44 protein-coding genes and 1 pseudogene are annotated in these 46104 nt (G+C 59.9%); 16 read left to right on the forward strand and 29 right to left on the reverse strand.

Annotated features, from left to right (window positions below; all coding sequences use genetic code 11):
- The 10 genes from WM40_RS21385 to WM40_RS21425 form a co-directional block, all read right to left on the reverse strand.
- A partial coding sequence (locus tag WM40_RS21385) for a glycosyltransferase family 2 protein (RefSeq protein WP_046153913.1) occupies window positions 1–1180 on the reverse strand: 1180 nt, incomplete at its 3' end.
- Window positions 1177–3207 carry an AMP-binding protein gene (locus WM40_RS21390; protein WP_052738445.1) on the reverse strand — a complete coding sequence of 677 codons (2031 nt, stop codon included), beginning with the start codon at window positions 3205–3207 and terminating at the stop codon, window positions 1177–1179. The genes WM40_RS21390 and WM40_RS21385, both read right to left, overlap by 4 nt.
- A complete protein-coding gene (locus WM40_RS30940; RefSeq protein WP_201779160.1) occupies window positions 3204–3347 on the reverse strand; it encodes a hypothetical protein in 144 nt (47 codons plus the stop codon). Before WM40_RS30940 ends, WM40_RS21390 begins: the two co-directional genes overlap by 4 nt.
- The gene (locus WM40_RS21395; RefSeq protein ID WP_052738446.1) at window positions 3341–3847 is read right to left on the reverse strand and encodes a COG4648 family protein; all 507 of its coding nucleotides are present in this window, start codon (window positions 3845–3847) and stop codon (window positions 3341–3343) included. Before WM40_RS21395 ends, WM40_RS30940 begins: the two co-directional genes overlap by 7 nt.
- Window positions 3844–4095 carry an acyl carrier protein gene (locus WM40_RS21400; protein ID WP_046153914.1) on the reverse strand — a complete coding sequence of 84 codons (252 nt, stop codon included), beginning with the start codon at window positions 4093–4095 and terminating at the stop codon, window positions 3844–3846. Before WM40_RS21400 ends, WM40_RS21395 begins: the two co-directional genes overlap by 4 nt.
- Window positions 4092–4415: a phosphopantetheine-binding protein gene (locus WM40_RS21405; RefSeq protein WP_046153915.1), complete on the reverse strand. Its 324-nt coding sequence runs from the start codon at window positions 4413–4415 to the stop codon at window positions 4092–4094. Before WM40_RS21405 ends, WM40_RS21400 begins: the two co-directional genes overlap by 4 nt.
- Window positions 4396–5241, reverse strand: coding sequence for a lysophospholipid acyltransferase family protein (locus tag WM40_RS21410; protein ID WP_236693628.1), 846 nt, complete (start codon window positions 5239–5241; stop codon window positions 4396–4398). Before WM40_RS21410 ends, WM40_RS21405 begins: the two co-directional genes overlap by 20 nt.
- Window positions 5234–6019: a beta-ketoacyl synthase chain length factor gene (locus WM40_RS21415; protein WP_046153916.1), complete on the reverse strand. Its 786-nt coding sequence runs from the start codon at window positions 6017–6019 to the stop codon at window positions 5234–5236. Before WM40_RS21415 ends, WM40_RS21410 begins: the two co-directional genes overlap by 8 nt.
- 560 nt (window positions 6020–6579) lie before the next feature.
- The gene (locus tag WM40_RS21420; protein ID WP_046153938.1) at window positions 6580–7002 is read right to left on the reverse strand and encodes a nuclear transport factor 2 family protein; all 423 of its coding nucleotides are present in this window, start codon (window positions 7000–7002) and stop codon (window positions 6580–6582) included.
- A gap of 276 nt (window positions 7003–7278) precedes the next feature.
- On the reverse strand, window positions 7279–8910 hold the full coding sequence (locus tag WM40_RS21425; RefSeq protein WP_046153917.1) for a hypothetical protein: 1632 nt from the start codon (window positions 8908–8910) through the stop codon (window positions 7279–7281).
- Window positions 8911–9145: 235 nt separating this feature from the next.
- Here WM40_RS21425 and WM40_RS21430 point away from each other — a divergent pair, with 235 nt between their 5' ends.
- From WM40_RS21430 to WM40_RS21470, 9 genes are all read left to right on the forward strand, one after another.
- Entirely contained in the window at window positions 9146–10435 is a 1290-nt protein-coding gene (locus tag WM40_RS21430; RefSeq protein WP_046153918.1) for an acyl-CoA dehydrogenase family protein, read from the forward strand.
- Window positions 10436–10461: 26 nt separating this feature from the next.
- Window positions 10462–11067: a nitroreductase family protein gene (locus WM40_RS21435; protein WP_082103086.1), complete on the forward strand. Its 606-nt coding sequence runs from the start codon at window positions 10462–10464 to the stop codon at window positions 11065–11067.
- On the forward strand, window positions 11064–11705 hold the full coding sequence (locus WM40_RS21440) for an NADPH-dependent FMN reductase (protein WP_046153919.1): 642 nt from the start codon (window positions 11064–11066) through the stop codon (window positions 11703–11705). Before WM40_RS21435 ends, WM40_RS21440 begins: the two co-directional genes overlap by 4 nt.
- Entirely contained in the window at window positions 11686–13032 is a 1347-nt protein-coding gene (locus WM40_RS21445) for an acyl-CoA dehydrogenase family protein (protein WP_082103087.1), read from the forward strand. The genes WM40_RS21440 and WM40_RS21445 overlap by 20 nt, the downstream gene beginning before the upstream one ends.
- On the forward strand, window positions 13029–13550 hold the full coding sequence (locus WM40_RS21450; RefSeq protein WP_046153921.1) for a nuclear transport factor 2 family protein: 522 nt from the start codon (window positions 13029–13031) through the stop codon (window positions 13548–13550). Before WM40_RS21445 ends, WM40_RS21450 begins: the two co-directional genes overlap by 4 nt.
- An 8-nt stretch (window positions 13551–13558) precedes the next feature.
- The gene (locus WM40_RS21455) at window positions 13559–14935 is read left to right on the forward strand and encodes an acyl-CoA dehydrogenase family protein (protein WP_082103088.1); all 1377 of its coding nucleotides are present in this window, start codon (window positions 13559–13561) and stop codon (window positions 14933–14935) included.
- 101 nt (window positions 14936–15036) lie between these two features.
- A complete protein-coding gene (locus tag WM40_RS21460; protein WP_201779161.1) occupies window positions 15037–16428 on the forward strand; it encodes an MFS transporter in 1392 nt (463 codons plus the stop codon).
- A 92-nt stretch (window positions 16429–16520) separates the two neighbouring features.
- Window positions 16521–17945 carry an FCD domain-containing protein gene (locus tag WM40_RS30315; protein ID WP_157685889.1) on the forward strand — a complete coding sequence of 475 codons (1425 nt, stop codon included), beginning with the start codon at window positions 16521–16523 and terminating at the stop codon, window positions 17943–17945.
- Window positions 17942–19462, forward strand: a complete 1521-nt coding sequence (locus WM40_RS21470; RefSeq protein WP_169786171.1) for an MDR family MFS transporter — start codon at window positions 17942–17944, stop codon at window positions 19460–19462. Before WM40_RS30315 ends, WM40_RS21470 begins: the two co-directional genes overlap by 4 nt.
- Before the next feature lie 135 nt (window positions 19463–19597).
- On the opposite strand, the gene WM40_RS21475 is transcribed toward WM40_RS21470, so the two are convergent.
- Window positions 19598–19999 carry a MerR family transcriptional regulator gene (locus tag WM40_RS21475; protein ID WP_046153923.1) on the reverse strand — a complete coding sequence of 134 codons (402 nt, stop codon included), beginning with the start codon at window positions 19997–19999 and terminating at the stop codon, window positions 19598–19600.
- 129 nt (window positions 20000–20128) lie between these two features.
- Here WM40_RS21475 and WM40_RS21480 point away from each other — a divergent pair, with 129 nt between their 5' ends.
- A complete protein-coding gene (locus tag WM40_RS21480) occupies window positions 20129–20707 on the forward strand; it encodes a cation transporter (RefSeq protein ID WP_330218170.1) in 579 nt (192 codons plus the stop codon).
- A 71-nt stretch (window positions 20708–20778) separates the two neighbouring features.
- Here WM40_RS21480 and WM40_RS30320 read toward each other — a convergent pair.
- The 6 genes and pseudogenes from WM40_RS30320 to WM40_RS21505 all read right to left on the reverse strand — a co-directional run.
- A pseudogene (locus WM40_RS30320) lies at window positions 20779–20856 on the reverse strand (IS3 family transposase); the annotation flags it as partial.
- A gap of 273 nt (window positions 20857–21129) precedes the next feature.
- Complete coding sequence (gene ribB / locus WM40_RS21485; RefSeq protein ID WP_046153925.1) at window positions 21130–22257, reverse strand: 3,4-dihydroxy-2-butanone-4-phosphate synthase; 1128 nt, start codon at window positions 22255–22257, stop codon at window positions 21130–21132.
- Window positions 22258–22384: 127 nt separating this feature from the next.
- Window positions 22385–23725, reverse strand: a complete 1341-nt coding sequence (locus tag WM40_RS21490) for a carbohydrate porin (RefSeq protein WP_157685890.1) — start codon at window positions 23723–23725, stop codon at window positions 22385–22387.
- Between the two features lie 570 nt (window positions 23726–24295).
- Window positions 24296–25699, reverse strand: a complete 1404-nt coding sequence (locus WM40_RS21495; protein WP_046153926.1) for a 3-oxoacid CoA-transferase — start codon at window positions 25697–25699, stop codon at window positions 24296–24298.
- Entirely contained in the window at window positions 25699–26124 is a 426-nt protein-coding gene (locus WM40_RS21500; RefSeq protein WP_046153927.1) for a Zn-ribbon domain-containing OB-fold protein, read from the reverse strand. Before WM40_RS21500 ends, WM40_RS21495 begins: the two co-directional genes overlap by 1 nt.
- On the reverse strand, window positions 26121–27275 hold the full coding sequence (locus WM40_RS21505; RefSeq protein ID WP_046153928.1) for a thiolase domain-containing protein: 1155 nt from the start codon (window positions 27273–27275) through the stop codon (window positions 26121–26123). The genes WM40_RS21500 and WM40_RS21505 overlap by 4 nt, the downstream gene beginning before the upstream one ends.
- A 417-nt stretch (window positions 27276–27692) precedes the next feature.
- Here WM40_RS21505 and WM40_RS21510 point away from each other — a divergent pair, with 417 nt between their 5' ends.
- Window positions 27693–28040 (forward strand): Rieske (2Fe-2S) protein, encoded by a 348-nt coding sequence (locus WM40_RS21510; RefSeq protein WP_046153929.1) that lies wholly within the window; start codon window positions 27693–27695, stop codon window positions 28038–28040.
- Between the two features lie 79 nt (window positions 28041–28119).
- Here WM40_RS21510 and WM40_RS21515 read toward each other — a convergent pair whose 3' ends face one another.
- Window positions 28120–28608, reverse strand: coding sequence for a flavin reductase (locus tag WM40_RS21515; RefSeq protein WP_046153930.1), 489 nt, complete (start codon window positions 28606–28608; stop codon window positions 28120–28122).
- Window positions 28609–29096: 488 nt separating this feature from the next.
- Between WM40_RS21515 and WM40_RS21520 the strand changes: the two genes are divergently transcribed.
- From WM40_RS21520 to WM40_RS21535, 4 genes are all read left to right on the forward strand, one after another.
- On the forward strand, window positions 29097–29948 hold the full coding sequence (locus tag WM40_RS21520) for a fumarylacetoacetate hydrolase family protein (RefSeq protein ID WP_046153931.1): 852 nt from the start codon (window positions 29097–29099) through the stop codon (window positions 29946–29948).
- Between the two features lie 38 nt (window positions 29949–29986).
- Window positions 29987–30637 carry an NADPH-dependent F420 reductase gene (locus tag WM40_RS21525; protein WP_260843681.1) on the forward strand — a complete coding sequence of 217 codons (651 nt, stop codon included), beginning with the start codon at window positions 29987–29989 and terminating at the stop codon, window positions 30635–30637.
- A gap of 314 nt (window positions 30638–30951) precedes the next feature.
- The gene (locus WM40_RS21530; RefSeq protein WP_046153932.1) at window positions 30952–32277 is read left to right on the forward strand and encodes an MFS transporter; all 1326 of its coding nucleotides are present in this window, start codon (window positions 30952–30954) and stop codon (window positions 32275–32277) included.
- 545 nt (window positions 32278–32822) lie between these two features.
- Window positions 32823–33638, forward strand: a complete 816-nt coding sequence (locus tag WM40_RS21535; RefSeq protein ID WP_024901312.1) for a helix-turn-helix domain-containing protein — start codon at window positions 32823–32825, stop codon at window positions 33636–33638.
- 20 nt (window positions 33639–33658) lie between these two features.
- Here the strand turns inward: WM40_RS21535 and WM40_RS21540 are convergent, their stop codons facing one another.
- The 7 genes from WM40_RS21540 to WM40_RS21570 form a co-directional block, all read right to left on the reverse strand.
- A complete protein-coding gene (locus tag WM40_RS21540) occupies window positions 33659–34492 on the reverse strand; it encodes a GntR family transcriptional regulator (protein WP_024901313.1) in 834 nt (277 codons plus the stop codon).
- 69 nt (window positions 34493–34561) lie between these two features.
- The gene (locus WM40_RS21545; RefSeq protein ID WP_236693629.1) at window positions 34562–35419 is read right to left on the reverse strand and encodes an ABC transporter substrate-binding protein; all 858 of its coding nucleotides are present in this window, start codon (window positions 35417–35419) and stop codon (window positions 34562–34564) included.
- A 173-nt stretch (window positions 35420–35592) separates the two neighbouring features.
- Complete coding sequence (locus WM40_RS21550; RefSeq protein WP_046153933.1) at window positions 35593–36498, reverse strand: dihydrodipicolinate synthase family protein; 906 nt, start codon at window positions 36496–36498, stop codon at window positions 35593–35595.
- A gap of 100 nt (window positions 36499–36598) precedes the next feature.
- Window positions 36599–37615, reverse strand: a complete 1017-nt coding sequence (locus tag WM40_RS21555) for a LysR family transcriptional regulator (protein WP_046153946.1) — start codon at window positions 37613–37615, stop codon at window positions 36599–36601.
- 177 nt (window positions 37616–37792) lie between these two features.
- Entirely contained in the window at window positions 37793–38008 is a 216-nt protein-coding gene (locus WM40_RS21560) for a hypothetical protein (protein WP_046153934.1), read from the reverse strand.
- A 137-nt stretch (window positions 38009–38145) separates the two neighbouring features.
- Complete coding sequence (locus WM40_RS21565) at window positions 38146–39537, reverse strand: amino acid permease (RefSeq protein ID WP_046153947.1); 1392 nt, start codon at window positions 39535–39537, stop codon at window positions 38146–38148.
- 152 nt (window positions 39538–39689) lie between these two features.
- Window positions 39690–40628, reverse strand: coding sequence for a 2-hydroxyacid dehydrogenase (locus WM40_RS21570; protein ID WP_024901318.1), 939 nt, complete (start codon window positions 40626–40628; stop codon window positions 39690–39692).
- 383 nt (window positions 40629–41011) lie between these two features.
- Between WM40_RS21570 and WM40_RS21575 the strand changes: the two genes are divergently transcribed.
- Window positions 41012–41449, forward strand: a complete 438-nt coding sequence (locus WM40_RS21575) for a DUF2147 domain-containing protein (RefSeq protein ID WP_046153948.1) — start codon at window positions 41012–41014, stop codon at window positions 41447–41449.
- 86 nt (window positions 41450–41535) lie between these two features.
- Here WM40_RS21575 and WM40_RS28185 read toward each other — a convergent pair whose 3' ends face one another.
- The 4 genes from WM40_RS28185 to WM40_RS21595 form a co-directional block, all read right to left on the reverse strand.
- Complete coding sequence (locus WM40_RS28185) at window positions 41536–42549, reverse strand: transposase (RefSeq protein ID WP_052738448.1); 1014 nt, start codon at window positions 42547–42549, stop codon at window positions 41536–41538.
- A 281-nt stretch (window positions 42550–42830) separates the two neighbouring features.
- Complete coding sequence (gene zapE / locus WM40_RS21585) at window positions 42831–43928, reverse strand: cell division protein ZapE (RefSeq protein ID WP_046153950.1); 1098 nt, start codon at window positions 43926–43928, stop codon at window positions 42831–42833.
- A 266-nt stretch (window positions 43929–44194) separates the two neighbouring features.
- Window positions 44195–45622, reverse strand: coding sequence for a dihydrolipoyl dehydrogenase (gene lpdA / locus WM40_RS21590; RefSeq protein WP_024901322.1), 1428 nt, complete (start codon window positions 45620–45622; stop codon window positions 44195–44197).
- A 125-nt stretch (window positions 45623–45747) separates the two neighbouring features.
- A partial coding sequence (locus WM40_RS21595; RefSeq protein ID WP_201779162.1) for a 2-oxo acid dehydrogenase subunit E2 occupies window positions 45748–46104 on the reverse strand: 357 nt, incomplete at its 5' end.

The following is a 46104-nucleotide window of genomic DNA, read 5'->3' on the forward strand; positions in this document are numbered from 1 at the left end:
CCAGATGGGCACCGATGATCAACGCGCCGCGGCCGCTGCGCACCAGCGTGTCGAATGCGGTGGTGTCCTCGAAAATGACGCGCGACATCGGCAGACGTCCAGACCAGGCCAGCATCTTGTCCAGTCCCGACTCGGCGAAGGCGAACATCTGCCGGTATGCACTGGCCCATCCCGGTACCGGCGACGTGCCGCCCGTATGACGCGCAAGCCGCGCGAAATAATCGAACGACGCCGCACGCGCGACCCGGCCGGTCAGCAGGAAATAGGCCACCACCGGGTGCAGCCACCAGCGTGTCACGCGCGCGCCCAACCACCGCTGACTCATCGCCAGCAACGCCAGGCCGAGCCCGCTGCCCCGCTCGCGCATCCGCCACCATCCGGCACGGTGTGCCGGGTCCGACGTCGGCACGATGTCCCGATGCCGCGACATCACCTTGTGCGCCAGCAATACCGGCAGGCGCAATAGCATGCCGCACACCAGGCGCGTATGACTGCGACTGATGCGAACGTTGTCCCATAGCATGTCGAAGTGGGACAGGCCACCCGCGGCATACACGACCCGGGTGGGCACCGTCACAAACGCCAGGCGACGCCAGTACAGGCGCACGAGGACCTCAATGTCGAAATCCATCCGGGTCGGCAGGCGCACCGTGTCGATCAACGCGCACGTCGCAGCCAAGGGATACATGCGATAGCCGCACATTGCGTCGCGGATCGTCAGGGACAAGGTCTCGATCCAGACCCAGACATTGGTCAGCAGCCGTCCATACAGGCGTGCCGCCGGCACCGAATCATCATAGACCGGGCGTCCCACGATAACGGCCCCCGGCGCCGCCCGGGCGGCCGCGACGAAATGCGGGACGTCCGCCGCATCATGCTGGCCATCGGCATCGATCTGCAACGCATGCGAAAATCCCGCCATACGCGCCGCCAGCAATCCGGCCATCACCGCCGCGCCCTTTCCGCCATTGCGCGGGAGATGCAACAACGTCACCGGCGGCGACGCATTGGTGTTCGGCGGCGTGGCAAGCGCGTCTAGCACCGCATGCGTCGCGGCGTCACTGCCGTCATTGACGATGATGATCGGCAAACGATGCACCGCCAGGCGCGCGACGGTCTGCCCGATCTGATCCTTGTGGTTATAGATCGGAATGACGATGCAAGGACGGCACGCACTCATTGACGCGTTGCCTCCAAAGCCAAGGCAGCCGCATCGTCGTCGCCATAGTAAAGCAGGCCGCTGGCGCAAGAACGCCCCTCGGATTCGAAAACGAATGCAACGCGGCCGCGGGACGCGTGATGCGTCAGCGTCAAGGTCAACGTGGTCCCAGGCATGATCGGTGCCGTGAATTTCAACTGCTCGACCGACCGGACACGGGCAAGTGCGTCGACATGGCGGCAGGCGAATCGTGCGGCCCAATCCAATTGCGCGACACCGGGCAGAATCGGCTGGATCGGGAAATGCCCGTCGAACTGCACCAGCGAGGCGACCACCCGCAGCGTGTAACGCCACCGCACCACCCCGTCCGATGTCGGCATCGACGCATAAGACAACACGTCCGGTAGCGTACCCGACGGCGCGAACACCGCACGCAATTGCATGGCCGGCAACTTGCCGCGTGCGTCGTACGGTAACGCGGATAGGAAGCGCCAGTAATGCGGCACCGCCACCGGGTCCAGATGCGAGGACAGATGGCGTCGCAATGATTTCACCACGGCGGCCCGCCCCTGTTCGAAGAGCACGGCGCTACCTGCGTCGCGCAGCACGATCACCGCGCCGACACGCTCCCGCTCCCGGACATCGGCCTGCGTCAGCGTAACGGCCGCAACCTCCCGTACAAATGGATGCACCTCCAGCGCCCTCTCGATTTCGGGCAAGGACACGCGTTTGCCCGACACTTTCGCCACGCGGTCGATACGCCCTTCCAGACGAAAATACCGGGCAGGCACGCGTCCGCCGTCACGCGCTCCATCGCCGTTATCGACATGCTCGACAAAGCTGACCGCATCCGCGGTGTGGAAACCTTCATCCGCCATGAGCGGATCGTTTCCCGCCAGCAGATGCGGGGACCGTACCGCCAAGGTACCGGCGTCGGTACGCCAGACGGCCTGTCCTGGCAACGGCGTCCAGTAAGGGTCGGGGTCGCCCAGGCGTTGCTGCCGCGTCGCAATGGCCCCGGTTTCGGTGCTGCCATAGATTTCAAACGGGGCCGCGCCGAAGGTGCGTAGATACGCGCATGCCGTTTCGTGCGGCAACGGTGCGCCCGCCGACAGGAAAGCGCATCGCACCGCTGTGTCTGCCGACGTATCGAAGCCCGACAACGCAGGCCAACGTGACAGCTGGGGTGGCGTGGAGACGATCAGGCGTCCGAAATGCGACGCCACGTGATCGGTGCCCCGTGACGGGGGCCGATGTGGCGGCAGTGCCTGCCAATCCCCCGGACCAGTGCACCGCGCGCGGTCGAATGGGCGTCCTGCCGCCAGCGGCCATAGCAGGAAAAACGTCAGTCCGTAAATATGGTGGTGCGGCACGCTGGACTGGCAGATCACCTCATCGAATATATCGCCCCATTGTGCGGCAAACCCCTGGATTTCCGCATCGAGTTGCGCCAATGTCTTGTGAAGGGGTTTGGGCGCACCGGTACTGCCAGACGTGAACAAGGTCAGCACCGCATGGGGATCGATCGGTCCATCCGTCGACACCGTCGGCCTGTCCGACGGTCGCCGCACCGCGCGCGCCGAGCGCCGCGGCACGTCGGTGCCACGCTCGCCGGCGCGGTCGGAATCGCTCGCCGCGCGTCGCTCATCATCGGCCGCGGCGCCCAGAATCCGTGCATACACATCGGCGTTCAATACGACATCGTATGCATCGGCCGCTGCAAGCGTGTCCCAATAGGCGGGCGCGTCGTGCGCAGGTAACACCGGACGACATCCGGCGGCCATCGTACCGAACAAGGCACAAAGAAAATCGAAAGGGTCGTCCAGGAAGATCAGCACACGTGGCACGGGGCGCTGCGCCGTGGTGCGCGCCCACGCACTCACCTTGCGACCGGCAGCGACGAAATCGCCGTGGGACAACCAGGCGCCTTTATCAAAACACAGCAGGGTATCGGCGCGAAAGCGGGGTGCATCAGACGCGCGCCGATCTTGCGCCTCCTCGATTGGCGTCGTGCAGAATACCCGGTGCAGCGGCAGGAGGCGATTCATGCCCGTGCCCCGCCCTTGTTGTCGCCGACGGTGCCATCACGGTGACCGGGTTCCCGCGCGGCCCGCGACTCCTCGCCAGGGAGACGCACGACAAAACGACGATATAGCCATTCGCCCAACAGCAAGGTCCCCGTCAGCAAATAGGCAATGACGCCGTTATACAGCGCCCACGCCTCAACGGTCCAGGAACACGCGGTATAGACGGAAAAGCCACCGTTGGCGACGAAAAAACACACCAAAGCGCGGTGACCCGGCGTGTATAGACCTGGCCGGCCAGATCGAGATCTGGCGTCTGCAGCCGGGCAAAGCGCTCGATCATCGATGGTCCGCGCCGCAACGTCGCGGCAAACGCGACGAGCAATCCCATATTCACGAACGCCGGATATAAACGCAGCAACCGTTCATCGCCGGTCAACGCGATCACGCAGGAGGCGGCACTCAACGCGACGGCAACGCTCCAGTTCAATGGCGACATCCGCCGCAACGCACTCCCGATCAGGCCGCCGCCGAGCACGCGCTGCAACCACAACAGCGCGAGCAGCAACAGCCCCATCAGACGCGGCGCTTCCCAATGCCAACTCCCGAGGATCAGTGCCGGATAGGCCAGCCGCACCGCGACACGCGCGACCGCCAGCATCATTGCTGCGTGGCGAGCAATGATTCCACGGCGCGGACCACGTCACCTACCGTCCGTACAGCTTTGAACTCCTCCGGCTGCAGCCGCCGTCCCGTCATTTCCTGCAGCTTGATTGCAAGGTCGACCGCATCGATGCTGTCGAGATCGAGATCGGAAAACAAATGCGCATCCGGCGTGACGCGGGATGGCGATATCTCAAAATTCTCTTCAAAAATGTCGCGAAGGCGATCGAGGATATCTTGTTCCGTCACACCGTTTCTCCATTACCGTTATCCCGTGCCGCCGCCGTCTCCGGCGGGGTCGCGCCGCCATCGGCCCGCGCGGCCACAATCATCGCGGCTAACGTCGAGATGGACCGGAAATGTTGATGCGTGCTTGCGTCATTGGCCGCGATCGTCAGGCCGTAGTGCTTGCGCAAGACGATGCCGATCTCCAACGCATCGATGGAATCCAGGCCGATCCCATCGGACTCGAACAACGGCACGTCATCATCGATGTCCGCGGGGGTCATGTCCTCGAGGTCCAACGCATCGATCAACAACTGCTTCAACTCACGTTTCAATGAATCCATGGTCCTTCAAGCGCTGATACATCAAGGTTTCAACCGTCGCGGTAAGACGCCGCGCCGCCAATGCCAGTGACGGCGTGCCGACTTTCCGGTCGACTGCTTCCGGTGTTGGCCGCACCGGTTCGGCCCGCGCCATGCCAAGCGGTTCCAGTACACGCACATGGACGGTAAAAGCCCGTGGCGGCACGTCATACCACCGCATACGCTTTGTAAACGCCGGAGGCGAACAGTGCATCAGCACCGGCAACACGTCAGCATGCGATTGCAATGCCATATGCGCGAAACCGCGCGAAAAGGCATGCAAGCGATCCGGTCCTGGACTGCGCGTGCCTTCCGGGAAGACGATCACCGTATAGCCTTCCGCCAGTCGCCGGGCACCGTCGCGTACCAGGGCTTCGGGATCGGCGTTGCTGACATACGCCGCGGCCCGCACGATCCCCCAGAAACAAGGGTTGCCCCAATGCGCCTTCTTCACCACGCAGCATGCGCGCGGCGTCATCGACAACAGGACCATTACATCCAGGTAGGTCGGATGATTCGCGACGACGATGCACGGGCCCCGCTGCCGCAATCGCGCCACGCCGCGCGCATCCACATGCATGACCCGCAACCATCGCAACGCCGCGACCAGACTGCGAAAAAAACAGTGAATCCCAAAAACAACCGCACGTTGCCGCGACGCCCGATGCGGCCATAACAGCATCAATGGCAAGAAACACGCGGAGAAGGCCGCACCGCTCACACCGAAGACGACAAACGCCATCCCGGTGGCCAGCAGACGCCATCCCTGATTGACAGGCCCTGACCGGACCACCATGGCGTCACGCATCCGCCCAGCTCCACGTCCAGTAGCAAGCGGCACCACGCCACGTGGCCGCACCGCCATGTGTCAGCACCTGGCGCAATGCCGCGCTCTGCGTCGCGCAGGTCGCGCTCTGCGGCACTGCACCGTCGCAAACCATGCCGCACGTCAAATAGCCCTGTCCATTACGGGAAATCAAAACCGCTACCGCGCCGCCCTCGACCTCATCCTGGATCGCCCCAAAAATGGGGTCCGCCGTTTCATCTGCATACACCACCAGCACCGGAGACGTCGGATCGCTCACGTATTGCGCATAGCCCTCGAGCAAGGCATAGCCCAATGTCTCAGGCCCAGCCGACATCGCACTCGAGGCGCTGCGGTCATGCCGGGCGATACTGAACACCCCGGTCATCGCATTCATCACCGAAAGGCTGAATGCGGTGGGAGACACCGGTTGGCCGGCGCTGATCGCGCGCAGGATATCGGTACTGCGGCGCAACTCACCGTGACGTGACGCAAAGACCATGCGTACGCCCGTAGGAGCGCCCGCCGTCGACGACACAGCCGGATGCAACGTTTGTTGCCGTGGCAATTCGGGCGCGCCCTCGCCGGACATCGTGCTTGCTTCGTCTCCCGGCGCTGGATCGCGAAGACACGCCACGGCGGCGACCAGCGCCATGCGTGACAGGTTCGACAGACGACGACGAAGCATCGGATCGATATAGTCGAGGCCGGTCGACGGTGATAAGGTCGCCGGTGCCGTCGCCCAGCGCACAACGGGCACGGTCCAGTGCAAATCGGTCATCTCTATACCGCCAGGGAGCCAATAAACCCGAAGTCCATCCGCGTGTCTTCAATAACGGGTACGGGCGTGCAAACCTGCACGATAGTGCAGGTAAACCGGCGGGATTATACCGAATGTTACAAAACTATACAGCCGTGGCACGACGTATTTTTACACCATCCAGAAATGGCGCGGCATCGTGAGCGGCCCCGATCTCGGAAATCACGTCAACTGACCGTTGCGAGTCGCCAGAAAAACACGGATTCTAAGATACCGTTTGATACAACACCTTGCATTACGTCGGCGTGCATCACGCCGGACCGTGGCGCGGCGCCACGTAAGAGGGCGAAAATAAAAGGAGCCTGTTGGGCGCTATGTCCGCGGCAGGGGCGGCGGCGACAATCAACCAAGGGTTTTTGTCGCATCGGTCGCACCCGGACGGGACCACCTGGCTCAGATCCATGGGCCGCGAGATGCGAGGGATCTGTCTACTTACAATCGGAAGTCCATCCGTTTCAGATTTTTCATGCGTCCTTGCTGGTCACGGACGAGGTCCATTTCCGCGTGGACGGTCCACCAGGCTATTGCGGGTGCTTGGGGGGTGCGATCTTGTTTATGCCGCTCCAGTGTTCAGCGAGCTTTCCATCGCGCACACGATACGCGTCGAACACGAAAAAGGGATAGGTGCGCGTCGGGTCGTCCGGTTCGGGCTGAGGGAACTCGCCCGCGATAACGACGATATCGCCTTCGGCAACGAGAAGTGTCGGCGGAATCATAAGTTCCGGCCGAACCGGCAAGGACGGCAGACCGCGAAACGTCTCGGCTACGAGCGCCTCCAGGCCAGCGCGGCCGCTGGGCAGATGTGCACTATGCTGCTGGTAGTCTTCCGTCACGAAATCCTTCACCGCCGCGGGATTCCGGGCATCAAACACATGCCGGTAGAAATCGATCACGAGCTGCCGGTTGCGCGCCGCTTGGTCCGTCGATTGGAGTTGATTCGTCATGTTTTTCATTTTCCGTATGACTACATCGTATAAGCACGGGCCCCATCGTTTTTGCGGAAGACCGCAAAAACGATGACGTGGGTGCCATTGCCACGCATGTCGATAAGGCCTGCGCGGTCGTCACATCCATGGGTGCGACGCCAGGCTACCCCGCATGGCCGACGACCCATGCCACCTGCTACGTCGGTGCGTCAGGATGCTGGTTGGGGAGTATGACCGACGGGAAACAGCGGGCGGAAGTCACAGAAGGTCGCGTGATCGTTTCCGCGATAAGGTCTAGGACGCTTTAAGAGAACCCGCGAGGGAATTGAAATGGGGGTGGGAGCGCAGGATATCGTAAGCAGGCGAAGTGAGTAGCAGCAACTCCTGGATATGCGTGCGCGACATCAGTGTGCGATCCAGCCAGTGAAAGGCCTGCTCTACCTCGTGCAATCCGGCATGAATCAAGGTCATCGCCGCCGAGTTGGGGCCATCGGGATTTACGCTATCGTTCTGTAGAACGTTCAGTATCCCCCTTGCCTTGGCTTCCTGTCCGGTTTGGGCATAGGCGTAGCCGAGATGCGCCAATGCTATGGGATGTTCGTCCATGAGACGAGAGGTTTCCTCCAATTGCGCGACGGCGGTTTTGGGGAGTCCTGCGTAAAGAAAGCAGTCGCCCAGCAACAGTTTTACCGCATCGAACTCCGGCGCCAGCGCCACGGATCTCTGGGCAAACATGATCGCGTCGTCGAAGTCGCGCATATGCATGCAAATCGCGGCAAGCGAGGAAAGCGCGAAGGCAGAGCGCGGCGCCAGCTCCACACCACGCTTCGCGGCAACGAATGCCTCCCGCAGCCGTCCGGACTGAAGATGCCCCAACCCCATCGCGGTATGGGGCAGACCATCCGCCGGACTCGCCATGATCGCCTGGTTGAACATCGTCGACGCTTCATCCACATACCCGGACGTGAGACGCCCCAATCCAAGGGCGACCTGCTCACTTGCCGTCCGGTCCCGGATCGCGCCACGCAAATACTCTCGCAACAGCACGTTATCCCGCAATACATAACGCGGCGCCATCTCGTCCTCACCCGTCATGGTGCCGGATTTGGAATCGAGCCAGGCATGAACGGAAGCGGCAACATCGGTTGCCACCTTCCGTTGGAAACCCATCATGTCATCGACTTGCTGTTCATGGCGTCCCGACCAGACGGTCACATCGCGTATCGGGTCGACGATTCCCAGATTCAATCGATAGGTACTGCCCTGCCGGAAAAGGCTGCCCTCCATGACGTAGGACACCTGTGAGGCACGAACGATAAGTGGGAGATCCATCGTCGCCTGGCCGAATTTCTGGCTGGAGCCGCGTGATAGCACGGCCAGACTCGGCAGGTTGGCGAGATACAGGCTGATCTCGTCGTGGAAAGACGCGACCAGATAGGGGTCTTCGATATTCAAGCCAGAGAACGGCAAAACCAGCAACCGGGGCCGAGGCTGTTCGCGCACCGGCGAGCGCACCGCCGCCATCGCTGTCGTTGTGGTTGTCGTTGACGCCGTCGTCGCGATGCTTCCGGTCTTGAACTGGAACGTCGGTGCGAATCCACCTTTGGGCAAGGAAATTCGCACCAGGTCCATCGCGCCCTCGGTCCGGTAGTAGCGCTCCAACCGCGTCCTCAGTCGCCAGGCTTCGGTACGCACACTCGTTTCAATCCGCGGGTCGAAGCCACCATCACGACCAAACGCATCCACCGCGATCGTGAATTGTTTCAAACGATCACCGCGGCCCGCCAGCGTCTCGGATACCAAATAGCGCAGCAACTCCCGCAGACGCTTCGCGCGACGGAAGGTTTCGCTTTGCAGCACAGCATGAAGCGCCGTGGTCACGCGCTCCTCTTGCAGTTCAACGGTCGTGACGACACTTGGAACCATGCTGTGCTCGCATATCGCGCATTCGGATTGGCCCATTCTATCCATTTTTTTGGCTCACATCACATCGCGCCATGCAGGCGTAGGTCACATCACGTCACAGATTGACGTCGATGCGACGGCAATGTGTGACCCGAGGGACGGCGACCGTCGTCGATTGCGCGTAACCCTCTGAGACTTTGTTCCTCACCAGGTGCGCGCCACTATCGGGCCGTGTCCAACCCCCAATGAAAATGAAATGAACACACTCAGCAAGCCGGTGGATTTCCGCGCCGGACCTGGCGCACCGCCCGTCGATGCCCCCGCCCCCGGCCCCAGTCCCGAAGCGGTGAAGATGCGCGACGCGATCATGGCGTTGACGCCGCTCTTGCGCGACACCGCATGGCAGAGCGAGAAAGAGACGGCGCTCGTACCGGAAGCATTGCAGGCCCTGGACAAGACCGGCTTCTTTCGCATTACGCTGCCGGCGGCATGGGGGGGCTCGGCCTTCGGCGCGCGCGATCTGGTCGAGGTGATTGCCGCTGCGTCTTATGCGGACGGCTCGGCGGGATGGAGCGGCTTTGCGGCATCCGGTATCCGCATGGTCCTAGCCTTCAGTCCGCAAGCGGTGGACGAGGTGTCGAAGCAAATACCGGACTGGGTCGGGCCCGCGGCGGTGGGAGCCTCTATCTTTTCCAACATCGTCGGACAGGCCAGACGTACCAGTGACGGATTCATGGTCACCGGCAAGTGGATGTACGGCAGCGGTTGTCGTTATGCCGCATGGGCCGTTGTTGGTATCGAATGGGAAGAGGAGAACAAGCCGGTCCGCGGCCTGGCGCTGATCTCCAAGGATCAGTACGAGATCCTCGACGACTGGCATGTCATGGGCATGGCCGCGAGTTCGAGCAACAGTATCGTCGCCCGCGAGGAGATCTTCGTTCCGGCCTATCGCGTCGTCCGCCATGCCGATCTCCCGGTCGCCCTGGGCGCGCTGCCGCAGAAATACGAAGGCCTTACGTATCGGATGGGACCGCTGGCAACGATGCTGTCGACGGCGCTCGCCAATATAGCGATTACCCTGGGTATGGCCCGAGGCTGTCTCGATTGCTTTATCGAACAGGCAAACAAGCGGGTACCGTTCAACCTCCCTTATGAAACGGTCGCGGCGATGGCGTCAACGCAGGTTGTCGCCGGACGCGTGCACGCCCGGATCAAGGCCGCGGAAGCATTGATCCTGCAGACCGCCGACGAAGTGGATGCCCGCACCCGTCGCGGCGAAGACTTCATGCCGCGTGAAGAATCCCTTGCCACGATGAGCCTGGTCTACGCCGCGAATCTTTGTGGCGAGGCAATAGACGAGATGCAGCTTTGCATCGGCTCCTCGACGGTCAGTCTGCGCAACCCCATTCAACGCTTTGCCCGCGACGCTCGGGTAATGCTGACGCACGGTGCCATCCGTCGGGACCCGGCCGCCGAAATCGCGGGCAGGCACGTGCTGGGTCTTCCGCCGTTCAACATGTTCGCAGGCGGTCTGGCACAGCGCTAATCCCTTTCACACAGAGAAAATCCACTATGTCTTTGTCATCCAACAATCGCTCATCGACTTACGCCATCGACCCGATCTTTCTCGAGCGCTGGTCGCCCCGTGCACTCGATGCGGAAGCCGTTATTTCCGATCAAGAGTTGATGACCCTCTTCGAAGCGGCGCATTGGGCTCCGTCCTCTTTTAACTCGCAACCGTGGCGCTTCATCTATGCCCGCCGGGATACGCCGGAATGGTCGACGCTGTTCGATCTTCTCGTGCCGATGAACCAGGGCTGGGCCGCGCGGGCCTCCGCGCTGGTCTTCCTGGTATCGGCCACCACCGCGCAACCACCGGGTGCTCCTGGGCCGCTACCCTCTTACAGTCATTCGCTCGACGCCGGCGCGGCCTGGGGTTATCTCGCCTTGCAGGCAACGCGGCTCGGATGGTGCACGCACGCAATGGCCGGGTTCGACGTCGAACGCGCTTATACGGCGCTCGATGTGCCCGCCGACACCTATCGGGTTGAAACGGTGATCGCTATCGGCAAGCTGGGAGACAAGCGCGTGCTGCCCCCGCCCTTGCAGGAGCGCGAGCAGCCCAACGCTCGGCGACCGGTGGAGGAATTGGTGTTCAAGGGAGGCTTCCGGTCATGAAGACGTCTTCGGACAGGCCTTTTATCGTCGGGATCGGCGGAACGGCCGCCAAAGGCTCGTCCACGGAACAAGCACTGGCCATTGCCTTGTCGGCCGCACAGGCAGCGGGAGGCCGGACGCAGCGCTTCGGCTGCGAGGCACTGCTGGCCCTGCCGCATTACGTGCCGGGCGGCAGCGCGCGCGACGGTGAAGGAAAAGCGTTGATCGAGGCGGTTCGCGCGGCGGATGGCCTCATTATCGCAAGCCCAGGGTATCACGGCACCATCTCGGGTCTGGTCAAGAACGCCATTGATTACCTCGAGGAAATGGCCAAGGACAAGCGCGTCTATCTGGACGGGTTACCCGTCGGATTGATCGCCACCGCCTATGGCTGGCAAGCAACTGGCGGCACTCTCGGCGCGCTGCGATCGATCGTTCATGCACTACGTGGCTGGCCGACGCCCATGGGGGCCGCCATCAACACGAGCGGAAAAATCTTTTCCGACGGTATCTGCCATGACCAGACCGTCGTCAATCAGCTCGAATTGGTTGGTCGTCAGGTCGTCGAATTCGCGGGATGGTCCGCACAGTACGCGTCACAGTCAACACCACTTGAAAACGTCAGCAAGGAAACTCGCTATGTCACAGATCCAGATTGACCGGCCGCCGCTCGGGACTGGCCTGCCGCCCCTCCCGCCCATGGTGCCGACCGGTTCCGTGGATTCCCCTTGGATCACCGATACCGGCCGCGACATCGCCGCCAAGGTACGCGCGCTGATACCGCTCATCCGTGAACAAGCGCAAGAAGGCGAACGGCTCGGTTCGCTGACACCCGATGTGCTTCGCGCCATCACGGACGCCGGCATTTTCAAGATGGGAATGCCCATCGAATGGGGGGGGCATGCGCTTGGCGCGCGCGATCTCGTCGAGATCATCAGTATTCTTGGCGAGGCGGACGGCTCCGCCGCCTGGGCCGCTTTCGTCGGCGTGGGCATGAAGAACCTCCTCGCGCTGAAGCCCCAGGTCATCGAGGAAGTCCGCGTCGACACCCAGGGTTGGGCCGGCCCGGTCATCGTTGGCGCTTCCGTGTATGCGACGAAGGTCGGCGATGCGCGCAAGGTCGACGGAGCGTGGATGGTCAAGGGTCGCTGGGCTTTTGGCAGCGGCTGCAAACATGCCAAATGGGCATTGCTCGGCATCGAGTACGACCCGGCGTCCGGCGGCGGTTCCGGCCGCGGCGTCGTCGTAGTCCAGCGCGAACAATACACGATACTCGACGACTGGCATGTCATGGGCTTGTCCGGCACGGCAAGCAACAGTCTGGAGATCATCGAGGAACAGTTCGTACCGGACCATCGATTCCTCGATCTGGCGGAATTTCCGCTACAAATGCAGCTCATTCGCGACCGGTTCCAAGGTGCCGGTTTCCAGCAGCGCGGTCTCGCCCAGTTGCTTACGGTAACCCTCACCAATATCGCCATCGCCTTGGGCATGGCCCGTGGCGCGCTGGCGTGCTTCGCGGAGCAGGCGCAGACACGCAAGCCGTTCAGCCTGCCCTATCCCACCATCGCAGACATGGCGTCCGTCCAGGTGGCCGCGGGTAAATCCCTGGCCATGATCAAGGTCGCGGCCGCGACGATCGAGGGCTGCGCGGACCAGTTGGACGCGAGAACAGCGGCCGGCCTGGATTTCGGCATCGAAGAGGAATCCGAATTCAGCCTGAGCCTTGCGTATGCGGGAAATCTTTGCGAAGACGCGATCACCCTGCTGCAAAAGACGATCGGATCTTCGTCGATGTCGCTGAAAAATCCGATTCAACGCTTTGCGCGCGATGTCCGGGTTCTGACGTCACACGGCGCGATCCGCGTTGATCCGCAATCGGAACAAAACGGCCGCCGCATCCTGGGGCGCGAGCCGTTCCCGATGTTCGGCGGCGCCGTGCCGACCCGCGACAATCAAATCAAAAAGGAGTTTGTGAACCGATGAGCGATTTCACCATTGTCGATGGCGTGGCCCAGATTCACAATCCGGAGCTGTACCTGACCTGGCTTGACCGGCCAGACTATATCGAGGCATTGGCGGCCTCTCCCTCGCCGGAGATCACGGCAACCAAGCGGCTGCTCATCGAGTTCGAGGCAGAGCTCGCCCGCATGGTGCGGGATAACACCGTGCAGCGGGACGTCGAGGCGGTGATGACGCGTTTCGTGGCAGAGGACTATATCCAGCACGATCCAAACGCGCCGGGCAACGGCCGCGCGCTGCTCATCGAGCATTTTCGTCGCGTTCCCCTGAGCGGTGTCACCCCCCCTCCCGTGGTGAGCGTGATCGTCGAGGGGGAACTCGGCTGCATCATGATGAAGGAGCCGACGCCTGATCCAACCGCTCCTGGCCAGACCTATGACTGGTACATGATCACGGTGTTCCGGGTGCGCGGCGGCAAACTCACCGAGCACTGGAGCACCTTCAGAAAAATGGCCGACCCGTTTCCACCGCAAAAGAATTGAGGCGTGCCATGAACAAAGATTTCCGTTTTCCCGGGACAACCCCGAAGTTTCCGGAATCGGCCTATAGCAGCGAAACCGGACGACGCATCCGCGATAACGTGATACGCAACCTGGAACTGTTGCGCGCGCACGCCGCGGAGGGAGAAAAACTCGGGATGCTCGCCCCGGCGACGCTCGAGGCGCTGCACGAAGCCGGCGTATTCAAGATCACGCTTCCGATCGAGCTTGGTGGCTATGCACTCGGCGCGCGTGACAGCGCCGAGATCATCAACGCACTCGGTCTCGCCGATGCCTCCGCAGGCTGGACGGTGATCGTCTCGAGCGCCGCACGGAACACCCTCGCTTTTCCCGAGCGCGCACGGAACGAAGTGTTCAGCGACGCGGACAAATGGGTGGGGCCGTTGATGTTCGGTGCAACGATCCTGGCGCCCCATGTAGGTGATGGTCGCAAAGTCGAAGGCGGCTACATGGTCAAAGGCAAATGGCCATTCGGCAGCGGGTGCCGCGTTGCAGCCTGGGGATCGGTCGGCATTGCGTATACCGACCCGAAAACCGGCGCCGAGCGCCGCGCGATGGCGATATTGTCGAAAGACCAGTACCAGATCGTCGATGACTGGAAGGTCATGGGACTGGCGGCGACATCAAGCAACAGCGTGCGGGCCGAGGAAGAAGTATTCGTACCGGACTATCGCGTCGTTCATATGGACGAGTTGATCGGGCTCATCGACGGACTCCGGGGCAAATACCAGGGCCTGGGCTTTCAGCATAGCCCCATCGGCTCGATGGTGGCGATGACGGTCTCCTTCGCGGCACTTGCCTGCGGCATGGCCAAAGGCGCGTTGACGGCATTCATCGAACAAGCAAAAAAGCGCCCGCCTTTCAATCTTCCCTATGCCACCATGTCCGAGATGGTCAGTATCCAGGTGGTGGCGGGAAAGGCACGCGCGGTCATCAATGCTGCCGAGGCGGTGATCTACCGTCATGCCGACGAGGTCGACCGTCGTGCCATCGCAGGAGAGGATTTCTTTCCGCCGGACGAACCGGAAATCACGATGGATCTCGTGCATCAGATCCATCAATGCCTCCAGACCGTCGATGGCCTTCAGCTTGCGCTGGGATCCTCGACAGTCAGCCTTAGCAACCCGATACAGCGTTTCGTTCGCGATATTCACGTTCTGGCGACGCATGGCGCTTTCCGGGTGGATCCGATGGCCGAAATCAATGGCCGCGACCTATTCGGTTTGAAGCCGTTTCCCATGCTGGCCGCGTTGGCCCCGTCCTCCGGGCCGCCGTCCGGCGCCCCATCGGGCCCGCCTTCCGGTTTCCCGCCGGGACCACGCCCGGGCTTTCCACCGGGACCACCGCCGGGTCTTGCGAAAATATGATGGATACCTAACATCACCCGCCGTCACACTAAAAAAACATATCGTGACGTGCGGTCAAGCGGCTAGGAAAAAACGCCTATCCTCACCCAAAGGAGACAAACTTGGAACAGATTGCCGACCGATCCTCATTTCATGGTCACCCGCCGCCCAAAGCATCGTGGCAGACCTATCTTATCGATTTGCTACAAGCCCCTGCCAAGGCAAAAGCCGCGCTTCTCGGATGCTTCATCCTGATGACCCTCAGTCCGGCGGGACTGTCGGCGATGATGCCCTTCATCACCGCATCATTCGCGGCCCACACCGGCAAGCCGATGCCGGAGGCAATCCTGCTCTTCGTGGCGATTCCGCTGTTGATCGCACCGCTGATCCTGCCGATCGCTGGTGCCTGGGTGGACCGATGGGGCGCGAAACGGGTCGCCATTCCGGCGTCTGTCCTGTACGCCGTAATGACAGCGCTGATACCTTTGAGCAGCGCCTTGCCCTGGCTTTTTGGCCTTGTCATCGTGCTCGCGTCGGTGTTTGGGTTCATGGCCAGCCTTGCCGTGGTCTTCAAGGTGGTCACAGGATGGTTCCCGCGCCACCGCGGCATCGGTTTCGCGCTCATCGGCATGGTATCGAGTTTGGCCAGCGCCGTATTCTCCCCGGTGTCCCAATGGGCAATCGACGGCAATAAGTCAGGGTTTGCCGGCCTTGGATGGGACGGCACCTACTATGCCGTTGCAGCCTCGATAGCGATCATCGCGATTCCGGCCACGCTGTTCCTTCTATCCGAACCCGCCTACGCGCCCGCCGAGCCAGCCTTTCCGAAAAACCCGGCCGAGCTGGACCTGCGCGACGTCCCCGGTGTCCCGCTGCGCAAGGCGTTGCGGACCCACACCTGGATATTCATCACCGTGTCCCTGGCGCTGGCTGCAGCGGGCCCCATGGCCGTACGGCAGAATGCGGTCAGTTTTTTTGCGGAACGGGGCTTCGATCCGGCGATCGTCGCGATATCGCAATCGGTGCTTTTCATTGCCTCGATCGTCGGCTTGCTCTTGGGTGGCCTGACGCTCGACCGCTCTCGCCGCCCGTGGATCGTCGTCCCCATCTTCGCGGTCGTGCCGATCGGCCTTCTCCTTTCCTACTTCAATCACGGCAACGTTCCCTTGCTATTCCTGGCTACCGCCTGCCTCGGCTTTGCCACAGGCGCGGAATCATCATTGGGGCCATTCCTCATCGCCCGCTATTTCGGCCTGAAATGCTTCGCCCAGCTCCAAGGCCTCACGCTCGCCATCTCGACACTGTCGCTCGGACTTTCGCCTTTCCTGGTAAGCATCATGCAGATGGCCACGGGCAGCTATTCCGTCCCGTTTGGCGTACTGACCGCGCTCACCGGCCTGGCCGTACTACTTGCATTTTTCCTGCCGAAATACCCTGCCGAATGGATTCACCCTGCCGAACACGAGGGATTCACGGCCCGGGAAACCGCCACACCACCAGGAGACACGTTCTAGGCAATCCGCTGTTGGGAACAAGGCTGTGATGGCAGGACCGCATTGCCGGCGCTCGATCGGGCGCGGACATACACAAAAAAGAAGGAGACGTCATGAACATGACTGGTGTCAGGGCGGAAGTCCGACGCGAGTTCAGCGATCGCATTGTCGGTCCCGACAACAGGCCCAGTAAGCTCGCGCATTACACGGTGGCCGCCATGGAAGAGGATCTCTCCGTGCGCGGCTGGCCGGAAGGCCATCTGATCGGGTCCGTTTCAGAACTGCGGCAGCGCTTTGGGATGGGCCGCAAGGCCTGCCAGGAGGCCATCGCGATCATGGAAACACGGCGGCTCATCGATGTCCGGCGCGGTGTTGGCGGCGGCCTCTATGTCTCTCGTCCCGGATTGAACGACACCGCGGAAGCCCTGATTCTGCATCTCGTCCTCAGCCGCGCCTCCCCCCGCGCCCTTCGCGATGCACGCATCGTCGTTTGCCAGTTGGCCATCCGCTCGATCATCAACAGTCACGCACCTTTCGTGTATCGCGATGCCCCCACGATCGCAGGCACGGCACCCGGATCGAACTTTCATCGCCAACTCGCGCATGCCTCTGGCAATCCGGCCATCGCGTTCCTCATGGATATTCTGGAGGCGCTGCCTCTACGCTACGTGCGCACCACGCCGCTGAACCTGGTCGAACCGTCCGCGATCCACATTGCCCCCTTGGACAATGCGATCATCGACGCCACCCAGCACGGTGACGCGGAAACGGCATGCTGCCTGATCCGGGACCGTATACAGTTACTAGACATGGTGGGGGTGAATCGCCCCATGGACCACGTCCGCTTCGACCAGAGGACGACCTTCCTCGATATGAAAAAAGCGGCCGGCCGGCTGGCGGGATTGCTCGTCGAGGAAATTCTGGCGCATACGGCGTCTGCTTCATTCAAGCTCGGGTCCGAATGGGAAATAGGCGCACGCTACGGATACACCACCGAGGTTGTACGTCCGGCCCTGCGCATGCTTGAGGATCTCGGCATCGTTACCTGTTGCCGCGGGCGCAGCGGTGGGGTGATGAGCACTCCCCCCAAAATCGGGCCCGTCGTAAGGTTGATCAGTTCGGGCATTGCCAGCGGCGGCATCTCCGATGAACAGAACTTTGGATTGGCAAGCCAGCTCGTGATAGAAGGTGTACGCTTGGCCGCCGATCGTAACAAGCATGCGAATGAGCTGCCGGGCGAGGATCTGCCCTCTCAGAAAATTGACAAACTGACGGATCTTATCGACATCGAAAACAGGTTACTCGACATGATGGACAACACGATCCTGGCCATCTTCGTGCGAAGCCTGGCGCTGCAATGCCTGCTCGGCAAGACGCTGGCGGACCTTGCGCGATTTTCGGAAAGGCGCGCCTCGGCCACATATGCCTGCAACCTGGCCATCTCGCGCGCCATCCAAACGGGGGATGCGACGGCCGCGGTCAGGGCAGCCGAGCGCAAAAGCACATTGATGAAGGACGAAATAATGGGGGTTTCGTGAGTCTCGTCGATCGCGTGGTGCGCCGTGCCAATCCCCCTTCCGACTTACCCGATAAACTCGACCCTCCGCTATTGCGCATCGCGGGCGTCGTGGTCCTCGGCGCCTTCATGTCGATACTCGACACGACCATCGTCAACGTCGCGATCCGCGGATTGACCAAGGCCTTCCATGCGCCGCTGGAAACCACGCAGTGGATCTCGACGGGATATATGCTGGCCCTCACCACAATCATCCCCCTCGCCGGCTGGGCTGCAGACCGCTTTGGCACCAAACGCCTCTATCTCACATCCATCCTGCTGTTTCTGAACGGGTCCATATTGTCTGGTGCGGCCTGGTCGATGACGACACTGATCGTCTTCCGTGTCCTGCAAGGCTTGGGGGGTGGCATGATCCTGCCTGCCGGCATGACGCTTCTGAGCCAAGCCGCGGGGCCACAGCGTATGGGACGCTTGATGGGCATCGTGGGACTTCCCATCGTGCTCGGCCCCATCCTGGGTCCGACCCTCGGCGGATGGCTTGTGGACGACGTTTCATGGCGCTGGATATTCTTCATCAATGTACCGGTCGGCGCGATTGCGTTCCTTGCGGCCTATCATGTGCTGAAGCCCGACGAATCCAAACCGCACCACGCGTTGGACTGGCCAGGCTTGCTTCTGCTTTCACCGGGCCTGGCAATTTTTGTCTATGGCCTTGCGCGAACGACGGCAGCGGGCAACTTCGATTCGTTGATCGCGGATGGCTGTACGCTTGGCGGGCTGGCGATGATCGTTGGATTCATCCTGCATGCCCTGCATCGCGACGATGCGTTGATCGATGTGCGACTGTTTGGTGGGCGGACCGTTGGCGCGGTGGCCTTCATTACCTTCCTGTTGAGCGCCGTTGGTTTCGGCATATCGTTGCTGCTGCCTTTATATTTTCAAATGGCACGGGGTTATTCGGCTTTCACCACGGGCATGCTGGTTGCGGCCGAGGGGCTGGGTGCCGGCGGAGCAATGCCAGTGGCGGGCTATCTCGCCGACAAGATTGGCGCGGGGAAAGTGGTGTTGGCGGGGATAGCATGCATGGCGTTATCAGTTTTGCTATTGAGCATGATCGACGGTGCAATGCCGCTCTGGCAGATTGAAGGAATACTGATCCTCGAAGGACTCGGGAAAGGCGCGACGATGATGCCTGCCACGAGTGCGGCCCTCAGTACATTACGAAAACACGAGATCGCCCGCGCAACGAGCGGGCTGAATGTCATCCAGCGTGCTGGCGGCGCCCTCGGCACAGCGTTGCTTGCGGTGATCCTGACGCACGGGATATCTCGTTTCGTCCCTGGCGCGGGTACCGGTAACTTGCACGCTGACGCAGGGCCGAGTGTGCCACGGGAGATTGCGTCAGCACTGGAACACGTCTTTCGTCACGCGTTTTTATGGTCGCTTGGCATGGTTGTATTGGCCGGTTGTCCCGCCCTGCTCCTGTTGCGTGGCCGCGCCGATGGTAAAAGCGATAAGCCCGCGGCTTCGATGCATTGACACGGCGTCGCACACCGCCGTGCAGCCTTTTTATTTGTGGGGTCGCGCAAATTTGAACTGCCCCCCAGAAGTTAGACAGTATGAGAGAGAAGGGCCAACGTGTCGATTAGACACGTCGGCCCTTTTGCATTTGGGTCAGCAAGACCTGGATAAAGCGCTGACCAACTCGCAGTGCGCCGCAGTCTGGCCTTGGCATCCGACGACCTGTTTAAGCGCACGTTGCATCCGCTGCAGATCACGTATTTTTCCCTGTATATCCTTCAGATGTTCGCGCGTCATGCGATCGGCATCGGCGCAAGGCCGATCCGGATGATGAACGAGCGCAAGCAGTTCGCGAATCTCGTCGATAGTGAAGCCGAGCTCTCGGCCGCGACGAATGAACGATAGTTGGTCCGCAGACGCCTTGTCATATTGGCGATATCCGTTGCCCGCCCGACTGGCGGCAGGCAAGAGTCCGACCTTCTCGTAGTAGCGAATAGTTTCGATGTTGACGCCAGACACCTCGCTCAGCGTTCCGATGGAATATATTTCAGCCATGGCTTGACCCTGTAGTGGCTACAGGGTTCAGGATACGCCTTTCAGAACCTCAGCGCGGGCGCTATGCCAGGAGATTGCTGCCATCATTGTGATGAGCCACCACGTGAATCGAGCGCCCAATATCGCAAATTGCTGTGGATCGCACTGGTGATCAATGGCGCTATGTTTGCCGTAGAGCTCGCATCTAGTTTTCGGGGCGAATCCGTTTCTCTTCTCGCTGACTCGCTCGATTTTCTGGGCGACGCGGCGAACTACGGTATCAGCCTCGCTGTTCTCGGAATGACTCTCGACGTTCGTGTGAAGGCATCGCGCCTCAAAGCTGCGTCCATGCTCGCTTTCGGCGTTTGGGTGTTGGCGTTGGCAGTATGGCATTTCACGACTGACCGGATACCAAATGTTCCGATCATGGGCGCCGTAGGATCGTGTGCGCTTTTAGCCAATGGCACCGTCGCGGCGCTTCTCTACCGATTCAGGGAAGGGGACAGCAACATGCGCAGCGTATGGCTGTGCACCCGTAACGACGCCCTCGGCAACCTGGCCGTACTACTCGCTGCGCTCGGCGTATTTGGGACAGGTTCGGCGTGGCCAGACCTCATTGTCGCTGCAACTATGTCGTTTCTAGCGGTGACCTCAGCGCTACGTATCATTAGGCAGTCCAACGAGGAGTTGCGAGGCTATCAACAGAGTCGATCAACCGCGCAGAATTAGGCCCGTTGCCGGTGCGTCCTTGGGAACGTACGAGGTGACGTAATCCGCATCTTCAAATCATCCACGTACTTTTAACGGTACTGAACAGGACTTAAGCCCTTAAGCTTCATTTTGATGCGATCGTGGTTGTAGTAGCGAATGTATTGCTCCTCGGCCCGTGAACTGTTGAATCCATTGCCCTGGACGACCCATGAGACACCTCCGAGAATAAGGTGTTGCGACGACCGGTTGAATCTACCTTTTTTCTGATCTGTCAGATAACGACGCCATACGACCGCGACTAATTATTACGTGTGGCTATCGATCAAACAGAACCAAATTCCGTCTTGAAACGATGTTGTCGATAGCATTCCACAGGCAGCAATAACCGAGACATATCGTTGGAATATTATTCTTCCAGTCATCCTGCCCGCCTGCGATTGCTATACAGCAACCGTGATCGGACGCTCCTCGACAACTGACAAGCCGTATCCCGAGATCGCGGACAAGCTGTGACGATGATTCGTCAACAGGATCATTTGCTGAACGCCGAGTTCAGCAAGCACCATCGCGCCGGCGCCGTAGTCGCGTAGCTCCCTGAGTTCCGCGTCCCGATCACCTTGGTTACGAAATCGAACCGTCGCGGCGAAGGCATCCGTTTGTGGCTTGTTGATAATCACCACGACACCGGCCCCTTCCTCCCCGATCATTTCCATCGACCGGGCGAGGTGACCCGATTCCGCACCTGCCTCACCAAAGGCATCAGAAAAAATAGACAGTGCGTGCATTCGTACGAGCACAGGCCGACTCGGGTCGATGATCCCCTTTACCAAAGCCACTTGTTCGGTCTTGTTGGCCTTGTTCCAGTATGCATAGGCCAGCCACTCGCCACCCCATTTACTCGTGAACGTCGTGGTTGCCTTGCGCTCGAGCAGATGATCGTGACGCAACCGATAGGCGATCAGATCCCGGATCGTGCCGATCTTCATATCGTGCCGCTGTGCAAACGCGATAAGATCGTTCATCCGCGCCATCGTGCCGTCATCCTTCATGATTTCGCAGATCACACCGGACGGGTTCAACCCGGCGAGACGTGCTACATCCACGGATGCTTCCGTATGACCGGCCCGGATCAAAACGCCGCCATCACGGGCTCGCAGAGGGAAGACATGCCCAGGGCTGGTGATATCCAACGGCCCCTTTGTGGGATCTATCGCGGCAGAGATCGTACGCGCGCGATCCGCTGCCGAGATGCCCGTGCTGACGTCTTCTCGCGCTTCTATCGATATGGTAAAAGCCGTTTCATGGCGTGTGCCGTTGGAACGACTCATTAGTTCAAGCTTCAGTTGTTCGACCCTCGACTCGGTCATTGCGAGGCAAATCAGCCCTCGACCATGCGTTGCCATGAAATTGATCGCGTCCGGCGTGGCCATCTGGGCCGGAATGACGAGATCACCCTCGTTTTCACGATCTTCATCGTCGACCAGGATGAACATGCGGCCATTGCGCGCTTCATTGATGATCGCCTGAGGCGAGGAAATACAGGATCGCGTTTCAGCGGACAGATTCATTTTTCTTGCATCATAGATGCCCAATCGGTAATCCTCATTGCGTCGGTGCCTGCCTCACGTTCGATGACATCATCAATATTGGCGCTACTCCCCGGGGGATATCGGCGAGTAGCCCAGGTTCATGGATCTAGAACGACATCATCAACTTCTCATTGAGGATCAGTGCCCTTGGCAGCTTCTCGCCCGCCACCGTTCCCGGATTCGTGATCAACGATGCCGTCGAGATCAAATAGATCCCCGGCCGTACGCGATACGAATATGAAATGGCGCCTTGCGTGGATACGGTGGAAGTATTGACAAGGCCGCGTGCCGCTTCGATCGCCTGCAAGTTACTACTTTCATAGCTCTTGCTGAAACCAACCGAGATCATGTCGTATGGGCGGCTCGCAAAAGGGCCGACATAGAACAGATTGACCGCATAATCCTTGGTAAACAAATTGCGATCGGAGGGCGCCGCGTCCACTTTGATATCGAGGCTCAATCCTCCTGGGTTGTTCGCATTCTTGAGGAGCTGCATGGTAAACCCGGCATACGCCGCATAGTTATTGCTCGCTGTCTGTCCATTGAATCTCGTATAGTCGGTTGTATTGTAAATAAAGCCGGCTCTCGCCCAGATTGTCTTGCTGTCTTTCGACACACCGGTTTTATAGCCAACTTCATTGATAAACAACGGCCCGGTATCCGGGGTCCGCCATCTGAAGCCCGTCGGATTTTCCGACAACTCTACAATTGCACCGGATGAACTGATACTCCGCGCCACCCCAAAATGGTAGTAAAAGTTCTTTGTCCACGGATCCCTGACAGTAACCTCCGCGGTAGGCGTGGGCGTGTAGACGCTCATGCCTACCAGCGCCGGAATGGAGCTTTGCAACCCCTGTGCGGCAGACCCTGCGTTCCCGGTGAGGTTCATCCCCACGAAGTCCTGCACGGTCAGCAGGTAACCAGCCTTCAACTCAAGTGCATTCCCAAACAATGGCACGCTGATAGCCAACGTGGTCATCGCCGGGTCCATCACGGGCGCCTCGCCCGTTCTACCGTTAGAAAAAATCTGAGAAGCGCTGCCGGTAAATTGCGAACCGAGGGGAAACCCGATACGACTCAAATCATAGGTAACGTAGATGTTCGTAATGGAATAGGCGCTAGCACGTTGCCCGGCGTAGTTTTGCGACCCAGACCGATAGCGGTTTAAAACGTCATACTCCGCCACAGGTGAAATCGATGCCTGTATACCCCAACCGGATTCGGCCAGCCAGGGCCGAAGGCCGAATAATTTTGGAAAGACGGTATCGCATGTAGATGGCAAGTAGATCGTGCTCATGATACGGGTATTGTATTGATCGTACTTTTGACAATCAAAGCTGCCCGTGGAAAGCGATCTTGACAGGTCGGGAACCGCCGACGATGGCGGTGCTTGCGCAACTGACATCTGCGATGCTTGCGTACTCTCAGATGTTTGTGCCTCCGCCACGCAATCGAATGTCCCGAGGAAAGCAACCAACGACGCCAGCGAGATGATCTTACGCCTCGACGGCGACAGTGATGCTGAGAGCCAATTCTGGTCCAAAGTCTCCTCCTTATTATTTATTTGGAAAGCACTTCTTGGTACCAGCGCTCATCATCAGCGCAGTGCCCCCAAAAAAATAGGTGCATCTATCGCGACGAGCAACCGGACCGCAGATTGCTCGTGGGCGACAAGGAGGAAAGCTTTTGTTACTTGAATTTTGTCAGATCGGCCGGCTCCAGCCTCGTATTCTCCAGATGTGATGTCTCGTATCAAGCGCCAGCTGTACCTCTGCGGTATCGAACGTTAGCGCATGTGGCATGAGATTTTTATTAAGATGCCGCGGATTGGAAAGCAACATGTGCGTTGTTCGCTCGTCCTCTTTGCTCGATGATTCAGACCAGAACGAATGCCGCGCTCACCATACCTTCTCAACGGCCGCGCTTAACAAGGGTTTACGCTCCTGTTGTAATTCGTCCTGTTCATGCAAATCGATCATCGCCGTGGCAGCATCTCATTGCAATGCAGCATGGCTCCTCACACGGGTTTGGTATCGGCATGCATGACGCGAACGTTGTCCGCGATCACTAGATCCATATCGGTCAACTGCTGGACTTCAGCTGGCGAGAAGCCAGGAGCCACTTCTTCCAGTACGAACCGGTTTCCGCGACGCACAAGCAAAGCAAGATCCGTGACGATCATATCGACGCATTGCGGCGCGGTAAGGGGATATTGGCACTCCCGTACCAGCTTTGCGCGCCCCTTGCTGTCGCTATGTTCCATCACGATGATGAGCTTGCTTCCGCCAGCGATCAGATCCATCGCGCCACCAATACCCCCTCCTACCTGACCGGGTACGCTCCAATTGGCAAGGTCGCCGTTTTGTGCAACCTGATACGCACCCAGCAGCACAGCTGATAGCTTGCCCGAACGCGCTACTTCGAACGACACGACACTGTCGAACAATGCGCCGCCGGGCCGCATCTCTATAAAACCGCCGGCGGCATCAAAGAGATCGGAATCCGGCACCCCCGAATCATCGAGTAGCTCGTAACCCAAGGCACCGTTCTCGGCATGGAGCGTAATGCTTCGCCCGCCGACATGCGAGGCCACCAAGGTCGGCAACCCGGAGCCCAGATTAACGTAACCATGCTCCGGCAATAGCGCCGCGGCGCGTTGCGCAAATTCCATTCGAGACAAGGCCGGCTTGCCAAAATACTCTCGCCGGCTATCCGGCGCTCGACGCCTGAGGGCACCCTTGGGTATGGCGATTTTCCTGGTCGTAAGCACGATACGGGACACGAAGATACCCGGCAAGCCGACGCGCTCGGGTGCGATGGTACCGGCCTCCACGATTTCCTCGACCTCGACGATGGCAACCCGCGCACCCTTTGCGAAGCTCGGATGGAAATGCGTGCTACTGCCGCGAAACTCGACGTTGCCATTCGTGTCTGCGCGAAAGCCTCGCACCAGTGCATAGTCAACCGGTAGAGCGTGTTCGAGCACATATTGTTTGTCGCCGAACTCGCGCACTTCCTTGCCTTTGGCCAGCGGGGTTCCGACAGTCACCGGACTGTAGAACGCCGGCAACCCGGCAGCAGCGGCACGCAGGCGCTCCACCAGAATGCCTTGCGGCACCATTTCAAGCTGTACCTCGCCGGCAGCGGCGCGTTGCTCAACAAGAGACGGAAATCCGGGCCTTGCTGAAAAGGATAGAACGACCTTGGCAATCTGCCCGTTCTCTAACAGTAGCTCCGGCCGAAATTCTCCGGCACCAAGCGAATTGGCAACCACGCATAGATCGCTCGCGCCCTGCTCCTTCAGCGCGATCACCAAACTGTTCGGATAGCTGTGTCCCACGCCAAAGCCGGCAATGGCGATAGTCGATCCGTTCGGGATGTCCGCTACTGCAGCCTCTGGCGAGGAAAAGATCTTTGTCATTATGTTATATCGGTAAGAAGTGGCCGGAAACGAAGCAAGGCAGCGTCATCCCCCGCATCGCAAAACACCGCTTTTAATGGCAGGCCGATTTTCAGTTGCGCAGGATCGTAGTCGACGATATTGGTCAGCACGCGCGGCCCTTCATCAAGGTCGACCAAGGCGAGCACATAGGACGGTGTCTCGCGATACGCCCCTTCGCCGCGGTGAACGATCGTGAAGCTGTAAACCGTCCCGCATCCGCTTGCCTCGAACCACTCGACCGAATCATGTCCGCACTCTGGGCAGAATTGCCGCGGATACCAGATGACAAAGCTACACCGCGGGCAACGCGGCAACATCAACCGACCGGCCTTCGTGCCATCCCAAAACGGCTTTGTCTCCGGGACCACGGGCGGCGCCGGCACCGGTAATTGGGGCGCATTCATGCATCACCTCGACCAAGAATCAACGTCGCGCTGCACAGCCGGGAGATACCCCCGCCCGTGCCATGCGCCAGTGCGACTTCACAATTTTTGACTTGTACTTCCGGATTGGCTTCACCACGAAGCTGACGAACCGCCTCAATGATCTTGACCATACCGCCCTGATAGCCTGGGTGGTTGTTGCACAATCCACCGCCATCGGTATTGACAGGGAGTTGACCGCCAATGCGCAACGCGCCGTCCGCAACGAACGCACCAGCCTGCCCCTTCTTGCAAAACCCAAGATCTTCCAGCGTCATCAATACGGTAATCGTGAAGGAATCGTAGATAGAGGCGTAATCGATATCATCCGTCGTTACCCCAGCCTCCTTGAAGGCCACGGGACCCGACCAAACGGCAGCGGTATAAGTCGCGTCCAGACGACCCGACATGGTGTGCTTGATCGCTTCACCGTGGCCAAGCACCTTCACCGACTGGCGCGTTAAGTCGGCCGCCACCTCCGGAGTCGTCACGATCACCGCACCGCCGCCGTCGGTAACGACACAGCAATCCAATCGTCGCAGTGGATCGGCAACGAAAGGCGATGCGAGCACCTCCTCGACCGTGACCGGTTTGCGCAGCAACGCGTTCGGATTGAACTGCGCATGAAACGCGGCCGCCGCCTTCACTTCGGCAAGTTGCCGGGCGGTGGTTCCATATTCGTACATATGGCGCTGTGCCGCCAGCGCATAGATACCGATATTGGTTTCGCCGTAAGGGGTCTCGAAAGCATACTCCGGCGTTTCAGGAGGTAGTTTCGCACCTCGAACGATTCCCCGGACACGCGCGCCTTGTGTCACCAGCGCGATACGGCACTTTCCGCTTGCCACCGCGAGCGCCGCATGACCGACGTGACAAAGATAGGACGATCCACCTGTAAAAGTCGAATCCGTATAGCGCAGATTCTTCAGGCCGATATATTCGGCTAGCGAGATGGCGCCGAAACCAAGCTGGCCATTGCAAAAAAAACCATCCACATCCTTCAGCGCGAGTCCAGCGTCAGCAAGGGCGCCCAGCGCCACTTCCGCATGAATTTGCGCCGCCGACCGATCTGGCAAGTCTCGGGCTGGGTGCTCATACGCACCGACGATAAACGCTTTTCCGTTCAAGCTCACGCACTACTCCACGGCACATTGCGATATCGCTAGAGTAGCGTCACAGGGCTATCGCTTCCAAGCACGCCGCGCAAGTGTCCGCCGTGTGAATCGACAGGCGAGAGTGGGTTGGAACAGCCTTCCGATTATCGCTTCGTGCAAGGATGCGCGGTTCCTTATCTCGTCTTCTGACGAAGCCCCGTACTCGCGGAAAACAAGCTGTCAATGACATCAAGATTGCGTGGATATCAGACAGTGTGTGAAACCGACTCGATCATCTCTCGCGCAATGCGATTGGCGGGACAATGCTTAAAACAGACCCGTTAACGTCAAAGAGGCTGCCCGAATCAACGGCACAGCCTCTCCTTTCAATCAATACCACCCTTCCCTGATCGTCGCTTAACAGGAGGATTCAACGATTTGAAGGAATGCACCTTATTGAGCGGCCTTCTCGGACTCGAAGCGTCTAATCAGGTCGCGCCGCCAAGCCCGGATGGCGGTGCCCGCATCATCAACGAAGACAGTGACGGCCGCGCGTTGGTGGTGCTCCGTCGCGGTCAGCAAGTCTGGGCTTATGTGAACCGTTGCCCGCACTTTTCGATTCCGCTCGATTTCGAACCCGGAAAGGTGCTGTGCTACCGGTCCCAGGTGGTGATGTGTGCGCACCATAGCGCGCTATTCAGATTCGAGGATGGGCGGTGCATCGAAGGTCCGTGCGAGGGCGCCACGCTGGAGGCGATACCGGTCGAAGTCGACACGTCGGGGTGGGTGGTGTTCGCCCGATAGCCGCTTCGCCATCGAAACGAGACGGCCTCGTGTCACCCGCTGATGCCCGTGCGCAATGCCATGATACGGCGTTGCCAACTCATTTCTGCAACGCAAGTGCGTGATATTTCCGCCCGTAATACGCCAGGCCCGAATGTTCGTCCGGGGCAATCCTCACCGCGGCGATAGCGCAGAGGAAAATACTGTGCGTCCCTGCCTCGACGGTCTGGACGATACGAGCATCAAAATTCACCAACGCATTGTCCAGCGTTGGCGCACCTGTCTCCAGCACGCTCCACTGATCGATCTGAAAGCGTTCCTGAACCGTTGCCGCACTTGCAAACGTCCTGGATACCTGTTCCTGATCTGCTGTAAGCACATTGACACATAGCACGCCATTGCCATTGAACACTGCGTGCTGGCGGCTATTTCGATTCATGCACACCAGCAGCATGGGAGGGTCGTCTGTCACGCTACAGACTGCCGATGCCGTGAAACCGCCACGGCCGGCAGGGCCGTCCGTGGTAATGACGGTTACCGCCCCGATGAGCCGAGACATGGCTTCGCGAAAGTTGAGTTGGTCAATCATCTTGGTGTCCGCGACGTATGGTGGAGATACTGCGCGGGCGTATGGATTTGAACGTACAGCGCGGCGATAGCAAGTACTGTCATGACACCCTCGGCAGATCTATCGCCGAGAGACATCGCGTCAGAACGGCCCACCCAGCTAAGGGAAGACTAGCGCGTGGAGAGACCATGGAACAAGTCCATCCCCCATGCTGTCCGGCGTGTGTATCGCCGATTCGGGTATACGCAGATGACGGCCCCGTTTCGGGCGTTTCCTGCCAGAAAAACTGATATCCCCAAAAAAAATCATGCGTCGTCCGCCACGCGATCGGACCACCGACGACACGCGGCTGGAACACACGGGACCGGGTGCCGGCATCTCCCGACGGTCCAAGATACACAGACCGGACAGCACCGTGCGCATGCTTGTTCATTGGCAGTCTCGCGCGCTAGTCTTCTTTCACCCAGTGCATACGCCCTATCCGTTGCTAAAAACATGTGAGAGAGACAATGAAGCTGCTGAGTTTTGAAGTGGACGGTTCGCAGAGGTTCGGTGTATGGGTCGGAGATGGTGTGGTCGACCTGACGCAACGCTTCGGGAGTCAATATCCCGATTTGCTGAGCGTGTTGCAAGCCGGGGTGCTGCCCGAGATCGCCGCGACAGTCAAGGACGTAAAACCCGACTTCACCGCGGAGCGCATTACGTTTCTGCCCGTCATCCCAAAGCCACCAAAGATTATCTGCATCGGCATCAACTACGAAGAGCATCGTACAGAGATCCAGAGGGAACCTACGCTCAAGCCACCGGTACTCGGTCGTTTCACTAATTCCCAAATAGGTCATCTTGGCGTGATTCCCGCTCCTCCGGAGTCCGAGAAACTGGACTACGAGGGAGAAATCGCCGTCATCATCGGTAAAGCGGGCCGACGCATTCCTCTGGATCAGGTCTGGACGCATGTCGCCGGTTATGCGCCGTACAACGATGCCTCGGTCCGCGACTGGCAGGGTCATACGCATCAATGGACGCCAGGCAAGAACTTTTGGCGTACCGGCGGATTCGGACCTTGGATGAGCACGGCCGACGAGTTCGGCGATGATCCCGAGCTGCATCTCAGCACGCGATTAAACGGCGTGGAGGTTCAGCGCGCGACGAGCCGGCAGATGATCTTTTCGATTGCCGAACTGATCACGTATTGCTCGACGTTCACGGAGCTCGAGCCGGGCGATGTCATCGTGACCGGCACACCAGGCGGTGTGGGCGTACGCCGCAAGCCACCGCTTTTCATGAAGGATGGCGACGTGGTCGAAGTGGAAATCTCGGAAATCGGCGTGCTTCGCAACGTCGTTGAACGCGAAGCGTAAGCAAAGCGCTTCCTCAGCTAATCGTAAAGGATAAGAATATTATGAATATCGGCATTCTGGGCGCTGGGAAAATGGCGCAAATGTTAGTACCCAAACTGGTGTCCGGCGGTCATCGCGTCATCATTAGCAACTCCCGGGGACCGGCATCGTTGCAGACCCTGGTCGAGCAACTGGGCCCGGGTGTACGCGCGGCGGACGCGAAACAGATGCTCGCCGATGCCGATGTGGTCATTCTCGCCACGCCATGGGAGAAAACATCCGCCGCGGTGGCCGCTGCCGGCGCATGGACCGGGAAAATCGTGATCGACACCACCAACAACCGCCGTGGTCCTCGCCCGGAGGATCTTATCGATATCGGTGGCCGCGGTTCCAGCGAGGTGGTCGCGGAGAAGCTTCCAGGCGCGCATGTGGTGAAAACCTTCAACTACGAACCGATTCCGGTTTTTGCCGCGGGTCTTCCGCCCGAGGGTGACAGCGGTGCGATCTTCTTTTCGGGGGACGATGCGCAAGCCAAGGCAACGGTGGCACAACTGATCCGAGACATCGGTGGTGAGCCGATCGATGCGGGTTCGCTGGCCGACGGAGGCAAACTGCATGGCATGGGAGGGCCACTTTCGCTCAAGATGAGATTGCTTGCCCCCAAGGAAGCGCAAGCGCTACTGAACACGGCGCGTCATGGCGATAAGTGACTAAACGGCGCATCGAGGCGCGTCGCAACGGTAGGTGCGGTTGTCAGGGTGGTGCACACCCGTTTGTGCCAGCCTGGGCCGCCGTTGCCGTACACCGTCGACTTGGCGTGAGCAACGCGACGAGGTTGACGCATTGTCAGATGGCGGGCGATCCATCATTCCGATAAGCCTCCGAAGAGGCGTGTGTCTGCGAATGATGGCATTGCGTTGCGTTATTGGCGGTGCGGCGCATGCCGTTGCGTTGTACCCTCCCCCATTCGCTCCGCCACGGCCTAGTGATGGGATAGACCTTCGTTTTGACTGGCAGACCCCTTATGACAACAAGTTTGCAATCTCGTTGGATTGTCCTGGGCGCGCTGTCGTTCATGATGTGCGTGAGCATGGCGCTACCCATCTACGGCGGCAGCGTCCTCGGCACCTATATGACGGCCAATCTGCACTGGGAACGCAGCACACTCGGACTGCTTATCGCAGCGAACATGGCCGCGAACGGTCTCTGCGCGCCGTTCGTCGCCGCACTGACGACAAGGATTGGCGTGCGCTGGTGCCTGATCATCGGCTGTATTCTGATGGCGGCGGCGGCAATCGCGCTAGGCACCTTGGTAACGGCTCCGTGGCAAGCGGCGCTGGCATTTGGGGCCATTGGCATAGCCGCGACATTCGCCAGCGTGATTCCCTGTCAGACAGCGGTAGCCGCATGGTTCGGCTACCGACGGGCTTTCGCATTATCCGTGCTCTATGCCGCCATGGGGATCGGCGGCTTCGTCTTCGTGTGGCTGGTGACCTGGGCGATTCAGGGTTCAGGGGTCGGTTACCGCATGGGGTGCTGGGTATTCGTCGGGTTTGCCGTTCTAGGACTCTTCGTCGCTCTGATCTTTGTACGCGACAACCCGCGTGAAGAGCAATTCGAAGCGTGGGAGAATGCCGATCGCGAATACCACTCCACCCTGAAATTTCCGCCTCCGAAAGAAGCCACCGGAGAGGCGCCGCGGTTCCGGGAGGTACTATGGTCCCCGGCGTTATGGGCAATCTATTACAGCATGTTTGCCACCACCTGCGGGTCAGCGTTCGTCATTGCGCATGCGCAAGCCCATTTACGCGATATCGGACATTCGCCGGTAACAGCCGCCGCGACCATCTCGATCATCTCGGCAGCCATGGTGGCAGGCAATTTTGGCATTGGATCGATCGCACAGCGCATCGGCCCCAGGCGAGCCTATTTCGGCGCCTTGGCATTGTTCGCACTTGGCCTTTTCACATTGATCTACGCGAAAGGCTCACTGGGTCTGTATGGGTACGCCGTCTTCTACGGTCTAGGGTTCGGTGCGGCACAAGTAGGCCCGATGGTATTACTGAGCACCTATTGGGGTGTCCAGGTGTTCCCGATGCTGACCGCGCTCGGACTACTGATTCAAACGGCAGGCGCGGCGGTCAGCCCGATCGCGGCGGGTATCTATTTCGACAGGGCCGGTCGCTATCAACCGGTCATTATCGTCATCGTCATGATGGCAGTGGTCGCAATGGTCCTGCTACGCCTCATCGGTCCACCAAAGTCCATAAAAGCCGCTGAAGGGCCCGCTGAAGAATACTACCCCCCCCTCGAGGAATGCATGAGGCAACGATGTCGATGGCGCGCGTGACGAGGCAGATCGAATCGGCAAATGGCTAAACCTCACGGTACCCGCGCCTGACGCTTTCAGCTCGCGCCGGATGGCACCACTCGCTCCGGCAAGCGGCGCCTATCACGTAGCCTGCCTTTCCAACCCCAGGCTTTCGAGCCAGACCCACGGCACGTGCTTGCTGCAATGCAAAACGTCGTCGGCATGCCTGCTGCGTTATCCCGGTCACGGATTGCCCCCCCTCTTCTCTCCTCCCTTAAACACCTCGTTTCGCGCGCCGACGCGCGCGTCTTCGCGCCTGCCTCACAACGACCTCGCGGCGCCATTCCAAGAATGGCATGATGCACGATCTGCAATCATTCCAAGACGCATCCCCGTGATCGGGGCTGATGCCAATAGCTGGAAAAAGGCAGCCGTGATAAAACGTTTCTATTATTTATCGTGAGATACGACGCAATCACCTTGCCTAGGTCATGGCGCCAGGGAAAAAGCACATCGGCATGTCCATGGCTTGCGAGGCAAGGTGCGTGAAGGTCGGTTGAATTCATTGGACTGGTGGGGGGGAAATGGCAACGCGACTGCGGACCCTTGATCGTGGCCTTAACGTTCTGGGCTATCTCAATAAAGTAAGAACCGCTTCGGCACAAGAAGTCGCCAAAGCACTCACGTTACCCTTGCCAACGGTTTACCGCATTATCGAAACGCTTGCCCATGGCGGTTTTATCGAGCGCGTGCATCCGGATGAAAATATCTATCGACTGACGATAGCGGTGCGTCGTCTGAGTGGGGGAGTCACGTGTGAATCCGTATTCGTCTCGGTGGCAACACCGATACTATTTCGGCGCAGGCAACAACTGAAATGGCCAAGCGCCGTATCCACTTTCGAGGATGACAGCATCGTCGTGCGCGAAAGTACCGACCGCTTCAGTCCCCAGTCGATTGGATTAGGGGCCGTCGGCCGGCGAATCCCGATGTTGTCGACACCACTGGGATGGGCTTATCTGGCGTTTGCTCGCGACGAGCAGCGACATGAGATTTTGGCGCACCTACGCAAGTCACAGGCACCGGAAGATCGCGTGGCGCGGGACCCGCACCACATCATTCACATGATTCGCTCGGTTCAAGTGAACGGGTATTGTGCCTCCGACGAAGTACCGTATAAACGTTGCAGCAGTATCGCATTGGCGGTGTTATCCCAAGGCAGGGTGTTCGGCTGCATCAGCACCGTATGGCCCTCCTCTTTAATTGCGCAAGAGGCAGCCATCTCGCGCTGCCTGCCGGTATTGCGAGAAGCGAAGGCGGAAATAGAACATGGCCTTGAAACAGCGGGAATCGACTGGCAGGCCACACCACGGCATGTCCCGATGCAAATCAGCCTTTGATTACAGCAAATCGGCGACGGTCAGCCGGTAATCGCGTGGATCACATCATCCTGCAGTCCACGGATGTGTTGCAGCATCGCGTGGCGTGCCATCGCGCCGTCCCGGGCACGCAGCGCCGCCACGATGGCGAGGTGCTCGATATGATTTTCCTGTTGGCGATGCAAGGTGCTGCTGACGCGGAACAAGCGCGCGTTGAGCCGCATATCCAGGATCAATTGCACCAGGACCGCGTTTCCCGACGCCTCGGCAATGGTGCGATGCAGTAGATCGTCCACCTCACGATGCGCCGCGGCAGCATGCGGCAGATGCTCGACGGCATGCACCCGTGCCTCGAGCATATCCAGCGTGGCAACGCTCAGGCGCTGCACGCCCCACTCGATCGCCTGCGCTTCCAATGTCTCGCGCACGCGCATGCTTTCGAAGAATTCGCGCGACGACACGGTGCGTACGGAAAAGCTACGCGCACCGGCTCGAATCAGCAGTCCTTCACCCGTCAGGCGCAACAGCGCCTCGCGAATGGGCGTGCGCGACATGGCGAGGCGATCTGCCGCCCGTTGCTCGTTAAGCAGGTCCCCAGCGCTCAATTGACTGTCGAGAATCATGTCCCGAAGCTGCCGATAGGCACGCTCACTGAGGCTGATGCGCCCAACCGCGCCCAACGGACCCGAGAAAGCATCAGGCACGTCCGACTCGGCACCCGCGCGCATCATCCGCTGCACACGCCGGGAATCGGTCCCGGGCACCGGTACGTCATCCGGTGTGGCCGCGCCCACCTGCTGTCGTGCTTTTATCAGCCCTTCCCGTCCAGCCATCGTTTTCCGCTCTCGTGTCGGCACACCGTCGTATCGCGTCATTGTGCCGTATCCTCGAGCGGAATGCGCACGAAAAAGACCGTGCATCCATCGAAAGCCTGCCTTGAGGACTCAAGGCTGGGCGATGGCGATCGGCGTGGTGAATGGTTGCATGCCGTACCGGGAAAACAATTTCGCATAGCTGCCGTCCTGCTGCATCTCGTCGAGCACCTTGGTGATAGCCTGCGCCAATACCGCTTGTTTTGCCGCCAGTGCAACCGGTGTCGGCGCGATACCACTCAACGCTCGCGTGAAGCCGTCTTTCTGCTGGTAACCGCCCGCCACCGCATCGATCGACACGACGGCGTCCACCTGTTTCGCCGACAACGCCTGGTACGCCACCGCATAGGAGTCAAATGTCCGCAATGTGAAGGGGGACAGGCCGCGATCCTGCATGTCCTTGATCATCTTGCGCGCCTGCGCTTCTTCAAAACCGCCGATCTCCACGCCCACCGTCTTGCCCGACAGGTCATCCGTCTTCACAATCTTCAACGGATTACCCTTTGCCACGGATAGGCTGATCGCCTGGTTCTCGTAAGGAATCATCTGCATGATTTTCTTGCGCGCATCGGTGACGAAGATCCCGGTGTTGATCACGTCCCATCGGCCGGCCTGCAACCCGGGGACCATCGCGTCGAAATCGATCTTCACATACTCCGGCTTCAGGCACAGGCGCTTGGCAATCTCTTCGCCCAATTCGATTCGCATGCCCTTCAATGCACCGTTACCGTCGATATACTGAAGCGGTGGCAGCGTGGGGTTCGTCGACATGACCAACGTACCCGCCTTGATCAGCGCGTCGGCCGGCACCGGCGACACACAGGCCGCCTGCGCGGTCGCACCGATGAACCCCACCACAACCGCCATGCTCCCCTTCACCGCCACCCGCCACATCCGGCCCGCGCTTTCACTCCATGTCCGCTGCTGCATCACCCACTCCTTATTAAGAGGAATCCTTACGATAAGATCCATCACCCACGCATGCAAGATGCATTCCGGGCCACCCATCATCCGCCGCGATCCTGCCTGGCGGCATCAGCCCTGTACCGACCCACGACGACCACATCCTTTGCGGCGCTGCTGTGGTCCGAGATCAGCGCCCGTCATCGATCGCTTAGCGAGCCAGTCACGCCCAATACGTCGAGGTCGGCACGCAGCGCGAGCCTGTCGGCCTCCGTCAATGGCAGCCTCGGCGCGCGCGGATTGCCGCACGGCAACCCCATCATCTCCAGCCCGGCCTTCGACGCGCTAACATACCGATGGCCACCCACCCACCGAACAATCGGCAGGATCTTGCGGTAAATCGCCAGGCCGGCATCGATGTCCTTGTCCAGCGCTGTTCGTTCAAACAACTCGGCGGACAGCTTCGGCAGCAAGTTCGAACATACCGCCACCCAACCGCGCGCGCCCACGCACATGGACTCGTAACCGAGAATGCCGGCGAACACGGTCATCCGATCTCCGCAAGCCTCCACGATGTCGCGCACCCGCGTGACTTCCAACGTCGACTCCTTGATGTAGCAGACGTTATCGATCCGGGAGAGCCGCGATACCAGATCAGGCTTCATGTCGACATTCGCGGTGGCGGGGTTGTTGTAGATCATGATCGGCAGGTCGATCGCCTCGCCGATCGCGCGATAGTGTGCAAACAATTCGTCTTCAGTGGGCGTGCTGTAGAACGGCGGGATCACCATCACGCCATCGGCACCGAGTTCCTGTGCTTCCTTGGCGCGCGCGACCGCATCGTCGGTCCACTCCATGCCGGTACCTAACAGAACGGGTACCCGTCCTGCCGCGGCATCGATCACGGTTTGCGCCACCAGGATGCGCTCATCGTCCTTCAGCGACAGGAATTCGCCCGTACTGCCCAACGGAATCACACCGTGAATGCCCTCTTCGATCTGCCAATTCACCAGTTTGCGCAGTGCCGGAACGTCAACCTGTCGACCGTCCTCGGTAAAAGGGGTGATCAGGACGGTGTACGTGCCTTGAAACGCGGTATGAGCCATGACGGCATACTCTCTACAAATGCATATGATATGCATATCATTTGTATACAAATATCACGCGTCAAGTGGAATATGAGGTATCGGCCGTTGACCTGACGGGTCAGACGGTAAGCGTCACCAGCTCGGCACCGAGTTTTTCCGCATAGTTGCGGACCGATTCCCGCGCGATTTCGACAAGACGTTCGGTCCAATCGGTACCGGAACGCCAAGCAATGACGAACGGCAACGGTGGAGGCGCCGTCAATCCGGTCAGCATCCGCAATTCACCGCTCTGCAAGCGACTCTGCACCAGGACAGGTGGCATGGCGGCCACGCCGAAACCGGCTTGCGTCAATTGGATCATCGCCGCTACCGAATTGACGCAACTGACACGCGATTCGCTGATGCCATATGACTGCATCAGTCGTAGCAGGTCCTGGTGTGGCCGCGAGTGCCGGGAATAGGTGATGAGTCGCTCACGGCCAAGAATACGCAGACCAGCGGTTGGATCTGGTGGCGCGCCCGCCGCGGTCCGTTTCCGCCGCCCGTCCAACGCAGGCGCCCCCGCAGCGTCCATCGCGCCGACACCGCGCAGCCACGTATCGACATCGGTCACGACATTGCTGTGGGACGCAGCGATCCAACTGACCGGTAATTGCAACAATTCCATGCTGCGAATGGTTTCATCGCGCAACATATCGGTCTGGATGACGATATCAAGCATGCCGCGCCGCAGTTGCTCGTTGAGTGTCAGCGCGGTATCCGATGTCACCTCGATATCGAGATTTGGATAATGCGCCATGACATCCGCGACAAAATCGACAAACCAGGAATGCACCGCGCTGTCCATCGCGCCTACGCGGATCGTGCCGAATGCCTGCTTTTCGTCATGCAGGGACGCACGCAGGCGCGTCATCGATTCGGCAACCTGCTCGGCATGCAATAACACCCGTTCACCGGCACGGGTCAGTTTGACGCCTTTCGGATCGCGGGTGAATAATTTGCTGCCCAACTCCTGTTCCAGCACGGAAATACGACTGGAAATGGCGGCCTGCGTCGAATGCAATTTATCGGCGGCCAGACTGAAGCTGCGCAGCTTCGCGACCCAGATAAAAGTTTCCAGGAATTTGAGATTCACGTTGGTCCGAGGTCGATACGGGCGCACGCCACCCAGACGCGGCATGTCTGCCCTGGCGTTGGCCCGGCCCAAGCACCATGACAGCCCCCGAGCCTCCAAGCAGACGGTGCCTGCAAGCGCGCCGACGAGCCCACATTATAGGCGCGCCTTCATCGTTGACGCACACGCGTCGCGCGCTCAGTCCGCGGCAATCATCACCTGGCACTCGCGCGGGTGCCGCATGGCGAACGTGTCGACGCGTGCGGCACGCACATCCAGGATCAGCCGATCCAAAACCGCCAACTCCCCGTTCGCCATCGCTTGGCGGCCGGCCGGGGATTCATCGAACGTTTTACGGCGAATCTCGATCAGCCACGCGATCACCGCCTTGCGCGACATGAAAGTTTTTTCCATCTGATTACGTACCAAACCGCCATCGCAATGTCAGAAAAATTCTGGCACCGGGCCAGGACAGAATGGTATCGCAGATGCTTCTATCGTGCCTGCCACGGACAAAATAATTGCCACGGCGCTAACTTCGTGGCAGCCGGCTACGAACGATGCACGCCGCTTGCGTGCCGGCGACGGCGTCGAATCAGATAGGCCGACGTCAACGCCGCGAGCCACAGCGGGATCAACCAGACCGATAAACGCGTCTGCGCATCACGCCACAACACAACCAGTACCAGGGCCATGAATGCCAGGGTGACGAGATTTGTCAGCGGATAACCGATGCTGCGAAATGTGGTGCGCTTCCCCTGGACGGCCTTGCATCGACGGAAACGCCAATGCGTGACGCTGATCATCGCCCAGTTGATCATCAACGCCGATACAACGAGCGCCATCAGCAGCGCCAGCGCCTTGCCGGGCATCACGTAGTTCAACACGACACAGATCGCGGTGGCCGCCGCGGACACGCCCAGTGCCGCGAACGGAATGCCACGGCGATCGACGCTGCCGAACCAGCGTGGTGCCCGCCCTTGCCCCGCCATGCCGTGCAGCATCCGGCTGTTGGCATACACGCAACTGTTATACACAGACAAGGCGGCGCTCAACACGACGAGGTTCAGTACATCGGCCAGGTAGCGATTACCCAGCGCGCCGAAGATCATCACGAAGGGACTGTCGCCGATGGCAACCCGACGCCACGGATAAAGTGCCAGCAGAATAGCCAGCGCACCGACGTAAAACACGAGAATGCGATAGATCACCTGATTCGTCGCTTTCGGGATACTGCGACCCGGATCCTCGGCTTCCGCGGCAGTAATACCGACGAGTTCTAGACCACCAAACGAAAAGATGATGATCGCCAGCGCACCGACAAGGCCGCCCACGCCGTGCGGAAAAAAGCCACCGTCGCGCCAGAGATTGGCGACGCTGGCCTGCGGCCCCCCCTGCCCGCTGAACAGCAGCCAGCCGCCAAAGGCAATCATCGCGAGGATGACGCTGACCTTGATCAATGCGAACCAGAACTCCACCTCGCCGAACGCCTTCACGTGCAACAGGTTCAGTCCGTTGATCAGGACGAAGCAGATCGCGGCGGCCACCCAGGTGGGTAGGTGCGGCCACCAGTAGTGCAGGTAGACACCCACGGCGCTCAGTTCGGCCATACTGACGAGAACATACAGCGTCCAGTAATTCCACCCGGCGATATAGCCGGCCACATCGCCGCAATACTTACCGGCGAAATGACTGAACGACCCCGACACCGGCTCGTCGACCACCATCTCGGCCAACTGCCGCATGATGAAAAATGAGACGAGCCCGGCAATCCCGTAACCCAGCAGAACAGCGGGACCGGCCAGTGCAATCGACTGCGCAATGCCCAGGAAAAGCCCGGTTCCCACCGCACCGCCCAAGGCAATCAGCTGAATATGGCGGTTTTTTAAACCGCGGTGAAGTGACGGCGCCGTCTTATCGGTGCGTGTCTGCCCATTCGTCATCGTGTGCCGCCTTGCTGGCGCATCGGTGACGTCGGTTCCCAACGCGAGGACGATGCGCAAAAAAGCAGCTATTGTCTCGCAGCCCACCGCGCCTGAGAACGATTAAATGCTCAGATTAAACCTAGAAGGCGACGGTGGCGCCGCCTGCTCCGTCAGTAACCCCGGGAACGGTCGAAGCGATGCCCCATCGGCGCACCTGTCATATGCGCCTGAATCGTCTTCGCGGCCTGCCGGACCTTGGCCTTGCGCGAAGCATCGGATGCCACATGCGGGGTGATGATCACGTTCGGGTGGCACCACAGCGGATCGTCCGACGGCAGCGGCTCCACCTTGAATACGTCGAGTATCGCCGCGCCCACCTGACCGCTATCGAGTGCCGCCAGTAACGCACCGGTGTCGAGTTGTGCGCCGCGTCCGGCATTGATCAACCCCGCGCCGCGCGGCAGCTTGGCCAACAACGCCGCATTAAGAATGTCCTTGGTTTGCGCGGTGTCAGGCAATAGGTTGACGACAATCCGGGCCTGAGCCAAAACGCGGTCCAATCCGTCCTCGCCGTCATAGCACGCCACGCCAGGCAAGGTTTTTTTCGTACGCGACCAGCCCAGCACCGGAAAACCGTTGGCGACCAGGCGCGCCGCGGCGACGCTACCTAATTCGCCCAGCCCCAGCATCGCCACCGGCGTCTCGCTCGCGAGTGTCCCCAATCGCGCTTCGTCCCAACGCCCCGCGCGCTGCGACGAAACCAGTTGCGGCAGTTCCCGCAGCAGCGCATAACTGGCCATGGTGACGAAGTCCGCCATGCGCGCCGACGTTTCCCCGGTCACCATGCGGATAATGTCGAGATGCGCCGGCAGGGCCGTATCGGCGAGGATATGGTCGACGCCGGCAGCGGTGCTCAAAACCAGTTGCAGGTTCGGATACTGCGCCAGACGACCAGGCGTCGGCTCCCAGACCAGCACGTAACGCACCGCCAGGGGATCGATATCGGGATCGTCCCAACCCTTCACCGTGAGTTCAGGAAGGCATTCGGCAAACAACGCCTGCCATTCGGGAAGCGCGGCCTGCCCGCCAGATTTTACCAACAACACCATCGTCGTCTTTCTCCCTATCGATTGAAGGCACTGCATCGGATCGAACCACGTATCGGATGCCGTCTCGCTGGCATGCGCGTTGCGCGATGACGCTGAATAGGCAGTGTAACGTCGACAATTTCGCGGGACAAACCCTTAGCCTGGATCGACCGGAAAGGTTTCTAGACCAATCGCGGGACGCCGCGCCGACCCGCGGGCACCGTTCTGTCGTATGCTTTCTCTCGTTTGCCTGCCTTTAGGAGCACAGCGGTATGTCCTTGATCCACGTCTCGCCCTCGTCGGCCATGGCCGCCCCTTCCCTTCCCGCCACCACGCACCCATCGCAGCGCCGGACCGCCGGCATCGCGCTATCCGCGCTCATCGTGTTCGGATTGTCCGGTGCAATGCCATCGGCACAAGCGCAAACGGCGGCGCCTACCATGGCCGCCGCCCCTTCGGCGACTGCGACGCCGATCGGAATCTGGAAGACGATTGATGACGCAACGCGTGAACCGCGGGCGCTGATTCGCATCTATACGGAACCGGACGGGTCATTGTCCGGGAAGATCATCAAGGTGCTCGACAAGGATGCCAATCCCGAAAAACGCTGCGACGAATGCACCGATGATCGAAAGAACCAATTGATCCAAGGCCTGCGCATCATCGACAAGATGCGCGCCAACGGTGCGATATGGGATCAGGGGCGCATTCTCGACCCGGAAAATGGCAAACTCTACCGCTGCAAGATGTCACTGGAAGACGGCGGACGCAAGCTCGTCGTGCGAGGGTATATCGGTGTGTCGCTGCTAGGGCGCTCACAGACCTGGTTCCGCGAGGAATAAAGCGGGGCAAAACCGGCATTGCACGGCACAGAACCGATCCACGGTATGCGGTGCCGCGCCAAGCAAGGCGCCCGGCTACGGCGCGCCTACGCCGCGATAGGCTTGGCGCCGCGTCTTTCGCTCACCGCCTTTTCCACAGCCTTCCGGCGGCGCGGTGCGGCGCTGGCATGCCCCTGACGCGTGCCAGTCGCATGCGTTGCGCCGGCAAGCGGTCGCACGACATCTGCATGGGCGGCCCGCTCCCGGGTCGCGCCGTTGCGACCGGGCCCGCGATTTTCCACACGCTTTGCCACCAGTGGCTTGGCGCTGTCCTTTGACTTGGCCGCCTTTACCCCTGCCCCTCGGGCCGCAGACTTCACAGCCGTCTTTCGCGCCGCCGGTGCTGCTGGCGTTGCGTGTTTTGCGACACGGCCCGGAGCACCCTTTGCCATCGCCTTCACGCCGGATTTCGAGGCCGGCTTGGGCGCCGACTTCGGAGTCGCATTGACCGAGGCCTTTTGCGGCGTTGCGCGCTTCGCTTGCCTGGTTCGCGACGAAGACGGTTTACTCGACGGCGCCAACGCCTTTTGCGCCTTTACCGGTTTCATCACCTTTGGCGATTTGCGCGCGGGTGTCGATAAAGGCTGCGGCAATGCCCGCGCGCGCGCATTTACGACGATCGGCTTTGCCGCCGGCCGGGCCGGTGCCCTCGGCGCCTTGTCGCCGGATCCACCTCTCACGCCATCGGGTGCCGCCTTGCCCTTGATAGCGCGATCAACGCCACCACGCGTTTCCCGCAACGCGATGCGTACACGTGCCGCTACCAGTGCAAGGAATTCCGGCGCGTCCTGGCTGAACAGCATGTTTGCCACTTTGTGCATCACACCGGCGTCATACCAGGCCTTGAAGCAGCGATGGCAGGTCTGATACGACGGATACTTGCGCGGCAGCATTTGCCACGATACGCCGGTTAACATGACGAACAGCGTCGCGTTCATGCACGCGCGCCGGTTCTTCATCGGCCGGCCCCGCGGATCGCGGTTCGATTGCGGCCTGCATTCTGGCAGCAAAGGCTCGACACTATTCCATTCCTGGTCGGTTATTTCCCGAAACGCTTTCATCCCTGTCTCCTAAATACGCGCACGGTTGGCGCACGCTGGTACCGATGCGCGACAGCACTGATTCCGTAACCTGTCGCGGCAATCTGTCCGAGAAACATTATCGGGATGCCGAAATTTTATAAATAGGATGCGTCGGAAACTACCGATGGTACGACAATGCTTCGCCTATATTGGATGAAAACGAGATTTTTGCACCTGCCGGCTCGAAGCAGGCGCGTTAAACGGGATAGGCTGAGAAGAAAAATGAGGAATATAAAGACTAGGCCAGGGAACAAATCCGCTCAGGTAAGCGACGTATCTACAATACGCCGTTCGGACTGCAAATATTCCTCCGATTGCATCTCAGTGATACGCGACACCGTGCGTGCGAATTCGTTTGCCATTGGTCCTTCGAGATAAAGCGACTCGGCTGGAACAGCCGCGGACATGATTAATTTGACGCGATGATCATAGAGCACGTCGATCAACCACGTAAAGCGTCGTGCCTCGGATGCCATGCGCGGGGGCATTTGCGGGACGTCGGACAAAAAGATCGTATGAAAACGCGCGGCCAATTCGAGATAGTCGTTTTGAGACCGCGGACCGCCGCATAGCGTGGCGAAGTTGAACCACACCACCGCGCCAGCGTGCCGCTGCGCCTTCAGCTCGCGCTTTTCAATATGCAGCACCGGACTTTCATCGGGCACCCCGGCCAGCTTTTGGAATGCATCGCGCATCGCCTTGTCCGCAGCCGCGTCCGCCGGCACGTGATAAGCCTTTACCTGCGATAACGTGCGCCGCCGATAATCGATGCCAGCATCCACATTGATGACGTCGAGCTTTTCCTTGATCAGGGCAATGGCAGGCAATAGCCGATCGCGGTGCAAACCATCGGGGTAGAGCGCATCCGGCGGGTAATTCGATGTCATCACGAATTGCACGCCACGTGCGAACAGCGGATCGAGCAACCGATGCAGCATCATGGCGTCGGCAACGTCGGATACGTGAAATTCGTCGAAGCAAATAAGCCGGAATCGCTTCGCGATCCGCGTCGCAAGCTCGTCCAGCGGATCGGCGCGGCCTTTCAGCGTTTCCAGTTCGCGGTGCACTTCACGCATGAACTCGTGGAAATGCAGCCGCGTTTTGCGCGCCAATGGCACGACCGTAAAAAAGCTGTCCATGAGAAAGCTTTTACCACGACCTACTCCGCCCCACATATACACGCCCTTCGGAAGCGCCGGCCGGTTGACCAGCCGCTTCAGGGCATTGGTACGCCGACTTTTGTATGCTGCCCAGTCGTCATAGCAGCGTTGCAAACGGGCGACCGCCGCACGCTGTGCTTCGTCTGACGTATAGCCGCGCTCCTGTAGCGCCTGTTCATAGTATTCGGTAACGTTCATCGGCCCCAGACTCGTTTCGTCTTGCTGTATCACATGCGTCATTGCATGCCAGGTCGCCACTTTCCACTGCGCTCAACGGCAGCTCGGATTGTAGTGCAAACGGAAAAAGGCGACCGGGGAGCTGCCCCCGACCGCCTTTTTCCGCACCGCCCCCACCGAGTAGCGCCATCGTCATATCGTATCCGACCCGCGACGACGGCACGCACTGCCGGCATGTGCCACTGCCGTCAGCCGCCACGCTGCAAACAGCATGTCGGCAGGACGCATTACATATTCAATGCACGCTTGTCGACTGCCAGTGCTGCTTCGCGCATCACTTCGGACAGCGAGGGGTGCGGGTGGCAGATGCGGCCGATATCTTCCGCGGCCGCCTTGAATTCCATTGCGACCACCGCCTCGGCGATCAAGTCCGATGCATTCGGCCCGACAATGTGCACGCCCAGGATCTCATCGGTCTTTGCATCGGCGATGACCTTGACGAAACCATCCGACTGACCGATCCCCAGCGCACGTCCATTCGCCATGAACGGGAATTGCCCCGCCTTGACCTCGCGGCCTTCCGTCTTCAACTGCTTCTCGGTCTTGCCGACCCATGCGATTTCGGGTGATGTGTAGATCACCCACGGAATGCAGTTGTAATCGATGTGCGGCTTCTGGCCATCGATGATCTCCGCCACGGCCACGCCTTCATCTTCCGCCTTGTGGGCCAGCATCGGGCCACGCACCACGTCACCGATCGCATAGACGTTCGGCAGTGACGTTGCACAATGGTCATCCACCGGAATGAAGCCGCGCTCGTCTGCTTTCAGGCCGATTGCTTCCAGCCCCAGGTTATCGGTGTTCGGCACCCGCCCGACGGACACGATCAGGCGATCAGCTTCCAGCGTCTGCGCCTTACCGTCGCTATCTGTATAAGCAATCGACACGGCCTTGTCGCTGGCCTTGACCTCGCCGAGCTTCACGCCGAGATGGATCTTCAGACCCTGCTTTGTCAGCTGCTTGCTGGCTTCCTTGGCCAACGCGTCGTCGGCGGCACCCAGGAATGCGGGCAATGCTTCGAGGATCGTAACGTCGGCGCCCAGGCGGCGCCATACCGAACCCAGTTCCAGCCCGATCACACCGGCACCGATGACGGCCAGTTTCTTCGGTACGCTGTCGAACGCCAGTGCACCTTCATTGTCCGACACGATCTTGTTGTCCACCGGGATATTCGGCAGGTGACGCGCTTTCGAGCCGGTCGCGATGATGACGTACTTCGCCGTGACCGCTTCCTCGCTGTCACCGCTGACCTTGATCTGATAGCCGGCGTCGGATTTCCCGATAAAAGTGCCATGGCCCTTCAGCCAGGTGATCTTGTTCTTGCGGAACAGGAACTCGATCCCCTTCGTCATCTTCTCGACGATGCCGTCCTTTCGCCCATGCAGCTTCGCCAGGTCCAGCGAGACACCGGAGACATTGATACCGTGGTCACCGAGATGATGCGACGCCTTCTCGAACTCTTCCGACGATGCCAACAGCGCCTTCGACGGAATGCAGCCAACGTTCAGGCAGGTGCCGCCCAACTTCAGATCGCCCTTCGGGTTCTTCCACTTTTCGATACAGGCAACCTTCTTGCCAAGCTGCGCGGCACGGATCGCGGCGATGTAACCGCCGGGGCCGCCGCCGATGACGACAACGTCAAATTCCTGGGACATAACGCTCCTCTATGGTTTCTTCCTTGAGGCCGACCCGGCACGATGACACGCGCGCGAAGCGCGGGCACACCCACCACCGGGTCCGGGCCGATGCCGATCGATTCCCGAAGGGAATCGGGCCTGGATCAGATATCGAGCAACAGGCGCGCCGGATCTTCCAGTGCGTCCTTCATCGCGACCAGCGACAGCACGGCTTCGCGGCCATCGATAATCCGGTGGTCATAGGACATCGCCAGGTAATTCATCGGGCGGATGACGATCTGGCCGTTTTCGACGACCGCACGTTCCTTCGTCGCATGCACGCCGAGGATGGCTGACTGCGGCGGGTTGATGATCGGCGTCGACAGCATCGAACCGAACACGCCGCCGTTCGAGATCGAGAACGTACCGCCCGTCATGTCGTCGAGCGACAGCTTGCCTTCCTTCGCCTTCTGACCGAACTCGGCAATCTTCTTCTCGATCTCGGCAACGCTCATTTGATC

Source organism: Robbsia andropogonis (genome assembly GCF_000970345.1).
In the GTDB taxonomy this organism is placed as follows: domain Bacteria; phylum Pseudomonadota; class Gammaproteobacteria; order Burkholderiales; family Burkholderiaceae; genus Robbsia; species Robbsia andropogonis.

Coding starts and splice junctions, on each gene's coding strand:
- WM40_RS21390 (WP_052738445.1), bottom strand. CDS start 3,207: ATGAATCGCCTCCTGCCGCTGCACCGGGTATTCTGCACGACGCCAATC.
- WM40_RS21395 (WP_052738446.1), bottom strand. CDS start 3,847: ATGATGCTGGCGGTCGCGCGTGTCGCGGTGCGGCTGGCCTATCCGGCA.
- WM40_RS21405 (WP_046153915.1), bottom strand. CDS start 4,415: ATGGATTCATTGAAACGTGAGTTGAAGCAGTTGTTGATCGATGCGTTG.
- WM40_RS21410 (WP_236693628.1), bottom strand. CDS start 5,241: ATGCGTGACGCCATGGTGGTCCGGTCAGGGCCTGTCAATCAGGGATGG.
- WM40_RS21415 (WP_046153916.1), bottom strand. CDS start 6,019: ATGACCGATTTGCACTGGACCGTGCCCGTTGTGCGCTGGGCGACGGCA.
- WM40_RS21420 (WP_046153938.1), bottom strand. CDS start 7,002: ATGACGAATCAACTCCAATCGACGGACCAAGCGGCGCGCAACCGGCAG.
- WM40_RS21425 (WP_046153917.1), bottom strand. CDS start 8,910: ATGGTTCCAAGTGTCGTCACGACCGTTGAACTGCAAGAGGAGCGCGTG.
- WM40_RS21430 (WP_046153918.1), top strand. CDS start 9,146: ATGAACACACTCAGCAAGCCGGTGGATTTCCGCGCCGGACCTGGCGCA.
- WM40_RS21435 (WP_082103086.1), top strand. CDS start 10,462: ATGTCTTTGTCATCCAACAATCGCTCATCGACTTACGCCATCGACCCG.
- WM40_RS21440 (WP_046153919.1), top strand. CDS start 11,064: ATGAAGACGTCTTCGGACAGGCCTTTTATCGTCGGGATCGGCGGAACG.
- WM40_RS21445 (WP_082103087.1), top strand. CDS start 11,686: ATGTCACAGATCCAGATTGACCGGCCGCCGCTCGGGACTGGCCTGCCG.
- WM40_RS21450 (WP_046153921.1), top strand. CDS start 13,029: ATGAGCGATTTCACCATTGTCGATGGCGTGGCCCAGATTCACAATCCG.
- WM40_RS21455 (WP_082103088.1), top strand. CDS start 13,559: ATGAACAAAGATTTCCGTTTTCCCGGGACAACCCCGAAGTTTCCGGAA.
- WM40_RS30315 (WP_157685889.1), top strand. CDS start 16,521: ATGAACATGACTGGTGTCAGGGCGGAAGTCCGACGCGAGTTCAGCGAT.
- WM40_RS21475 (WP_046153923.1), bottom strand. CDS start 19,999: ATGGCTGAAATATATTCCATCGGAACGCTGAGCGAGGTGTCTGGCGTC.
- ribB (WP_046153925.1), bottom strand. CDS start 22,257: ATGAATCTGTCCGCTGAAACGCGATCCTGTATTTCCTCGCCTCAGGCG.
- WM40_RS21495 (WP_046153926.1), bottom strand. CDS start 25,699: ATGACAAAGATCTTTTCCTCGCCAGAGGCTGCAGTAGCGGACATCCCG.
- WM40_RS21500 (WP_046153927.1), bottom strand. CDS start 26,124: ATGAATGCGCCCCAATTACCGGTGCCGGCGCCGCCCGTGGTCCCGGAG.
- WM40_RS21515 (WP_046153930.1), bottom strand. CDS start 28,608: ATGATTGACCAACTCAACTTTCGCGAAGCCATGTCTCGGCTCATCGGG.
- WM40_RS21520 (WP_046153931.1), top strand. CDS start 29,097: ATGAAGCTGCTGAGTTTTGAAGTGGACGGTTCGCAGAGGTTCGGTGTA.
- WM40_RS21530 (WP_046153932.1), top strand. CDS start 30,952: ATGACAACAAGTTTGCAATCTCGTTGGATTGTCCTGGGCGCGCTGTCG.
- WM40_RS21535 (WP_024901312.1), top strand. CDS start 32,823: ATGGCAACGCGACTGCGGACCCTTGATCGTGGCCTTAACGTTCTGGGC.
- WM40_RS21540 (WP_024901313.1), bottom strand. CDS start 34,492: ATGACGCGATACGACGGTGTGCCGACACGAGAGCGGAAAACGATGGCT.
- WM40_RS21545 (WP_236693629.1), bottom strand. CDS start 35,419: ATGCAGCAGCGGACATGGAGTGAAAGCGCGGGCCGGATGTGGCGGGTG.
- WM40_RS21550 (WP_046153933.1), bottom strand. CDS start 36,498: ATGGCTCATACCGCGTTTCAAGGCACGTACACCGTCCTGATCACCCCT.
- WM40_RS21560 (WP_046153934.1), bottom strand. CDS start 38,008: ATGGAAAAAACTTTCATGTCGCGCAAGGCGGTGATCGCGTGGCTGATC.
- WM40_RS21565 (WP_046153947.1), bottom strand. CDS start 39,537: ATGACGAATGGGCAGACACGCACCGATAAGACGGCGCCGTCACTTCAC.
- WM40_RS21570 (WP_024901318.1), bottom strand. CDS start 40,628: ATGGTGTTGTTGGTAAAATCTGGCGGGCAGGCCGCGCTTCCCGAATGG.
- WM40_RS21575 (WP_046153948.1), top strand. CDS start 41,012: ATGCCATCGGCACAAGCGCAAACGGCGGCGCCTACCATGGCCGCCGCC.
- WM40_RS28185 (WP_052738448.1), bottom strand. CDS start 42,549: ATGAAAGCGTTTCGGGAAATAACCGACCAGGAATGGAATAGTGTCGAG.
- zapE (WP_046153950.1), bottom strand. CDS start 43,928: ATGAACGTTACCGAATACTATGAACAGGCGCTACAGGAGCGCGGCTAT.
- lpdA (WP_024901322.1), bottom strand. CDS start 45,622: ATGTCCCAGGAATTTGACGTTGTCGTCATCGGCGGCGGCCCCGGCGGT.